This window comes from Acinetobacter sp., assembly GCF_041911495.1.
Classification (GTDB): Bacteria; Pseudomonadota; Gammaproteobacteria; order Pseudomonadales; family Moraxellaceae; genus Acinetobacter.
This window is the reverse complement of sequence record NZ_JAYROT010000080.1, coordinates 1-57,671: the sequence shown is the minus strand read 5'-3', so window position 1 is coordinate 57,671 and position 57,671 is coordinate 1. Positions and strand designations below refer to the sequence as shown.

The 57,671-nt window shown below is 40.5% G+C and carries 55 protein-coding genes and 1 pseudogene; 38 read left to right on the top strand and 18 right to left on the bottom strand.

Annotated features, from left to right (window positions below; translation table 11 throughout):
* Positions 1 to 217 precede the first annotated feature (217 nt).
* From ACE3PQ_RS10650 to prpF, 6 genes are all read left to right on the top strand, one after another.
* Positions 218 to 928 carry an ABC transporter ATP-binding protein gene (locus ACE3PQ_RS10650; protein WP_374297651.1) on the top strand — a complete coding sequence of 237 codons (711 nt, stop codon included), beginning with the start codon at positions 218 to 220 and terminating at the stop codon, positions 926 to 928.
* 1 nt (position 929) lies between these two features.
* A complete protein-coding gene (locus ACE3PQ_RS10645) occupies positions 930 to 3,356 on the top strand; it encodes an ABC transporter permease (RefSeq protein WP_374297649.1) in 2,427 nt (808 codons plus the stop codon).
* 180 nt (positions 3,357 to 3,536) lie between these two features.
* On the top strand, positions 3,537 to 4,334 hold the full coding sequence (locus ACE3PQ_RS10640) for a hypothetical protein (protein WP_374297648.1): 798 nt from the start codon (positions 3,537 to 3,539) through the stop codon (positions 4,332 to 4,334).
* A 171-nt stretch (positions 4,335 to 4,505) separates the two neighbouring features.
* Positions 4,506 to 5,123, top strand: a complete 618-nt coding sequence (thiE, locus tag ACE3PQ_RS10635) for a thiamine phosphate synthase (protein ID WP_374297663.1) — start codon at positions 4,506 to 4,508, stop codon at positions 5,121 to 5,123.
* A gap of 56 nt (positions 5,124 to 5,179) precedes the next feature.
* Positions 5,180 to 6,481, top strand: coding sequence for a glutamate-1-semialdehyde 2,1-aminomutase (gene hemL, locus ACE3PQ_RS10630; protein ID WP_374297646.1), 1,302 nt, complete (start codon positions 5,180 to 5,182; stop codon positions 6,479 to 6,481).
* 141 nt (positions 6,482 to 6,622) lie between these two features.
* A complete protein-coding gene (gene prpF / locus ACE3PQ_RS10625; protein WP_374297645.1) occupies positions 6,623 to 7,834 on the top strand; it encodes a 2-methylaconitate cis-trans isomerase PrpF in 1,212 nt (403 codons plus the stop codon).
* A 22-nt stretch (positions 7,835 to 7,856) separates the two neighbouring features.
* Here the strand turns inward: prpF and ACE3PQ_RS10620 are convergent, their stop codons facing one another.
* The 5 genes from ACE3PQ_RS10620 to ACE3PQ_RS10600 all read right to left on the bottom strand — a co-directional run bounded on the left by ACE3PQ_RS10620 (position 7,857) and on the right by ACE3PQ_RS10600 (position 12,326).
* Complete coding sequence (locus tag ACE3PQ_RS10620; RefSeq protein WP_374297643.1) at positions 7,857 to 8,219, bottom strand: hypothetical protein; 363 nt, start codon at positions 8,217 to 8,219, stop codon at positions 7,857 to 7,859.
* An 88-nt stretch (positions 8,220 to 8,307) separates the two neighbouring features.
* Complete coding sequence (locus ACE3PQ_RS10615) at positions 8,308 to 9,111, bottom strand: arginyltransferase (protein ID WP_374297640.1); 804 nt, start codon at positions 9,109 to 9,111, stop codon at positions 8,308 to 8,310.
* Between the two features lie 44 nt (positions 9,112 to 9,155).
* Entirely contained in the window at positions 9,156 to 9,923 is a 768-nt protein-coding gene (gene aat, locus ACE3PQ_RS10610) for a leucyl/phenylalanyl-tRNA--protein transferase (RefSeq protein ID WP_374297638.1), read from the bottom strand.
* 153 nt (positions 9,924 to 10,076) lie between these two features.
* Positions 10,077 to 11,024 carry a thioredoxin-disulfide reductase gene (trxB, locus tag ACE3PQ_RS10605; RefSeq protein WP_298893029.1) on the bottom strand — a complete coding sequence of 316 codons (948 nt, stop codon included), beginning with the start codon at positions 11,022 to 11,024 and terminating at the stop codon, positions 10,077 to 10,079.
* A gap of 147 nt (positions 11,025 to 11,171) precedes the next feature.
* Positions 11,172 to 12,326 (bottom strand): alpha/beta fold hydrolase, encoded by a 1,155-nt coding sequence (locus ACE3PQ_RS10600; protein ID WP_374297635.1) that lies wholly within the window; start codon positions 12,324 to 12,326, stop codon positions 11,172 to 11,174.
* A 313-nt stretch (positions 12,327 to 12,639) separates the two neighbouring features.
* On the opposite strand from ACE3PQ_RS10600, the gene ACE3PQ_RS10595 reads away from it, so the two are divergent.
* From ACE3PQ_RS10595 to rplT, 11 genes are all read left to right on the top strand, one after another.
* The gene (locus tag ACE3PQ_RS10595) at positions 12,640 to 13,839 is read left to right on the top strand and encodes an O-succinylhomoserine sulfhydrylase (protein WP_374297633.1); all 1,200 of its coding nucleotides are present in this window, start codon (positions 12,640 to 12,642) and stop codon (positions 13,837 to 13,839) included.
* A 159-nt stretch (positions 13,840 to 13,998) separates the two neighbouring features.
* The gene (locus ACE3PQ_RS10590) at positions 13,999 to 14,328 is read left to right on the top strand and encodes a YbaB/EbfC family nucleoid-associated protein (RefSeq protein WP_374297631.1); all 330 of its coding nucleotides are present in this window, start codon (positions 13,999 to 14,001) and stop codon (positions 14,326 to 14,328) included.
* Positions 14,329 to 14,443: 115 nt separating this feature from the next.
* Positions 14,444 to 15,046 (top strand): recombination mediator RecR, encoded by a 603-nt coding sequence (recR, locus tag ACE3PQ_RS10585; RefSeq protein ID WP_374297628.1) that lies wholly within the window; start codon positions 14,444 to 14,446, stop codon positions 15,044 to 15,046.
* 91 nt (positions 15,047 to 15,137) lie between these two features.
* On the top strand, positions 15,138 to 16,271 hold the full coding sequence (locus tag ACE3PQ_RS10580) for a ribonuclease D (RefSeq protein WP_374297626.1): 1,134 nt from the start codon (positions 15,138 to 15,140) through the stop codon (positions 16,269 to 16,271).
* 369 nt (positions 16,272 to 16,640) lie between these two features.
* Positions 16,641 to 16,961, top strand: coding sequence for a YcgL domain-containing protein (locus tag ACE3PQ_RS10575; protein WP_374297625.1), 321 nt, complete (start codon positions 16,641 to 16,643; stop codon positions 16,959 to 16,961).
* Between the two features lie 2 nt (positions 16,962 to 16,963).
* The gene (locus ACE3PQ_RS10570) at positions 16,964 to 17,362 is read left to right on the top strand and encodes a hypothetical protein (protein WP_374297623.1); all 399 of its coding nucleotides are present in this window, start codon (positions 16,964 to 16,966) and stop codon (positions 17,360 to 17,362) included.
* A gap of 185 nt (positions 17,363 to 17,547) precedes the next feature.
* Positions 17,548 to 18,393 carry an AAA family ATPase gene (locus ACE3PQ_RS10565; RefSeq protein ID WP_374297621.1) on the top strand — a complete coding sequence of 282 codons (846 nt, stop codon included), beginning with the start codon at positions 17,548 to 17,550 and terminating at the stop codon, positions 18,391 to 18,393.
* A gap of 23 nt (positions 18,394 to 18,416) precedes the next feature.
* A complete protein-coding gene (locus ACE3PQ_RS10560; protein ID WP_374297619.1) occupies positions 18,417 to 19,604 on the top strand; it encodes a VWA domain-containing protein in 1,188 nt (395 codons plus the stop codon).
* A gap of 381 nt (positions 19,605 to 19,985) precedes the next feature.
* Positions 19,986 to 20,423: an ABZJ_00895 family protein gene (locus ACE3PQ_RS10555; RefSeq protein WP_374297617.1), complete on the top strand. Its 438-nt coding sequence runs from the start codon at positions 19,986 to 19,988 to the stop codon at positions 20,421 to 20,423.
* A 527-nt stretch (positions 20,424 to 20,950) separates the two neighbouring features.
* Positions 20,951 to 21,148: a 50S ribosomal protein L35 gene (gene rpmI / locus ACE3PQ_RS10550; protein WP_092614686.1), complete on the top strand. Its 198-nt coding sequence runs from the start codon at positions 20,951 to 20,953 to the stop codon at positions 21,146 to 21,148.
* An 11-nt stretch (positions 21,149 to 21,159) separates the two neighbouring features.
* Complete coding sequence (gene rplT, locus ACE3PQ_RS10545; protein WP_374297615.1) at positions 21,160 to 21,519, top strand: 50S ribosomal protein L20; 360 nt, start codon at positions 21,160 to 21,162, stop codon at positions 21,517 to 21,519.
* Between the two features lie 71 nt (positions 21,520 to 21,590).
* On the opposite strand, the gene ACE3PQ_RS10540 is transcribed toward rplT, so the two are convergent.
* Both ACE3PQ_RS10540 and rdgB read right to left on the bottom strand, forming a co-directional pair.
* The gene (locus ACE3PQ_RS10540) at positions 21,591 to 22,883 is read right to left on the bottom strand and encodes an Mrp/NBP35 family ATP-binding protein (protein ID WP_374297612.1); all 1,293 of its coding nucleotides are present in this window, start codon (positions 22,881 to 22,883) and stop codon (positions 21,591 to 21,593) included.
* A 147-nt stretch (positions 22,884 to 23,030) separates the two neighbouring features.
* Entirely contained in the window at positions 23,031 to 23,681 is a 651-nt protein-coding gene (gene rdgB / locus ACE3PQ_RS10535; protein ID WP_374297610.1) for an RdgB/HAM1 family non-canonical purine NTP pyrophosphatase, read from the bottom strand.
* 304 nt (positions 23,682 to 23,985) lie between these two features.
* On the opposite strand from rdgB, the gene ACE3PQ_RS10530 reads away from it, so the two are divergent.
* Positions 23,986 to 24,231 (top strand): cytoplasmic protein, encoded by a 246-nt coding sequence (locus ACE3PQ_RS10530; protein ID WP_241571082.1) that lies wholly within the window; start codon positions 23,986 to 23,988, stop codon positions 24,229 to 24,231.
* Positions 24,232 to 24,487: 256 nt separating this feature from the next.
* Here the strand turns inward: ACE3PQ_RS10530 and ACE3PQ_RS10525 are convergent, their stop codons facing one another.
* From ACE3PQ_RS10525 to ACE3PQ_RS10515, 3 genes are all read right to left on the bottom strand, one after another.
* Positions 24,488 to 25,015: a hypothetical protein gene (locus tag ACE3PQ_RS10525; protein WP_374297607.1), complete on the bottom strand. Its 528-nt coding sequence runs from the start codon at positions 25,013 to 25,015 to the stop codon at positions 24,488 to 24,490.
* Positions 25,016 to 25,132: 117 nt separating this feature from the next.
* Positions 25,133 to 26,110 (bottom strand): hypothetical protein, encoded by a 978-nt coding sequence (locus tag ACE3PQ_RS10520; RefSeq protein ID WP_374297659.1) that lies wholly within the window; start codon positions 26,108 to 26,110, stop codon positions 25,133 to 25,135.
* Between the two features lie 477 nt (positions 26,111 to 26,587).
* On the bottom strand, positions 26,588 to 27,199 hold the full coding sequence (locus tag ACE3PQ_RS10515) for a 2OG-Fe(II) oxygenase (RefSeq protein WP_374297605.1): 612 nt from the start codon (positions 27,197 to 27,199) through the stop codon (positions 26,588 to 26,590).
* A 492-nt stretch (positions 27,200 to 27,691) separates the two neighbouring features.
* On the opposite strand from ACE3PQ_RS10515, the gene ACE3PQ_RS10510 reads away from it, so the two are divergent.
* Together ACE3PQ_RS10510 and pssA are read left to right on the top strand one after the other, a co-directional pair.
* Positions 27,692 to 28,546: a 23S rRNA (adenine(2030)-N(6))-methyltransferase RlmJ gene (locus tag ACE3PQ_RS10510; protein ID WP_374297603.1), complete on the top strand. Its 855-nt coding sequence runs from the start codon at positions 27,692 to 27,694 to the stop codon at positions 28,544 to 28,546.
* 111 nt (positions 28,547 to 28,657) lie between these two features.
* A complete protein-coding gene (gene pssA / locus ACE3PQ_RS10505; protein ID WP_374297655.1) occupies positions 28,658 to 29,470 on the top strand; it encodes a CDP-diacylglycerol--serine O-phosphatidyltransferase in 813 nt (270 codons plus the stop codon).
* A 79-nt stretch (positions 29,471 to 29,549) separates the two neighbouring features.
* Here the strand turns inward: pssA and ACE3PQ_RS10500 are convergent, their stop codons facing one another.
* The 3 genes from ACE3PQ_RS10500 to ACE3PQ_RS10490 form a co-directional block, all read right to left on the bottom strand.
* Positions 29,550 to 30,602: an aldehyde reductase gene (locus ACE3PQ_RS10500; protein WP_241571168.1), complete on the bottom strand. Its 1,053-nt coding sequence runs from the start codon at positions 30,600 to 30,602 to the stop codon at positions 29,550 to 29,552.
* A gap of 203 nt (positions 30,603 to 30,805) precedes the next feature.
* Positions 30,806 to 31,723: an ornithine carbamoyltransferase gene (argF, locus tag ACE3PQ_RS10495; RefSeq protein ID WP_374297601.1), complete on the bottom strand. Its 918-nt coding sequence runs from the start codon at positions 31,721 to 31,723 to the stop codon at positions 30,806 to 30,808.
* A gap of 188 nt (positions 31,724 to 31,911) precedes the next feature.
* Complete coding sequence (locus ACE3PQ_RS10490; protein ID WP_374297599.1) at positions 31,912 to 32,532, bottom strand: TetR/AcrR family transcriptional regulator; 621 nt, start codon at positions 32,530 to 32,532, stop codon at positions 31,912 to 31,914.
* 275 nt (positions 32,533 to 32,807) lie between these two features.
* On the opposite strand from ACE3PQ_RS10490, the gene prpB reads away from it, so the two are divergent.
* Together prpB and prpC are read left to right on the top strand one after the other, a co-directional pair.
* Positions 32,808 to 33,689 carry a methylisocitrate lyase gene (gene prpB, locus ACE3PQ_RS10485; protein WP_374297597.1) on the top strand — a complete coding sequence of 294 codons (882 nt, stop codon included), beginning with the start codon at positions 32,808 to 32,810 and terminating at the stop codon, positions 33,687 to 33,689.
* 91 nt (positions 33,690 to 33,780) lie between these two features.
* Entirely contained in the window at positions 33,781 to 34,908 is a 1,128-nt protein-coding gene (gene prpC, locus ACE3PQ_RS10480) for a 2-methylcitrate synthase (protein ID WP_374297595.1), read from the top strand.
* A 148-nt stretch (positions 34,909 to 35,056) separates the two neighbouring features.
* On the opposite strand, the gene ACE3PQ_RS10475 is transcribed toward prpC, so the two are convergent.
* Positions 35,057 to 36,001, bottom strand: coding sequence for a hypothetical protein (locus ACE3PQ_RS10475; protein WP_374297592.1), 945 nt, complete (start codon positions 35,999 to 36,001; stop codon positions 35,057 to 35,059).
* 293 nt (positions 36,002 to 36,294) lie between these two features.
* On the opposite strand from ACE3PQ_RS10475, the gene serS reads away from it, so the two are divergent.
* The 7 genes from serS to ACE3PQ_RS10440 all read left to right on the top strand — a co-directional run bounded on the left by serS (position 36,295) and on the right by ACE3PQ_RS10440 (position 43,107).
* Entirely contained in the window at positions 36,295 to 37,566 is a 1,272-nt protein-coding gene (gene serS, locus ACE3PQ_RS10470; protein ID WP_374297590.1) for a serine--tRNA ligase, read from the top strand.
* 233 nt (positions 37,567 to 37,799) lie between these two features.
* A complete protein-coding gene (gene cysG / locus ACE3PQ_RS10465) occupies positions 37,800 to 39,173 on the top strand; it encodes a siroheme synthase CysG (protein ID WP_374297587.1) in 1,374 nt (457 codons plus the stop codon).
* Positions 39,174 to 39,579: 406 nt separating this feature from the next.
* Positions 39,580 to 40,059, top strand: coding sequence for a tRNA (cytidine(34)-2'-O)-methyltransferase (locus ACE3PQ_RS10460; RefSeq protein ID WP_374297585.1), 480 nt, complete (start codon positions 39,580 to 39,582; stop codon positions 40,057 to 40,059).
* A 27-nt stretch (positions 40,060 to 40,086) separates the two neighbouring features.
* Positions 40,087 to 40,854, top strand: coding sequence for a ThiF family adenylyltransferase (locus ACE3PQ_RS10455; RefSeq protein WP_374297584.1), 768 nt, complete (start codon positions 40,087 to 40,089; stop codon positions 40,852 to 40,854).
* A 123-nt stretch (positions 40,855 to 40,977) separates the two neighbouring features.
* Positions 40,978 to 42,282 carry an ABC1 kinase family protein gene (locus ACE3PQ_RS10450; RefSeq protein ID WP_374297582.1) on the top strand — a complete coding sequence of 435 codons (1,305 nt, stop codon included), beginning with the start codon at positions 40,978 to 40,980 and terminating at the stop codon, positions 42,280 to 42,282.
* A 35-nt stretch (positions 42,283 to 42,317) separates the two neighbouring features.
* Complete coding sequence (gene folB / locus ACE3PQ_RS10445) at positions 42,318 to 42,716, top strand: dihydroneopterin aldolase (protein ID WP_374297581.1); 399 nt, start codon at positions 42,318 to 42,320, stop codon at positions 42,714 to 42,716.
* Complete coding sequence (locus ACE3PQ_RS10440) at positions 42,670 to 43,107, top strand: 2-amino-4-hydroxy-6-hydroxymethyldihydropteridine diphosphokinase (RefSeq protein WP_374297579.1); 438 nt, start codon at positions 42,670 to 42,672, stop codon at positions 43,105 to 43,107. Before folB ends, ACE3PQ_RS10440 begins: the two co-directional genes overlap by 47 nt.
* Here the strand turns inward: ACE3PQ_RS10440 and ACE3PQ_RS10435 are convergent.
* On the bottom strand, positions 43,104 to 43,508 hold the full coding sequence (locus tag ACE3PQ_RS10435; protein WP_374297577.1) for an NUDIX hydrolase: 405 nt from the start codon (positions 43,506 to 43,508) through the stop codon (positions 43,104 to 43,106). The two genes, ACE3PQ_RS10440 and ACE3PQ_RS10435, sit on opposite strands and share 4 nt — an antisense overlap.
* Positions 43,509 to 43,797: 289 nt before the next feature.
* Here ACE3PQ_RS10435 and ACE3PQ_RS10430 point away from each other — a divergent pair, with 289 nt between their 5' ends.
* Positions 43,798 to 47,463, top strand: coding sequence for an Eco57I restriction-modification methylase domain-containing protein (locus tag ACE3PQ_RS10430; RefSeq protein ID WP_374297575.1), 3,666 nt, complete (start codon positions 43,798 to 43,800; stop codon positions 47,461 to 47,463).
* A gap of 318 nt (positions 47,464 to 47,781) precedes the next feature.
* On the opposite strand, the gene map is transcribed toward ACE3PQ_RS10430, so the two are convergent.
* Positions 47,782 to 48,609 carry a type I methionyl aminopeptidase gene (gene map / locus ACE3PQ_RS10425; RefSeq protein ID WP_374297573.1) on the bottom strand — a complete coding sequence of 276 codons (828 nt, stop codon included), beginning with the start codon at positions 48,607 to 48,609 and terminating at the stop codon, positions 47,782 to 47,784.
* 312 nt (positions 48,610 to 48,921) lie between these two features.
* Between map and rpsB the strand changes: the two genes are divergently transcribed.
* From rpsB to ppk1, 6 genes are all read left to right on the top strand, one after another.
* Complete coding sequence (gene rpsB, locus ACE3PQ_RS10420; RefSeq protein ID WP_241571101.1) at positions 48,922 to 49,677, top strand: 30S ribosomal protein S2; 756 nt, start codon at positions 48,922 to 48,924, stop codon at positions 49,675 to 49,677.
* Between the two features lie 199 nt (positions 49,678 to 49,876).
* Positions 49,877 to 50,752 (top strand): translation elongation factor Ts, encoded by an 876-nt coding sequence (gene tsf / locus ACE3PQ_RS10415; protein WP_241571102.1) that lies wholly within the window; start codon positions 49,877 to 49,879, stop codon positions 50,750 to 50,752.
* Between the two features lie 175 nt (positions 50,753 to 50,927).
* Positions 50,928 to 51,101 (top strand): hypothetical protein, encoded by a 174-nt coding sequence (locus ACE3PQ_RS10410; RefSeq protein WP_241571103.1) that lies wholly within the window; start codon positions 50,928 to 50,930, stop codon positions 51,099 to 51,101.
* 48 nt (positions 51,102 to 51,149) lie between these two features.
* Entirely contained in the window at positions 51,150 to 51,539 is a 390-nt protein-coding gene (locus tag ACE3PQ_RS10405; protein ID WP_374297570.1) for an Mpo1-like protein, read from the top strand.
* A 197-nt stretch (positions 51,540 to 51,736) separates the two neighbouring features.
* Positions 51,737 to 52,414 (top strand): monofunctional biosynthetic peptidoglycan transglycosylase, encoded by a 678-nt coding sequence (gene mtgA, locus ACE3PQ_RS10400; protein WP_374297568.1) that lies wholly within the window; start codon positions 51,737 to 51,739, stop codon positions 52,412 to 52,414.
* Between the two features lie 440 nt (positions 52,415 to 52,854).
* Positions 52,855 to 54,942: a polyphosphate kinase 1 gene (gene ppk1, locus ACE3PQ_RS10395; RefSeq protein ID WP_374297566.1), complete on the top strand. Its 2,088-nt coding sequence runs from the start codon at positions 52,855 to 52,857 to the stop codon at positions 54,940 to 54,942.
* A 90-nt stretch (positions 54,943 to 55,032) separates the two neighbouring features.
* On the opposite strand, the gene ACE3PQ_RS10390 is transcribed toward ppk1, so the two are convergent.
* Positions 55,033 to 56,268 carry a pyridoxal phosphate-dependent aminotransferase gene (locus tag ACE3PQ_RS10390; protein ID WP_374297564.1) on the bottom strand — a complete coding sequence of 412 codons (1,236 nt, stop codon included), beginning with the start codon at positions 56,266 to 56,268 and terminating at the stop codon, positions 55,033 to 55,035.
* Positions 56,269 to 56,433: 165 nt separating this feature from the next.
* Here ACE3PQ_RS10390 and msrB point away from each other — a divergent pair, with 165 nt between their 5' ends.
* Together msrB and ACE3PQ_RS10380 are read left to right on the top strand one after the other, a co-directional pair.
* Positions 56,434 to 56,853, top strand: a complete 420-nt coding sequence (msrB, locus tag ACE3PQ_RS10385; protein WP_241571107.1) for a peptide-methionine (R)-S-oxide reductase MsrB — start codon at positions 56,434 to 56,436, stop codon at positions 56,851 to 56,853.
* On the top strand, positions 56,850 to 57,329 hold the full coding sequence (locus ACE3PQ_RS10380; RefSeq protein WP_374297561.1) for a glutathione peroxidase: 480 nt from the start codon (positions 56,850 to 56,852) through the stop codon (positions 57,327 to 57,329). The genes msrB and ACE3PQ_RS10380 overlap by 4 nt, the downstream gene beginning before the upstream one ends.
* A 69-nt stretch (positions 57,330 to 57,398) precedes the next feature.
* On the opposite strand, the pseudogene ACE3PQ_RS10375 reads toward ACE3PQ_RS10380, so the two are convergent.
* A pseudogene (locus tag ACE3PQ_RS10375) lies at positions 57,399 to 57,671 on the bottom strand (hypothetical protein); the annotation flags it as partial.

Sequence of the window (57,671 nt, the reverse complement as noted above, 5' to 3'; positions counted from 1 at the left end):
ACTTCTTCTTTGTCGATTATATCAGTGTTTTCATTTGCTTAGACATGTTTATTTAATATTCTTCAGAAGTGTGTTATTCAATATTTTTTGTAAAAAATAATTTACTAGCCTCGTCTTGCTACGTAATTCTGCCATAGTTGTGTTTTACAGATGTGTTATTGATTAATTCTATTTAACATTTTATTGCACAATTAAAAATTTATTGTAAGTATTCGCTATGATTCAAACGCAACAGCTCTCACAAGTTATACAAATCCATGATCAGCGTATCCATGTATTAAAGTCGATTGATTTAAAAATTGCTGAAAAGGAACAAGTCGCAATTACAGGACGTTCAGGTTCAGGAAAATCTACGCTACTGGGTTTGCTTGCAGCACTTGATCAGCCTTTTGATGGTGAAGTGCATCTGTGTGGTCACGCCATTCACAGCATGACAGAAGAGCAACGTGCCAAAGTACGTTTAGAGAATATCGGATTTGTTTTTCAATCTTTTCAGCTTTTACCGCATCTCAGCGCACTGGATAATGTGTTGCTCCCAATGCGATTACAAAGTGCCTATCGCTATAATGACGCAAAAGAGAAAGCGCAAAACATGCTCGAACGAGTTGGTCTGATTCGTCAAATGTCACAAACGCCAAAAGTGCTGTCAGGCGGTGAACAACAACGTGTTGCTATTGCTCGTGCTTTGGTCACAGAGCCAAAAGTGGTGTTTGCTGATGAGCCGACAGGCAATCTTGATCAAGATACTGCAAAAGAGATTGAACAGCTTTTATTTCAAATGAATCATGAGCTTGGCACGACATTGGTGTTGGTGACGCATGATCAAAAACTTGCTTCACAATGTCAGCGTCAGCTTCAACTCGATGATGGCAATTTGCTTGAAAGTACACATCGAAATACAGCATCAGACTTGAGAATGGATGTATAAAATGCGTTTATTTTCAAGTTTACTTCGGCAGAGTTTTCATAGTGGTGGGATTACCTTACTGGTCGTTGCTTTGGCATTGGCGATCAGCGCCAGTACTGCACTACAATTTAGCAATCAACAAATCCAATATGCGATCGAGCAACAAGCAGGGGAATTACTTGCCTCGGATATGTTGATCGAATCGAATGAGCCACTATCTGACACATGGCAACACAGCGCAACAGAGCACGGCTTAAAGACCTCGCAAAGTACGGTATTTAGCTCGATGGCGCACACGGGCGAGCATTTTGTCATGGTCAATGTCAAAGCGATCGACGATGCCTTTCCGCTACGTGGTGAGCTGGATATTTCTCCGACGTCTAAACGGATCAAAGCAGGTGAAATTTGGCTCAGTCCTCGGGTATTTGATTTGCTTCATGTCAAGGTCGGCGATCAGGTTAATATTGCTGATGGATCGTTTACCGTAACAGGCGAAATTACTTATGATGCCAATCAAGAAACAGGCTTTTCAGGGTTTTCGCCAACGGTGATTATTCATCAAAATGATGTCGCTCGGACTAATGCGGTGCAAGTCGGTAGTCGGATTGATTATCGACTATTGATGGCAGGACAACCCGAGCAATTACAAGCCTTCCAAGCTGAAAATAAAAAGCTCATCCAAGAACCGCTGAAACTGCGTGTTGCCAGCGAAGGGAATTCACGGCTGATGCGTCCACTGCGCAATCTTGATACCTTTATGCAATTGGCAAATTTATTGACCTTATTGCTGTGTGGCATTGCCATTGCACTGACTTGCCAGCGTTATGTGGCGCAGAACCAAGATCATATCGCCTTACTGCGTTGTATGGGAGCATCTCGTCGGCAAATCATTGCTGCGTATCTCGGTTTATTAGGTGTGGTTGGCGGGATTGCGACAATTATCGGCACCATTTTTGGCGTGATTTTTGGCTATTTATTGCTGAATTTGATGCTGAGCACCATGCCAAATATTCACCTGCAATTTTCAATCTTCTCAATTCTGCTTGGACCTTTGCCGAATGCGATTTTGACCTGCTTGGTGATTTTGCTAGGTTTTGTGTTGCCGAGTATTTTACATCTTGCCAAAGTGCCACCGATTCGCGTGCTTCGTAATAGTCAGATTGACCCTGTGGCACTCTGGACTTTGGCACTGTCGGCGGTGTTTAGCCTTGCGATTTTCACTTTATATTTGACAGAAAATCTCACGCTCAGTCTGATGGTGATGGGCGCACTGGCATTGCTTTGTGTGTTGTTATTTTTACTGATGTGGGCGGTGCTCATTACGATTCGCAAAAGTAATGCACGATTTGAACAATGGCTACGTGCACCTGCACAGTTGAGCCTGCAAATGACTGCTTTGGCGTTGGGACTCAGTTTAATTACGGTACTATTTTTATTGCGTGGCGATCTGCAAAATCGTTGGGAAAATCAACTGCCTGAGAATACACCCAATCAATTTGTTTATGGCTTACCGCCGTTTGATCAAAAAGCATTATTAGAAATGGTTGATCAACAGGGCTGGCATCGTACGCCATTTTATCCGAATATTCGTGGGCGATTACTGACTAAAAATGGACAAGCTTTTTCACCTGAATTAATTCGTGAAAATAACAGTTTACGTCGTGAGCTCAATCTGACCCAAGCTGAGGAATTTCCAGCGGACAATGAACTCACCGCAGGGACGAAAAACTTCTCTGCAACTCATCAGGTGTCTGTTGAGCAAGAAACAGCGGACAATTTGGGTATTAAAATTGGTGATGAACTTGGCTTTCAACTGCCTGATGGTGAACTCAAAGCCAAAGTGGTCAGCCTGCGAAAAGTGGAATGGGAAAGTTTTAGTCCAAACTTTTTCTTTATCTTTTCACCGAACACTTTGGATGAAAATGCAGGAAGCTATCTCGGGAGTTTTTATGTGCCTGATGCAGATAAAGCACAATTGGTCAATGTCATTCAACAGTTTCCAACCACGGTATTTATTGATATTGATGGCATCATCGAACAGATAAAGCGTATTGTGAATGTTATTACACAAGTGGTTAGTCTTTTGGCTTTCCTCGTGTTTTCAGCAGGACTTTTGGTGTTGCTGGCTTGTTTAAATCTGATGATGGACGAACGCCGTCAAGAAGTGGCTTTACTTCGGGCGATTGGCATGTCACAGCAAAGTTTAAAGCGATATTTGACCATAGAACTTGCCTTTATCGGTTTTGGTGCAGGAATTTTATCGATTGCTTTTGCCGAGTTAGTGTCGTATATCGTGGCGTGGCGTATGGAAATGCCGTGGTCGGTGCATTATTTGTATTGGTTGATCTTACCAATATTAATGGCGATATTGTGTGGGGTAATTGGGCGTTATCGGTTGACTAAATTATGGAAAGTATCGCCGTTAAGTAGTTTACGCGCTTTGAACTAACAAAATACTATTTTCCTATACATAAGAAAGCGTAACGCCGCATTCTTATGTTAGGGGATTAGATTTAAATTGATGGTCATTCTAAAAATATACTGTAGATACTCGTCATTTGGGGAATAGATAGTAAATTACAGGCTTAATAATATATAAATCAAATAAATAAAAGCTGGGGAATGGAAAATGAAAAAGTCATATTTTTCAATCATATTAATGAGTTCTATGTTGTTGCTATCGGGATGTGGTGGTTCAGATAGTGATGACTCAAACAATGGGCAAAATACTGGTGGCAATAACAGTGGTGGTAATAACAGTGGTGTATCAACGACTACTACAGATGATTTTGTCATTGATGATTCAAGTTGTAGTAGTGGATCCTATACGGATATCAACATTACCGTAACATTCAATAATTGTAAAACCAATTTCTTGGATGATGATGGTGTGATTTTATCTGGTAAGGTGTCATATAGCTTGTCTGATAGTGACGAAAGTTTTAGTTATAGTAATTTCAATTTAATTTTTCCTGATAATTCGAAAGCAGTGATCAATGGTAAAGTTGATTTTGTTTTAGACTCAGATACAACTACAATAGTTAAAATTGATGATCTCAAAGTGGTTTCTGATGAAACTTACGAAGGGAAAAATTATTCGATGACTACTGCTTGGAGTGACTATTCTGCCACTTGGAGTGTTGCTAGTAACGACGAATTTTTAATTGAAGCTTCTGGGGCTCTAGCTGTAATCGATAACCCGTTTGATGATTTTTCAATAAAATTTAACACAACAGATGTTAATCGATTTAATAATAACATAAATCCATACGATGGTGGGTTAAAAGTCGTTGATGCCAACGATGCTACTAGCTATTCAACATTGGACTATAACAGTGATGCAACTACGCTACTTTATCAATCTTATGCTAAAAATAAGTTGGTAATCAATAAAGCAATTACTTGGGAAGATATTTACGACTTCTAGATATAGGTGTTAGTTTATTGCTAATTATCTTAAAACGGTTAGTGAACACTAACCGTTTTTTATTGGCTTCGATTTTGTTACTATTCAATGCTGATCAGAGGTTAAGAGAATTTTTCATAGACAATGAACCACCAGCATCAAAACACTGCATTTGAACATATGCCTAACAGCCTGCACGGCTTATACCTCATCACCAATGATGATCCTCTCGATATAATATTAGAAAAAATTTCTATCGCACTTGCAACTCAGCAGATTGCACTCTTGCAATATCGCCGTAAAAAAGTTGAAAAATCGAAACAAGATGCTGAAATTGAAAAAATTCTAAACATTTGCAATCACTTTAACGTACCGTTCATTATCAACGATGATTTAGAGCAAGCTCATCGTTTTGGATTACATCTGCATCTTGGGCAAGATGATGGTTCGATTATTGATGCACGAAAATTATTAGGCGATTCTGCGATCATCGGTCGCACCTGCTTAAACGATTTATCTTTAGCTGAGCAAGCAATCAAAGATGGTGCAAGCTATGTGGCATTTGGTGCGATCTATGGCTCAACCACCAAGCCTGAAGCTGGGAATATTGGTTTAGATGTAATCAAACAAGCCAATACACAATTTCAAATCCCTATTTGTGCGATTGGTGGTTTAACAGCGGAGAATTCACAAGCAGTCATCACTGCAGGTGCTGATCTTTGTGCCGTGGTCAGTGATATACTCGGACTTGAAACGAATCAAATTCCACAGCGAATTGAGGCATGGTCAGCCTTATTTAATCACACTTAATCGTATTGTGGTTTTAGTTAAGAATCATCTTTAAATTATTGAAATCGAGATATTTTATGTTTACTTCTGCCAAGCAAGCACAACTTTTTGAAGAAGCCTCAAAGCATATTCCAGGTGGCGTAAATTCACCTGTACGAGCTTTTAAAGGCGTTGGCGGTACGCCAGTATTCATCAAACGTGCAAAAGGGGCATATTTGTGGGATGAAGATGACAATCAATATATCGACTACGTTGGCTCTTGGGGACCAATGATTTTAGGGCATTCACACCCTGATATAGTAAAAGCTGTGCAAAATGCTGCTGAAGATGGACTAAGCTATGGAGCGCCGACTGTTGCTGAAACGACGCTTGCAGATGTAATTTGTGAAATTCTCCCGTCGATTGATTTAATCCGGATGACTAATTCGGGCACAGAAGCGACCATGACGGCGATCCGTCTTGCTCGTGGCTATACTGGGCGAGATAAAATTATCAAGTTTGAAGGTTGTTATCACGGTCATTCGGATTCACTCTTGGTCAAAGCAGGCTCTGGGTTATTGACTTTCGGTGAGCCGACCTCAAAAGGTGTGCCTGAAGATTTTGCTAAACATACCATTGTCTTGCCGTATAACGACATTGACGCTTTAGAGCAATGTTTTGAAAAATTTGGTCAAGAAATCGCTGGGGTGATCGTTGAGCCTGTGGCAGGCAATATGAATCTCGTCATTCCAAAAGATGGCTTTCTACAGGCGATTCGTCGAGTTTGCGATCAATACAAGGCTGTCTTTATCATTGATGAAGTGATGACAGGGTTTCGTGTCGCACTGGGTGGTGCGCATACGCTGTACAATGTTGAGCCTGACTTAATCACTTTAGGGAAAATCATCGGCGCAGGGCTTCCAGTCGGTGCATTTGGTGGGAAGCGTGAAATCATGGAATGTATCGCACCACTTGGTGGTGTGTATCAAGCAGGCACATTGTCAGGAAATCCTTTGGCGATGCGTGCAGGATTGGCGATGTTTAAACATGTTTGTCAAGATGGTTTCTATGCAAAGCTTGAAGCGCAACTGGCGAAATTACTAACAGGTTTACAATCAGCTGCTGATGAAGTAGGTATTGCTTTTAAAACTCAGCAGGTTGGTGCCATGTTCGGGATGTACTTTACTGATCAAGATGATTTATCAAGCTTTGAAGCGATGTTGAAATGTGATGTTGAAGCTTTTAAGCAATTTTTCCACGGCATGCTAAAGCGTGGGGTGTATCTTGCACCATCTGCTTTCGAAGCAGGCTTTATTTCATCTATGCATAGCGACGAAGATATTGCCAAAACGATTGCTGCTGCAAAAGCAACATTTGCTGAAATGGTAGATAATGCCTAGTTTTGGTATTTTTTATCAATTTTCTGCGTGATATGTGAATGCTACACTTTGCACGGCTTGTTGGTGGCTAAGCTATTTACTAGCTAAGCGAGTTGATTCGACAAGCCAATCATGTTTCGCCAAAGATTAAAAGGATTTTCAATGTCATCTTCCACATCAGTAAAAACTCACGCCAAACAAATCAAAATCCCTGCAACCTACATGCGTGGCGGTACCAGTAAAGGTGTATTTTTTAAACTGACTGACTTGCCAAAGGCGGCGCAGACAGCAGGGCGGATTCGTGATCAACTTTTACTGCGTGTCATTGGCAGTCCTGATCCTTACGGCAAACAAATTGATGGCATGGGCGGTGCAACATCAAGTACCAGTAAGACAGTCATTTTGTCGAAAAGTGAAGTTGCTGATCATGATGTGGACTATCTATTTGGGCAAGTTTCGATTGATGAAGCTTTTGTCGATTGGAGTGGGAATTGTGGCAATTTAACTGCTGCGGTGGGTGCATTTGCGATTAGTAATGGTTTAGTCGATGCAGATCGAATCCCTGAAAACGGTATTTGTACAGTACGCATTTGGCAGAAAAATATTCAAAAAACCATCATTGCGCATATTCCGATGGCTGATGGTGAAGTACAAGAAACAGGTGACTTTGAACTGGATGGCGTGACGTTCCCTGCGGCGGAAGTACAAATCGAATTTCTTGATCCTGCCGATGATGGTGAAGATGGCGGTGCGATGTTTCCTACAGGAAATGTGGTGGATACGCTTGATGTGCCTAATATTGGCAGTTTTCAAGCGACCTTTATCAATGCAGGCATTCCAACGATTTTTCTAAATGCAGAAGATTTGGGCTATACAGGCACAGAGCTCCAAGATCACATTAATAATGATAATGACGCACTCGCAAAGTTCGAAACAATTCGTGCTTATGGTGCGTTAAAAATGGGTTTAATCCAAAATGTTGCAGAGGCAGCATCACGTCAACATACCCCCAAAATTGCCTTTGTCGCCAAACCGATTGATTATGTCTCATCAAGTGGCAAACAGGTTTTATCAAGTGATATTGATGTGTTGGTGCGCGCACTGTCGATGGGGAAACTGCACCATGCCATGATGGGAACAGCAGCGGTGGCAATCGGTACAGCAGCGGCTATTCCAAATACTTTAGTCAATCTTGCAGCAGGTGGTGGTGAGCGTCAAACAGTACGCTTTGGTCACCCATCTGGAACGCTGAAAGTCGGTGCAGAAGCGATACAACATAATGGTCAATGGCAAGTGAAAAAAGCCATCATGAGCCGAAGTGCACGAGTAATTATGGAAGGTTGGGTGCGTGTGCCTGCGGAGACTTTGCAATAACCTTATTAAAAATAATGAAATTTTAAGGCATTGAGTCAATACAAATTGGCTCAAAATGTTCTTTTCTTATATATACATCTTCAAGATGAATTGGTTCGTATGGGAAATGCGTCATCCTCATTTCATATGGAGTTAACGCTAATATTTGGAATGATTTTTTCAGCGAATGATTTTTCTCATAAAATGAAATGATATTGTTGCTGTCAATGTAGAAGTCTAATTTCTCTTGATGATCAATCTGAAAATTCTGTGTTTCCGCATTACAGGTCATGGTATAAAAAGTTGCCTGTTTTTTATCATCAATCTCAATTAAATTCGCTACATTTGGACTAGATGGTAATAATGACCAAAAGCCAATAATACGCTTTGGCTCAAATGCAGACACAATAGAACTGCCACACATGAGCAGTAAATAGAACGTTAATTTTAAAGATAGATTGTTGTAATTCAATCTGAACCTCTACTTTAGTCAATCAGCGACTCAAATGCGACGGCAACGTGGTGAGCAAAGAATCACCAAGGCGTTGGATTTCATCCGCATTCAAATGTTTATTTAAACGATGCCATTGCCCATCAAGCAAAATCTCAAGTGGTGCATATTGCGATTTATAATTCATCTTGTTGGAATGTGGCACCCAATAGCCAAGATAAAGATAACTTAAACCCAGACTTTTTACATAGTCGATTTGATTGAGAATGGAATACACGCCTAAGCTACGTTTCGCTTCTTCAGGTTCAAAGAAAGTATAGACCGCAGACAACCCATCATCGAGTTGGTCACAGGTTGCGACACTCAATAAACGATCATCTTTCCAAAGCTCAAGGAAAAAACTATTAGTACAGCTATTGACTAGAAACTTTTCGAACTGTTCATAGCTCGGTGGAAACATATCCCCATCATGATGACGCAGACGAATATATTTCTCATACAAGGCATAATGATGATCTTGCGCTTGCGAGGTTGGCGTAATACGCATTTCTAAATCTTGATTACGCTTGATGGTCTTTTTTTGTTGGCTATTCGGTGTAAAAAGCGCAGCAGGCACACGAGAAGAAAGACATTGCCGACAGAGATGACATTCTGGACGATAAACAAAGTCACCGCTACGGCGAAAACCCGAACGGGACAGTTCAGTGAGTGTGACTGTGTCGATGCGTTGGATTGGATCAAGAAAAACCATACGTGCCGAGCGACGAGTTAAATAACTACAGTCATGCGGTGGCGTGATGTAGTACTGCAAATCATCTAATGAAGTGAGTGGCGAGTATGATTTCATTGGCAATACCTATTTTGCGGAGTGGTGATTGTCAATTGGTTGATCTATTGCGCAGAAGATACCAAGCTGTGGTTTTCTGCAAGTCCTTTCGTAGAAAATACACTGTTTTGATACGGTTGCCAATCAATATTCGGATGTGCAATTGTTTTTTCTAAAGATTGTAAAAAGTCAGCTCTTGGTAGCGCGGTAGCACCTAAACTCAGCAAATGATCGTTGACCAATTGACAGTCTACCCACGGCAAATTTTCCTGTTTGGCAAATAACATTAAGGCATAAAATGCCATTTTTGAAGTATCGACACGTCGATTAAACATCGACTCGCCAAAGAAGCCACGTCCAAAGTTCAGTCCGTACAATCCGCCGATCAGATCTTCACCATCCCAAACTTCGACACTGTGCGCAAAACCGAGCTCATGTAATGCAACATATTGTTCAATGATCTCATCACTAATCCAAGTTTCTCTGGCGTAGCTACGAGGCGCTGCACATTGAGAAATTACCCTCTGAAAAGCCTGATCAAAACGAATCTGATAATCAAACTTTTTCATGTTGCGAATTAAGCTTTTACTGGGTTGAAATTGTTCAGGATAAATCACACATCGTGGTTCAGGACTCCACCAACAGATTGGATCATCTTCATTAAACCACGGAAATAATCCCTGCTGATAAGCGCAAATCAAGGTCGAAGGTTGCAAGTCACCACCAATGCAAATCAAGCCTTGTCCATGCGGATCAGCCTCGTTAATATCAGGAAAATCATAAGCACAAAATGCGCTGATTCGACTGTCATGATCGGTGTGGGATGTGGACATATGATGCCTGTTTTAAAATTCTTTTAGAAAAATTATAAAGCAATTTAAAAAATGAAAAGTATCAAATACGCAAAACTGAAAAAGCTGGCCTAAAAAAACCAAAGCAGCATGCGTCACTTTGGTTTTAAATGATTGGTTAATAACAGATATAGATTAAAGATTGTCTAAATACACATCTGCATCTAAGGCAGCCATACAGCCCGAGCCAGCTGAAGTGATCGCTTGACGATAGACGTGATCAGCAACATCACCTGCAGCGAATACACCTGCAACACTGGTCGCAGTCGCATTGCCTTGTAGACCGCTATTAATCACGATATAGCCATCTTTCAAAGTCAATTGATCTTGGAAGATTTCTGTATTTGGCTTATGACCAATCGCCACAAATAAACCTTGTACATCAATATCTTGGGTCGAACCATCTTGAGTAGACTTGATGCGTACACCAGTCACACCTGTTTGGTCGCCAAGTACTTCGTCAACTTGGTTGTTCCAAAGAATTGAAATTTTACCTTCTTTCTCTTTGGCAAAGAGGTGATCTTGCAAAATTTTCTCAGAACGCAAGCTGTCACGACGATGTACCAAGGTCACATGCGAAGCGATATTTGATAAATACAAAGCTTCTTCCACAGCAGTATTACCGCCACCAACGACCATGACTTTTTGATTTTTATAGAAGAAACCATCACAGGTTGCACATGCACTGACGCCTTGCCCCATGAATTTTTGTTCAGATTCTAGACCGAGATATTGTGCAGTCGCACCAGTAGCAATGATTAAAGCATCACAGGTGTATTCGCCCATATCGCCTTTGAGGACGAATGGACGGGTTTTTAAATCCACTTCATTGATATGGTCGTAAAGTAGCTCTGTGCCAAAGCGTTCAGCATGTTCTTGCATGCGCTCCATCAATGCAGGACCTGTCAAACCATGTTCGCCACCTGGCCAGTTATCAACTTCTGTAGTTGTAGTAAGCTGACCGCCAAGTTGCATACCTGCAATTAATAAAGGTTTTAAATTTGCACGTGCAGCATACACCGCAGCACTATAACCTGCAGGACCAGAACCGAGAATAATCAATTTTGAATGACGTGCACTCATTTACTTTTCCTTAAATTTAATAGCATTGAAGCATATGCGCCAAGTATACGTGATTTGGCTATGAATTTGGGGCTTTCTTCGACGTGTAATTTTAATCATGAAAATCATCTTTTTCGATTGATTTGTGTGAATTAAGCCATTCGGAAATTACGACATATGTGAGTGCTCTTCAAGCCAACTCACCAATTTTGGCCAAAACTGTTCTGCATTACTGCGACCTGAGATCATACCGAGATGTCCACCCGGCACAGATTGTAGTTCAATGTCTTGACTTGAAGTAATTGAAAGTAAAGGTAACATCGCTTGTTCAGTTACGATATCGTCGTTGTCACCGTAGGCGATGAGCATGGCACTCTCAATACGTTTAAAATCAAAATGATAATTTTTGTAGTTCGCTTGACCTGTTTTTAATGGATTTTGTAGCCAAACCCATAACAACATATCTCGATTAATCGCACCTGGGTAATCCACCATATCATCTAAAAAGTCGGATAAGGTAGCATGTGCTTCAACTGTGCCAAGATCATGGGAATGTTTGAGCATTTGCCAATGGGTATCTAAGGTTTTGATTGGATTTAAAAGCTTATAACCTAATGCGTTGAGCCATCCCGAAGTATGTAGGAGGTGGTTATTCATTGCTTTTTCAAGCCAAGCTTGACGTCCTTTTTGATCTATCTTGAACAGCTTGTGTGATTTTGCAAAAAGTTGCCCAATCGGTCCCGAAGCATGTGCATCAATTGGGCTACCCATAATGACGATGTTGCGAATATCCTGATCTTGATTCGATGCGCTATAAAGTAAGGTGAAAATCCCACCCATGCTCCAGCCGTGTAGCGAAACATCTTGGCTGTTGGAATGCTTTCGCACAGCCTGCATAAAGTGCGGAATTGCTTTAAAAATAAAATATTCAAAATCCAAATGGCGATCACGACGATTGAGTTTTCCCCAATCCATCAAATACACATCGAAGCCGTTTGAAGTCAGGTAGCCAAGTAGAGAGCGCTCTGGAAATAAATCATAGATCGACATCTTTACCGCAAGTGGCGCAACGATGACCAAAGGAATGCGTTTGGTTGTCGGCGTTTGACTTGGATAATAGCGTAGCTTTGCCTTGTCAAAAGTGGAAACGATTTGAAATGCCAATTGTTCTGACTGCATTTGTGATTGCTGATCAAAAACACGTTGCGTTAGATGCTTAGTCGCAGGTTTTATACGACGTTCAACTAGCCGTTTCAAACGTGTTGATGGACGTTTCTTGATTGCTTGAAATGGCGGTGTCGGTTTTTGGGGCATATCGTTCATATCAATCCATTTGAAGTTGCCATTTTGAACTTGTGATTTCGACGATGCGATTTTAATGTTGAGAACTTGATCACAAGGCTTCAATTTGGCTTTAATACAGATTTCTCAATCAATTTCTAAATTAACTTTTAGCAATGAATAAGTGATTCATACCATGCTGATTTGACACTACCTTTGGTGGTGAAATTCACATTCGCTATCCACTGATGCAAACTGTACTGAACTTTTTTAGATTTTACCTTGACCAAAACTATCAGCACTAGCAAAATGAAGTCAGTTTTTTGTATAGGGCAGTCCTTTTGACTGTAAACACATGTCTCAATCATCTGATTCTTTAGAAGAAAATGAATATGCTTTAGCCACTTTGGCAATTCGTACAGGTCACGATCGCACCCATGAAGCGGAACATAGCGAACCAATTTTTTTAACCTCATCATTTGTCTGTGAAAGTGCAGCTGATGCAGAGGCAAAATTTTCAGGGAAAATCGAGGGAAATACATACTCTCGCTATACCAATCCGACGGTACATACTTTTGAAAAGCGCCTCGCAAAACTCGATGGCGCAGAGCGTGCAATCGCCACCAGTTCTGGCATGGCAGCAGTGCATGCGATGTGTATGGCGTATCTCAAAGCAGGCGATCATGTGATCTGTTCACGTGCGGTATTCGGTTCGATCATTTCATTGTTTGAAAAGTATGTGATGAAGTTCGCTGTGGAAGTGACCTTTGTCGATCTTGACGATCTCGATGCTTGGAAAAATGCGATTCGTCCAAATACACGATTACTGTTTATCGAAACGCCGTCGAATCCATTAGCGCAAGTTGGTGATATGCAAGCGATTGCCGATATTGCCCATGCGCATGGCGCACTGTTTGCGGTGGATAATTGCTTCTGTACGCCAATGTTACAACAGCCGATTAAGTTTGGTGCAGATTTGGTGCTCTATTCAGCGACTAAATATATTGATGGACAAGGACGTGCGCTCGGTGGTGCAGTCGTTGGTAGTCACAAACTACTTGAAGAGGTGAATGGTGTCATTCGTACACTGGGCAACTCGATGAGTCCGTTTAATGCATGGATCTTCCTAAAAGGTTTAGAAACCTTGAATATCCGTATGAAAGCACACTGTGAAAATGCACAGAAACTGGCAGAATGGCTTGAGCAACATGACAATGTTGAAAAAGTTTACTATGCAGGATTGCCATATCATCCAGGGCACGAGCTCGCCAAGAAGCAACAAAAAGGCTTTGGTGGCGTGGTATCATTTGTGGTGAAAAATGCTCGTCAAGGCGCATGGCATGTGATTGATAGCACTAAATTCTTATCCATTACCAGTAACTTGGGTGATGTTAAATCAACGATTACCCATCCTGCGACCACTTCACATGGCAGAATGTCGGATGAAGCGAAGCAAGCCGCTGGTATCGTGGAAGGTTTGATCCGTGTATCGGTTGGATTGGAAGATATTGATGATATTATTCATGATCTTAAACGTGGTTTAGATCAATTATAATCTTCTCAGTTTGAACTGTTACAGTGTTAACTTCGCTCGAAGTATTTTATATACATCTTCGCTCAGTTGCCTTTTAACAGACCAAACTGCATTGATTATAAAAGTATGAATTTTTGAAATAGTCGTAATTAAGTTAATTTTGAAAGAAAGGATAACACTATGAATATCAATATGTTGATGCAACAAGCACAGCGTATGCAAAAGGATATGGAAGGCAACATCAAAAAAGCCAAAGAAGAGCTTGCGCAAACTGAAGTGCACGCTGAAGCAGGAGGTGGCTTGGTTAAAGTCACCATGACAGCTCGCTTTGTGGTGAAACGTATCGAAATTAATCCTGAATTATTGCAAGATGATGCCGATATGATCGAAGATTTGATTGCTGCTGCGGTCAATGATGCAGTGCGCCAAGCGGAAGCGGTTTCTGATGAAAAACTCAAAGGTGCGAATAGTGGTATGGGATTGCCACCAGGTTTATCAGGGATGTTCTAATTCGATATTTAAAATTCGTGTTTTAAATAATCGCTGTTCGCAATCAGTTGAGTGTGTTTATATCGAACACACTCAAATTTTTAAATGATTTTTCAATCTGTAGTGTTCTGTAGTTATGTATAGCGATCGCTTTAGTTTACTTGTGCAAAAGTTGCGTTTATTGCCCAGTGTTGGCTCAAAGTCAGCACAGCGTATGGCATTGCATTTATTGATGCGACAACGTGTCGGCGCACTAGAACTCGCTCAAGCGATCACCGATGCAGTAGAACATATTCATGAATGTTCAGTCTGTCATTCATTGACCGAGCTTGAGGTTTGTGAGATCTGCTTGGACACCGAGCGAGATCAGCAAGTACTGTGTGTGGTGGAATCGCCTGCAGATGTGTTTGCGATTGAGCATAGTGGTAGTTTCAAAGGGCGTTATCATGTGTTACATGGGCATTTATCACCACTAGATGGGATTGGTCCTGAAGAGGTGGGGATTCCGCATTTACTGCAACGCTTGAGTGATAGGCAAATTCAAGAGATTATCCTTGCCACCAATGCCACAGTAGAAGGTCAAGCGACAGCGCATTATTTAGTTGAAGCTTGTCGCCAACTGCCAGTTCGTATTAGTCGGATTGCACAAGGCGTACCGCAAGGTGGTGAGCTTGAATATGTCGATAGTCATACCTTGCATCAGGCGTTGACGCATCGTTTGATGCTCAATCAGGATTAAGTTGTTGTAGCGAATTCTGTGTTTAGGTTCAGGCTTAGATTTACTTTTATAATTTGTACTATCAATACTGTGTGATTGATTAAGGAATTTTATGCACTACCAATGGATTGCATCGCAAGCAGAATTGCCTGCAATCAGTGAAAAATTAAAACAAAGTGCAAGCCATGCGCTCGATACCGAGTTTATCAAGGTCGATACGCTGTACCCAAAATTAGGTGTATTGCAGATCAATGTTGATGAGCAGGTGTATTTGGTTGATGGCAATCTTGATCTATCAATACTTTGGCAACCAATTTTTGAGGCGAAGCAAAATATTTTCCATGCTTGCGGAGAAGATGTTGACCTCATTTATCATTATGCACAGCAAAAGCCACTGACCAATATTTTTGATACCCAAGTCGCTATGGCGTATCTCGGCTATGGTATGCAGATTGGTTATCAGCCTGCGGTGGAAACCATTCTAAATATTCAAGTGGAAAAAGATCAAACGCGTTCAGATTGGTTGGCACGCCCACTGACCCAAGAGCAAGAGCAGTATGCCGCCAATGATGTGTTGTACTTACAGCAACTTGCTGATCGTTTAATTGATGATTTAAAAGATAAAAATTTATATAACTATGTGCTAGAGGATTGCCAAAGCTATTGCCAATCTTTAGCGCAAAATTATTCTCCTAAAGATGCGTATTTGGATATGGCGAACTTTCGACATAGTTCCAAACAACTGATGCAACTCAAACAGCTGATGACGTGGCGAGAAGAACTTGCACTTCGAGAGAATAAACCACGGAGTTATATCTTGAAAAATGGCACGATTCAAAAAATCTTAGAACGTCATCCAAAGACACTTCACCAGTTGGCGAGTCAGTATGAGATTCGTTCGAGTGTTTTGCGTGAATACGGCAAACATATTTTAAGCTTAATTAATGATTTGCCTGACCAATCAACATGGTTAAAACGGCTACCTAGACCTTATCGCTATCAACTTAAGGAAACCAGTTCAGCGATTGAGCAATTATTGAATAACGTCAGCCAAGAGTTATCTGTACCAATAGATATTCTCATGCGCAAAAAATGGATGACACAACTGCAGGTCTTTGCAACGCAAGATCAGTCAAATTTAGATCAATTGAATCCTTATTTATTAGGATGGCGTTTGGAATATGTGACCAAGCCAATTCTTGCCTTAATTGCTCAGGATATGGAAGCACCGCCACAGTCTGTTTAGCATAAAGTTTTATGATCATTGAAATTGACGCAGTGTTTATTTTGAAACTATGTATATTTTGAAACTATGTATATTTTGAAACTGTGAATATTTCGAAACTACGTATATTTTCAAACTACGTATATTTTCAAACTAGGTAAACTTTGAAACCGTAACTTTGCAGTCACCATTTGCAATTCTTCCTAAGACATTTCGGTGTATGCTCAATTTAACTAGAGATAAGTTGTGCTGTTAGCGCGTTTATTTTTTGTGGTTTTGCGACGATGTATTGCTTTGCATTTAGACTTCATAATCGCTTCAAGTTATAATTCGGCACGGTTTTGCTTTCAAAAGCAGTTTTCCCTCGAATAACATCAATGAGTAATGCAGATGATTTGTGATATTTATCGATCAAGCAAACGTGATGAGATGTATCTTTATGTAGCACGTCCTGCACAGCAACAATGCGAATCGGATGCGCAAGATGAGAAGATAAATCCTTTTGAGAACGTCCCTGAAAGCATGCAAAAAGCCTTTGGTCGAGCAACTTTTGTCATGCAACTTGAACTCACTCAAGAGCGTAAGTTGGCACGCGTTTCTACAATGCGTGTACTCGATGCACTACAGACTCAAGGTTATTTTGTGCAGATGCCACCAGATGGTTTGATTAACCCGAATGCTGTTGCGCCTGAAGGTTTGCGAGGAGCATAAATATGGATCAGATCTTAGCTGGATTGCAGTCTTGGTGGTATGGCTTTCTGAGTTTGTTTGATGCGATTCCAGAAGACACCATCGCCATCACTGTCTATGTTGGCGGGACAATCATTGCACTGTGCTGTTGGTATAGCGTAGCAAAGCGTTTACCAAGCCCACTCGGTGCTTTGACGTGGATTATTCTATTTGCATGCTTGGCGACACCGACTGTATCAGAAGGTGAAAATGCAGGACTTGCACCTGCGTTGATCGGCATGATTTTTGGAATTTTAACTAAAGAGCAGAATTTAATTTGGTCGAATTTGTCGGCGATTTTATTCGTGGCTGCGGTATGCTTTTTGGTGATGTTCTTTTGGTCGCGTTATCAAAATCAACGTAAAAAACTGCATCAAAACTAAGCTTTCAAGATTAGCTTCCAAGTTAAATATCAAAGCTCAGCTTTAAGTTGACGCCAAAGTCAGCTTCAAAGTTAAAGTTTAAATGAATAACGCTAAAATCGTTGCAAAGTCGAAAATCAGTCAATGTATTTTCGCAAAACTTTTTCTTTATTAGCATTTATATATCGGATTGAACAGGACATTTCATGCAAACTCAAAAATTTGAAGGCACTTCACAGTATATCGCTACAGAAAGTTTAAAGTTGGCTGTCAACGCAGCACGTACTTTGCAAAAACCATTGTTGGTGAAAGGCGAGCCAGGTACAGGGAAAACCTTGTTAGCTGAGCAAGTGGCGGACAGTTTGGGCATGAAGTTGATCACTTGGCACATCAAATCGACGACCAAAGCACAGCAAGGCTTATACGAATATGATGCGGTGTCGCGTCTGCGTGATAGCCAGCTTGGTGATGATCGTGTTTATGATATTAAAAACTACATCAAACCGGGGAAATTGTGGGAAGCCTTCACCAGTGAAGAACGCTGTGTGCTGTTGATTGATGAGATTGATAAGGCGGATATTGAATTTCCAAACGATTTATTGCATGAACTCGATCGTATGGCGTTCTACGTCTATGAAACAGGTGAAACCATCAGCGCAAGCCAACGTCCGATTGTGATTATTACTTCAAATAATGAAAAAGAATTGCCTGATGCGTTCTTGCGTCGTTGCTTCTTTCATTACATCGAATTCCCTGATGAAGCGACCATGCGTCAGATCATTGATGTGCATTTTGAAAATATTAACAACACACTCGTGTCAGAAGCACTCCAAATTTTCTTTAAATTACGTGATGTACCAGGTTTGAAAAAACCACCTTCAACTAGTGAGCTGATAGATTGGTTACGTCTGTTGATGGCAGATGATGTACCTGAAGATGTACTGCGCAATCGTGATAAAAGCTCAGCGATTCCGCCGATGTATGGTGCATTGCTCAAAAATGAACAAGATGTGCAGTTGCTTGAGCGTTTAGCCTTTATGTCACGTCGCTAAGCGAAGCAGACGAGGGCAGAAGAATGTTTATTCGCTTATTTTACAAGCTACGCAAATATGGCGTGCCTGTTAGCACACGTGAGCTGATTGATCTCAATCAAGCTGTTGCGGATGGTGTGGTCTTTGCTGATCAAGAGCAATTTTATCAATTGGCTCGTACTGTCATGGTCAAAGACGAGCGTTATTTTGATAAGTTTGACCGTGCGATTAAAGATTATTTTGAAGGCATTGAAAGTTTTGATATTGATGATTTACTCAATCAAGTTAAACATTTGCCTAAAGATTGGTTTGATCTTGAATTGCTCGAAAAACATCTAACGCCTGAACAACGAGAAGAATTGCTTAAAGCAGGCTCTCTCGAAGAGTTGATGAAAATGTTGGAAGAACGCTTGCGTGAACAACATAAAAAGCATCAAGGTGGCAATCGCATGATCGGGACAGGTGGCACATCGCCATTTGGCGCATTTGGTGATCATCCTGAAGGTGTACGGATCGGTGGACCTGGACGCAAAAAGTCTGCGGTGAAAGTCTGGGAACAACGTAAATATCAAAACCTCGATGACGATCAAATTCTCGGTACTCGTCAGATGCAAATGGCGCTACGTCGTTTACGTAAGTTCGCCCGTCAAGGTGCTGAGGAAGAGCTGGATATTGATTCCACCATTCAAAAGACCGCACAAAAGGGCATTTTGGATGTACAAATGGTGCCTGAACGTCGTAACCGTATTAAAGTGTTGATGTTATTTGATATCGGCGGTTCGATGGATGCGTATATCGCCCAGTGTGAAAAACTCTTTAGTGCAGCTAAGACCGAATTTAAAACCTTAGAATATTTTTATTTTCATAATTGTCTGTATGACTATGTCTGGAAAGACAATAACCGCCGTCAAAGTAGCCGTATGGAAACTTTTGACTTATTTCATACCTATGGCAAAGACTATCGTGTGATCGTGGTCGGTGATGCAAGTATGGCACCGTATGAGCTATTTTCTGAAGGTGGTTCGGTAGAATATATGAATGCGGAAACAGGTGTGGTGTGGCTACAACGTCTGCGTAAACACTTTGAAAAAACGGCGTGGCTCAATCCTGAAGAACAAAATTACTGGCAATATACCCAGACCATTCAAGGCATTAAACAAGTCTTTGAAGATCATATGTATCCAATGACACTTAAAGGTCTTGAGGATATGACGAAATATTTGTCACGCTAATTTATTTTAAGCAGAAGAATGAAGTAGACAAAATAAAGGTCAGTCAAGATGCGAGGCTTAACTGACCTGAGTCTTCGATTTGGGACGTGCATAAGATGCCATGATTACCACGTCGCAAACTTGAGAAAATGATCATCATTGTGAATATCGAATCCATTGATCTAAATGGCTAACTGCGGATGCCGTGCAAATTAGACTTTAGAATAGATCAGAGAGAATATGATCAATGTTATCCTATAAACGTCATGATGAGGGGATTGGTTGACAAGATATTTAGAAAAATTTGAATATTTTCGCCATTTTTTTAAATTAAAATTTAAAATTCAATCTATTCATCAACTTATCCAAATCACCTTAAATCAATCATTCTGTGAAGATCTTATGAAACAATCGTTGCCTTATATCATCTATTTTCTGTGTTGGTTGATTGCATTGACGTTTGCGCTTGGTGCATTGGGTATGCTACTTCCTCAAGTGTTTAGCATGTTGGTACTTTTACCGTACATGATCAGTTTTTATTTGATGGCTAGGCATTTCGTCAAAAAGATGAAAGATGCTCCTGATATGACGACACGATGGTATCTCAGCATAGGCTGTGCAACTGCATTTTGGTTTTATAGCATCATTGCAGGGATTGTTGGGATTTTCTTGTTACAAGGTGGTGTGGACTTCGCACCGATCGCACATGCGCTCAGTAGTACAGCATTTGTTTTTGTTTTCTTATCAATCTTCTTAATGGTGAATGCGTTTTTGGTGTTGCTTGGTTTTTGGTTTTTGGGTAAGCCAACACAGATGATGTTGAAGAAATATCAGAAATAAATAACTCTTTAGGGTTAATCACAAAAAATCACGCCGAAGCGTGATTTTTATTACATATGTTCGAATTATGAAGCAGCAAAGCTAATACGACGGTTACGGAATTTACCTTACCAATGATTTTAGTCGCAAATAATGAAAGGTGTAATCAAATTACCTTCATTTTCTTGACTGCTTGGATTATTCAGTACATGAGGTAATACAGCTGATTTTATCTGCTCGACCCTCAAGTGTCGCTTATTGTATTAATGTATAGGCAACTTATCAGAAAAAAATCAGAGTAATTAGAAATGTATCTAACCTAATGCATTGCCTCATCATTCGCAAAAATCTTAAAATCATAAAATTGCATTCATCAACTTCATAATCGATATAACATGATCATCATAACTAAATATCATAAATCAATGCGCTAAATATTTGTTTACTATTCCATCTCAATCATTTTTTCTGTAAAATAGCGCATCCCTTACCTGCAGGTCGTATTGCATGGTGCAATCGAGCCGAACAGGTATCTAAAAGAGGTTGTTATGGCAGTTAAGTTAAAAACTCGCCGTGGTGCAGCTAAACGCTTCAAAGCGACTGCTAACGGTTTCAAACGCAAGCAAGCGTTCAAACGTCACATCTTGACCAAAAAATCTGCAAAGCGTATTCGTCAATTACGCGGCTGTGTAATGGTTCATGTTTCTGATATGAACTCAGTTCGTCGTATGTGCCCATACATCTAAGGAGATTTTAAATGGCTCGTGTAAAACGTGGTGTAGTGGCGCATCGCCGTCACAAGAAAATTCTTGCTCGTGCAAAAGGTTATTATGGTGCTCGTTCACGTGTTTATCGTGTAGCGTTCCAAGCTGTGATCAAAGCTGGTCAATATGCTTACCGTGACCGTCGTCAGAAAAAACGTCAATTCCGCGCTTTGTGGATTTCACGTATCAATGCTGGTGCACGTCAAAACGGTTTGTCATATAGCCGTATGATTGATGGCTTGAAAAAAGCACAAGTAATCATCGACCGTCGCGTATTGGCTGACATCGCTTATCATGATGCGGTTGCATTTGCTGCTTTGGCTGAAAAAGCGAAATCTGCATTGGCTACTTAAGTCATTGATATTAAAAAAACGCACTTTATGTGCGTTTTTTTATGCCTGAAAATCCATATTGAAAAAGCGAATTAAAAAATCCGCTTTTCATCTTGCTTAGTTGGTAAAGTCGCAATGGTCTGTTTTAATTTTTCTGCAATGGCAAGGTAATGACTTGCAGTCACATCTTCTGCGATTACACTTGGTTTGCCTTGATCAGTATTTTCACGAATTACCGCATTGAGTGGCAGATGACCAAGCAACGGCACGTGATATTGCGTCGCAAGCTGATCACCACCACCAGTCCCAAATATCTGATCTTCATGACCGCAATTCGAGCAAATATGCGTAGACATATTTTCCACCACACCAAGCACTTTGATATTCACTTTATTAAACAGTTCAATGCCTTTTTGCGCATCCATCAGCGCTACATGTTGCGGTGTGGTCACGATCACTGCGCCAGACACAGGAATGCGCTGTGCCAAAGTCAGCTGAATATCACCAGTCCCCGGTGGCATATCAATGAGTAACACATCAAGATTCGGCCACTGGGTTTGGTTGAACAGTTGCATCAATGCACCAGTCGCTTTGGGTCCACGCCACGCCACAGGTGTGCGTCCATCACCAGTGAGGTGACCAATTGACAGTACAGGCATGCCATAGGCATTGAGCGGGACGAATTGTTCATTCTCAATCAGTGGCGTTTGACCTTCATTACCGAGCATAGTTGGAATGCTTGGACCATAAATATCCGCATCTAGGACACCCACTTTTAAACCTAACTGTTGCAGAGCAAGTGCAAGATTCACCGTCGTGGTGGATTTACCGACGCCACCTTTACCTGATGCGACTACGATCACATGTTGAATATGCGGATGAGCTTTCACATCGGACTGCGTTGGCGCAGGCTTTTTAATGGGTACTTCATCATTCTTTGGCTGATATGTGCTTTGGGGTTGATCGGTTTGTTGCGCATTATTATCAATTGCTACATTGCCACTGGCATCTTGTACAGGTGGCAGTTTTGTAGTGCTTGAATGCTTTGCGGTATTTGCAGGTTTTGCTTCATTATTTGCTTGAGGATTTTTCTTTTGCACCACATGTAGATTTAAAGTTTCGACACCTGCTTTTGCCAAATCTTCACTGAGCGCATCATGGATCTGCTGAAGATTGTCAATTTCACTTTCATAGACAAAGATACTCAGTTGCAAGGTATTTTGTTCAATTTTCAGCTGAGTAATACGATCTTTTAAAGCATCATTGCTTTTTGGGAGTTGGAACTGTTCGAGATATTGTTCAATGCGTTGCTCATTCAGACTTGGCGAAGTCACCGCTTCATTGCTAGGGGAGAACTTTGCTTTTAAAGCAGAAAACCAAGACATGAAAAACTCCAAAAGCTGATCGCACAAAGACGTAGTGTATCGAGAAATTTTAAAAATATTAAGTAAAAACCACGCATTTACTATTCAGCTTTTTGACAAAGTTTATCGAATAATCTGAATAGGGCAAAAAATGATGCAATCGCCGAATTAACCTGAAAAATGTATAGCAAGTTTTTGCATGGCTTGACCACGATGGCTGATTTTATTTTTTTCAGATTTTGGCAATTCCGCACTTGAGCAATTCAACTCTGGAACCCAAAACAGCGGATCATAACCAAAGCCTTGTACGCCACGAATTTCCGTTAAAATTTCACCATGCCATAAGCCTTCAACCACTATCGGCAATGGATCATCAGCATGACGCACCAATACGAGAACACAAACAAACATTGCAGGAATCACGGTATTTTCACCACGAAACGGCAAAAGCGATGCTAAAAGTTTGGCATTATTGGCATCATCATTGCCATGTTCACCTGCATAGCGTGCCGAATAAATCCCCGGTGCACCGCCCAAGATCGGTACGACTAAGCCTGAATCATCTGCAATCGCAGCTTTACCAGACTGACGAGCGGCATGGCGCGCTTTGATGATGGCATTTTCAATAAAGCTCAGACCATCTTCAATGGCATCTTCGATCCCCAGCTGTGCTTGCGGAATGATTTTGGTATCGAGATTGAGGTTGGCAAATAAACTTTCAAATTCAGCCAGTTTACCTTTGTTGTTGCTGGCGAGCACCAATTCTTCACCTTGCCATTGTTGTCGTTTATTGTGTAAGTCTGATGCTGAAAGTGCCATCGTTTTGCCTTTTATGATCTAAAAAATTTCTGAAAACGAATTATAAGAAAAAGTCAACATTTGCAAAACAACAACAATGTTAATTGACTGATTTTTAGGAGTAGTCAGTGCGTGGAAATATTTTGAAACAGTGAAGCGGACAGAGTGACTTTACAGCAAAAACAATTGATCTAATCTAGAGAATACCGCCTCTGAAAATACAACTGGAAGTTATGCAAGCGGAACATCTCATAACGAAGCTTTGTGTAGCATCATGAAGCAGATATTGAGTTGAAAAAACACTGAAATAAGAGGTAATTAGCCCATGTCACTCAACCCGAAGAAAGCATTTAAACATGCGACTTTTCATCGTATCGAGCTACTTGCAAGCCGGGCTTGCGGATGCTTTCAATGTCTAAAAATCTATACGCCTGACGTGATCGAACAATGGTCGGATCAGGGCAAAACCGCACAATGTCCATACTGTGGTGCCAACTCAGTGATTGGCGATGCGTCAAAATTTCCGATTAATGATAAATTCCTGATGAGTTTGCAGCAGAGCTTTAGCTAAGAAGCCAACTGAAATTCAGAAATTAATCCGATGGAAATGAATACACCGAAATCATAAGCAGTCTAAGTCATTCCTATTGCAAATGTATGACACCTATGTTCTTACATTATAGGTTTCAATACATTTTTAGGTCTGTCTACATTTTAGGATTAAGCGTTCAAGCTGAAACTTAAAATGAGCTTCCTGGTTTGATTTCGGTGTTTGCTTTAAAGAAGTTAGATAATTCGAAAAACTAACTCGAAAACCAACTCAAAAACTAACTCGACTTACGTTTCACTAATTCAATCCACCAATTGTCTTGATGATGATTTTTCCATGCAGGATGTTCAATTAACAGGTTGAAATCACAGCTTGGATGATCTGCGTATTTTTTCAACCAATGACGTGTCATAGCCACTTCTTTTTGAGAAATCGCAGCATATGCAAGCATAAAGAAAATATCGACATCTTGATAATGCGACAGTGGTTTCAGTACTTGCTGGGTGATGAGTGCAAAACGAGTTTCACCTGTCACTTCAAAATAAATCATATATGCCTGCGCAAGATGTAAGGACAGCGCAAGATAAAGACTTAACGGCATCTCATCAACTTCAACACGTGCTTGCTCAAGAATCACAATCGCTTCTTGCAAAAAGTGAATTTGCTCTGATTTGACACGGCTGTGTGTGACCAATTCGAGACGTAACTTACCACGTTCTAATGCAAGTTCAGACGAGTTCTCTTGTAGATAAGCTTGATCAGTTTCACCAATTTTACTGATGAGTAGTTTGCTTGCTTCGCTCATAATGCCTCGCTCAATTGCTTTGAATGTAAACTAAGGAATAGACCTTAAACCCTACAGCTATAAATGAGGGTGAATTGGATTTAATCAAGTTGCAATGAGGTGACTAACTTGTATACTTTAGCCATTCAAAGTTAAGGATAAAATGGCATCTTTAGGAGGCGCTGTACTAACTTGAATCGCCAATCGTCCCGGTTGAACACGTAAACCGCAAATTTCAAATTGATCGACCAATTGGCGAACGAGTTCTTTGCTTTCACGCAGGATATTCAGCCCCGGTAAAATACTGAAATCGGTCAGGCTAATGAGTCGCTCGGTCATCCAAGATCGGTTGTTAATAAAATCTATGAATCCTGCTTTCTCAAGATCAATGTACCAAAGGCGATGTTTTTCTTGACGAATTCCCGGAATATCTCGAATCAGGTGATTCATAATTTTTGCTACTGGAATACGGTTGATGACTTCAAAGCCAACTTTGCCGACACGACGTGTTGCCCAGTTGGTCATGGTGCCTGCATGACGCACTTGTAGATCAAGGTGCTCATCAGTTTGTTTTAAGCGTAAAAATTTCTCTTTACCTAGCCCACATTCCAGTACATCGAATTTTAAGGTGAGGCGATAGAGTACACGGCTGTAATGCCCATCGACTTCGATCTGAAATTGATCTTGCCCACATTGCACTGTGATGTTGTCAATATCTTTAGAATCGACTCGGCTACGGATTTGTTTATTGAGCAGGACTTCGGGTAAATACAGCGTAATTGGATTATTCCCAAGGAAGTTTTTCGCCATATTGAGGCTGACACTTCGAGCGACTTCACTGGTTTCTGTGACCAGTCCTCGGACTGCCTTCGTTGAGTAATTCTTCATACCAACCACGCTGTTTTTGGTGTGTTGGCTGATTTGATCGAGGGTGTCTAGCGTCGTATTGGTAACATGTCCAAGCGCACCCACAATATCCGTCGTCGTATCAGTGGCGAAGTTTACTGCGATTTTTGCACGTTTAAGCGTAGAGCTAAAAGTCTTGTTGAGGAGTTCCCGAGAGTTTGGCTGATTCACATCAATACCAGTATCAAAATAATCCACACTTCGACTCATTTCAGGTTCGATGTCTAGTTCTGGTTCGAGCTCTGATGCTGATTTTGATACTTGTTTTAATCCTAATTTTGAGTCTTGATCTGTTAGTGGTGTTATTTCGGTGTTGCTACTATCTTTTGAAATGTTTGTTGAAATATCAGGTTTTGCTATTTTCGTTTTGACAGGTTCAGGTTGTTTAAGCGGATTTGATGACTTTTTTAAGGTTTTGCTAAGTGAATCATTTTGAGTCGGCATGTCCGAATTGACGTGATCGTCGTTCTGATCGTGCATGTCATACTCCTGTTGTTATTGTCCGAAATGTCCTAAGCGACGATAAAAAAGCAATCCAATGTGCACCAATATGTAACTATCGTAATGCCTTCTTTGGAATAATTTTAATATAACAAAATTCTAGGCAAGATTGTCAATGACTTAGACGTGGCAATTTTTGGATTATTTTACAGCGAGGTTTTCAGTTAAATGCTTTAACTCGGGATTTTAACCGAGTACAGGGTCGCTATTACGCATCCAAGCTGTGATGGAGAGTCGATCTTGCTTAGTTTCAACCACTTCATGCAGGAGATCACTTTGGAACAATACCAAACGATTTGGCTGTGGCTCGATCACATGCCATTGATCTTGAATGTCTTGTAGACGAAGTTGACCTTGCCAATTATCGTGCCATTCAGGATGTAGATAGTAGACGGTGGAAAATACTCGACCATTTTTTTGTTGTGGATTGTCCCGATGTAGGGCGTAGAATTCACCTGCGTGATAACACGCAAAATGCGCTTCAATATCTCGAATGCCTGCAAAAAAGTAACGATTTAAATCTTGTGATAAGCATGCTAATTGTTCGATATGTTTTGAAGCCAAAGTCAAATGTGGCTCAATCCATAGGATATGATCGCTACGAATCTCCGTCATTACACCATCTTGAATAGATGCTTTACGAAATTGATCTAAGTGCGTACTGCATTCTTGCTGAAGCGCTTGCATATATTCCAAAGGATAAAGTCCATCAATGATGCTAAAACCTTGAGTCTGCATCTCATCAAGAATTTTATCGAGATGAAATTGTGCGTTGAGCGCATCGCTGTGCTGATTCATAACAAATGCCGTGCAAAAGTGTGATGGTAAAATGATCATAAATTGGGTTTACAATACGATTTTGCTTATTCGCATTGTATGAAACAACACATTTGAATCAGCTCGGCTATTGTAATGTATGTCTATAATGAAAGTCATCGAGAAAGTCGTACAACTGACGCACAATATTACAAATCATTTCATGCTAAAATTAAAGGGTCTGTTGACATTTCACAGATGCTTGCGACAATAGATGGTTTTTAGGCGATACTAGGCATAAATGAAGAAACTTAGTTACTCTAAGTGATTTATTTATAACGACGTAGCGCCAAAAAGCATCCTTGTCCCGAAGGGTTATTGCTAAAACTGCCATAAACTTCGTTATGAAACTTGACAAGGGAGCGACCATTCTCTGCGTTTCATGCCTCGTTTCTGTTGTTTTAGCGAATAACGCAAGGCATGTATGAAATATCAGCAGACCCTTAGCCATTCAATCATTTAAATTTAAGCTCAATGAATTATCGTCACCATTTTCACGCAGGTAACTTTGCCGACGTGATGAAGCATGTATTGCTGATGCAACTTTTACAACAAATGAATGCCAAAGATAAGCCGTATCGCTATGTCGATACGCATGCAGGCGCAGGCAAGTATAATTTGGCAGATGCACCTGCACAGCGCTCTGGTGAGTATTTGTCAGGTATTCATCGTTTGATGCAGCTCAACAGTAAAGCTCGCAAACAAGCACCTGAAATCGTACAAGATTATCTCAAAGCAGTAGAAAATCTACGTGAAACAGAGGGTAAGGGTGTATATCCTGGCTCACCGTGGTTTGCCCTAGATACTATGCGTGAGCAAGATGTGGCAACGGTTTTTGAGTTGCAAAGTGATGTCTACGCACAGCTCCGTCACAATTTGTATGATCGACGTTTACAAAGTCATCAACGTGATGCCTATGAAGGTTTGTTGGCGGTGATTCCACCAAAAGAGAAGCGTGGTGTGGTGATGATTGATCCACCGTATGAAATCGAGCGTAAAGACTTTCCGCAGTTGGTCGAACTGATTCAAAGTGCCTATAAGAAATGGTCTACAGGCGTTTTTGCAATTTGGTATCCGATTAAAGATCGTGCCATGATTGAGCGTTTTGAAAAGAAAATGCAAAAGACTGGTATTCGCCGTCAGTTGGTCTGTGAAATCTGCGTGTGGCCTGATGATACGCCAGTCGGTTTGAATGGTTGTGGTTTACTTGTCATTAATCCACCGTGGCAGTTTGATCAACATGCCGATGATGCTTTGCAATGGTTATTGCCACATCTCAAAATGGCAGAAGGCGCACAGGCAAAAGTAAAATGGTTGGTGGGTGAGTAAGTTTGACTTGCTCACACTTGATAAAGTTTAAAATAATTCAAAATAGGAATAATGATGCACGATTCTAACGATACGCAACATGACGCCAAGCAGTCTATACAGACAGACACGATGCCAAAAGAGCATAGCGAGCAGAAAGCTTCAACAGGCTTGGATTATGACGGCATTACCTTTGAAGTGGTGGAAGAAGAGCAGACAGCAACGGGTAAAGTGCGCCGTCGGGGCATCTATCTGTGGCCGAATCTGATTACCACTGCTGCATTGCTCAGTGGTTTTTACTCAATCATTGCCAGTATGAATGGTCAATATCTGCAAGCGGTGTATGCGATTATCATTGCGGCGCTACTCGATGGCTTGGATGGTCGAGTGGCTCGTGCGATTGGTGCACAAAGTGCTTTTGGTGAACAATTTGACTCTCTATCAGACTTGCTTGCCTTTGGTGTGGCGCCTGCGATCTTGATGTATAGCTGGAGTACGCATGATCTGGGGCGTATCGGCTTGGCGTGTTGCTTTATTTATACCGTGTGCGCAGCGTTTCGTTTAGCTCGTTTTAATGTGCAAATTGGTACTGTGGATAAACGTTACTTCATCGGAATAGCCAGTCCGCTTGCAGCAATTATTGTGATTTGCTCGGTGTGGGTACAGCAAGATTTCAAAGATACACTGGATTTCAGTGCGGTATGGTTGCAAGGCTTAAATGCTGCGACCATGGTCATTGTTGGTTTATTGATGATTTCAAACTTAAAATATTATTCATTTAAAGTGATGGATCGTAAGCGTGTACCGTTTGTGATTATGATTCCTGTCATTCTGATTTTCTCTGCGATTACCTATAACATTCCTGTGGGAATTCTGATCGTGTCGATCATTTATGCTTTATCAGGCATTGTGACGACATTGGTGAGTCGTAAACAAACGGCTTAAAATCCCAAAAGTCGTTATAAAAAAACGGTCAATTGTGTAAATCAATTGACCGTTTTTTTATGGATTGGATAAATGTGAATTAACGCTTTTTCACGATACCGTCGTTAATCATTTGTTGGAAGTGCTCAATCACACTGACTTTAATATCACGATAGTGAATCCCCAATTCTTTAATACTACGATCAGCATTAAAGTAAATTGGATAGCCCATGTTCAATTTGACAAATTTACGGCTTAGTCCATAGATCGGTGCAATGGCTTGGAATAAGATTTTTGGTGCTTCCATTTTTGGGAATGGATATTTTGAACCAAATTTATTGGCTAAGATTTTACCCATTTCAAGCAAGCTCAATGTTCCGCCACTGACGATATAGCGTCCATGCGCACTTTCTGAGAAAGCCGCTGCAATATGTGCATCTGCGACATCACGCACATCGACAATACCATTCCACATTGCAGGCACGCCAAACTTCAGTGTGCCATCACCAAACTGTTGCAACACTTCGACGCTACCAGATTGAGTGCTTGAAGTCAGCGAAGGTCCCATCACCAGTGCAGGGTTGATGCAGACCAGATTCCATCGGCTTTGCTCAGATTGCATTTTCCATGCTTCACGTTCGGCAGCGACTTTAGAATATGGATAAGGTTGATGATCGGCGCTACTGGTTTCATTCCAATGGCTTTCATCGAAGCTATTATTTTCCGTATCTTTGATCTCAGCTGCGTCCCCATAAGTCGATGCGATACTTGAAGTCAGTACGACACGTTTGACAGTATTGGTACGATTGACAGATTCGAGCACATTGCGCGTGCCTTGGATCGCTGGCTCGATAATGTCTTTCACGGCATCTTTGTAGTTACTGACTACAAAAGGTGATGCGGTATGAATCACCACTTCACAGCCTTGCATTGCCTCATCAAAAGCTTGCGGTGTCAACAGATCTGCTTTAAAGAATTGGATTGGTGTTTCAGTTTGTTTTGACAGCTGTTCTAAATGTGCAATTTTATCTTTCTTTGACGGGTCACGCACTGTCGCATGAACAGGTGTACCTTGCTTGAGCAAGCCCTCAATGATCCAACCTGCGACATAACCTGTTGCACCAGTCACCAAGACAGGTTTTGATTTATCAATAATAGCCATTTTTCACCTAAATTTTAATGAATATATTCTTAACCGCACCCAACATCTAAACGATTGATTCTCTTATCTCTTGTGTTTGGATCATGCGAATTTTTTATATCTTAAATCACAGACGTGACAACAACAAGAATTCATAGATGGGTGTGCAATAAAAAAGCTCACTTATCGGTGAGCTTTTCATTTGAAGTAATGATTTATTTCTTACGATGTTCATTGAGTAGAAATTCAACCAATGCTTTTTGTGCATGCAGGCGATTTTCTGCCTCATCCCACACTACAGCATTTGGATGATCGAGCATGTTTTCAGAGATTTCTTCGCCACGATGCGCAGGTAAACAGTGCATAAATAGACAATCAGAATGTGCCAATTGCATTAAAGCTTCATTGACTTGATAGTTGGTAAAGGCTTTTTCACGAAGTTTTTGTTCTTCTTCCTGTCCCATGCTTGCCCATACATCAGTCACGATCAGATTGGCATCTTTGGCAGCAGCTTCAGGCGAATCAACAAGCTCGACATGATCTGCAAATTCCTCTAAAAATTTTGGATTTGGCGTGTAACCTTCAGGCGATGCAATGCGCAGTTTGAAGCCGAGCATTTGCGCTGCTTCCATATAAGAGTTGCACATATTATTACCATCACCAATCCACGCAACCGTTTTACCTTCGATATCGCCACGATGTTCAAAATACGTCTGCATATCGGCAAGTAGCTGACAAGGGTGGTGATCATCGGTTAGACCATTGATGATCGGAACAGATGAATATTCTGCAAACTTTTCTACAATGTCATGTCCAAAAGTACGAATCATGATGATGTCGAGCATACGTGAAATCACACGTGCTGAATCTTCAATCGGCTCACCACGACCAAGTTGTGTATCTCTCGGCGACAAGAAGATTGCATCTCCACCAAACTGACACATGCCTGCTTCAAATGAAATGCGAGTACGTGTACTCGATTTCTCAAAAATCATACCTAAGACTTTGCCCACAAAGGGTTGATAAGCTTCTGATTTTCGGTGAAGTTGTTTGAGTTCAGTTGCCCGATTGAGCAGTTGTTTGAATTCAAAAGGAGTGAGGTCACGCAGGGTGAGAAAATGCCGTAGCGCCATAGGTTGGTCCACAAAATAACTGTAACAAACCAGTGAGTTGGTGAGTTATGAATGAAAAAAATAATCTTCTAGTGTACAGCCGTTTATTTTCTCAATGCAAACAGAAAATTAATAAATATATTTCAATAAATGTATTACAAAAAAGAATGCAAAACGATTGAGCTTGGCTAATTAATTTCTAAAGCGGATTAAATCGCATGACCCCGAATAAATCGCTCAACGAAGTAGTCGATCCGTTCATTATCCATAATGTCTATCGGTAAACCCACCATTGCTCGCCAATGCAAATCTTGAAAAAAACCAAAAAAATAAATTGATGATTCAGTTGGGCGTTTGCAATCAATGAAGCCAAGTTGATCCATTTTTTCTAAATATTTGGCGAGTGTCGAATATGCACGCTGTGGACCTTGATTATAAAGTTCAACCTCAAGCTCTTGGTTTTCCGAAGAAATATTCATCAATAGTCGATCAAATGCCATGCTTTTTTTATCAGTAAAAATCGCATAAAGATCGTGTAATAATTTTGTGAGGTTTACACGAATATCATCACTTTCATGTTGGCAAGCCAGTTCGATCTGGTGAATAAATTGATCGCTACGATCACGACAAATCGCTAAAAATAGTCCCTGTTTACTGCCAAAATACTTATAAATTGTTGCCTTAGAACCACCAGCTTGTTCAACGATTTGGTCAAGGCTGACTTGGTCATAGCCATATTGAATAAAAAGGTCAGTTGCCACGTCGAACAAAACAGTACAACGATCGACTGCACGTTGGGTATTCGGCGGATTGACAAGTTTTGTTTTCATACAGGCGTTACTAGGCGAAAAAAGGGCGTGATATAAATTGCGACTATATCATAGCATGATTTCGCTTTTGCTTAGTATGACGCTTGAACGGATGGAATGAATTGTGGGAGCTTAAAAGTGATAGAATTTTTGAGCTTATGTATGGGTTCGATGCAAATTGGCATAAAAGTTAACACTTTGGTCTAAAATTAGAATAATTACTCGAAAATGCCATAGCTTTATTTGATTTTATTTCTATACTGCTAGGGCAAAATGATTTTAGTGGAAAGGAATTTATGTCACAGAATTCAGCTGGAGCACGTTTTCGTGCGGCATTGTTAGAAGAAAAGCCTTTACAAATCATGGGTACAGTCAATGCCTATGCTGCCATGATGGCAACTCAAGTGGGCTATCGTGCCATCTATCTCTCAGGCGCAGGTGTTGCCAATTATTCATACGGTATGCCTGATCTCGGTATGACCAGTCTTGATAATGTTCTTGAAGATGTCCGTCGTATTATCAGTCGAGTGGATACACCGCTTCTAGTGGATATTGATACAGGTTGGGGTGGTGCATTTAATATCTCCCGTACCATCAAGCAGATGATTTCAGCAGGCGCAGCAGCAGTACACTTGGAAGACCAAGCGGCGCTAAAGCGTTGTGGTCATCGTCCGAATAAGGAAATCGTCAGCCTTGAGGAAATGGTTGATCGTGTCAAAGCAGCAACTGATGCCAAAACGGATCCTGATTTTGTCATAATGGCACGTACAGATGCCTTGCAAAAAGAAGGGCTACAAGGCGTGATTGATCGTGCTTGTGCATATGTAGAAGCAGGAGCAGATGCGATCTTTGCCGAAGCGATGACTGACATTACCATGTATAAAACTGTTTGCGATGCTGTAGGTGTCCCTGTACTTGCCAATATTACCGAGTTTGGTTCAACGCCATATTACACTGTAGAAGAATTGGGTGAGCAGGGTATTTCGATGGTGCTCTATCCACTCTCTGCAACGCGTGCGATGCAAAAAGCAGCGTTACAGGTGATGCGCTCGGTACGTGAGCACGGTACGCAAGTCAATGTATTAGACATCATGCAAGAGCGTAAAGAGTTGTATGAATTCTTGAATTATCATGAGTTTGAACAGACTTTGGATAAACTGTTTCAAGAGAGTAAGTAAACAGTCATCTTGTTTAAATCAAGGGCGATGAGAAAAAGCCCTTAAAACCATCTGAAAAATCATCAATAGAAAAATTGAATTGGAGTAAAACATGGCAGAAGGAAAGGTCTTATCAGGCGCAGGGCTACGTGGTCAAGTTGCAGGGAAAACTGCGCTTTCAACTGTAGGTAAAAGTGGTGCAGGGCTGACCTATCGTGGTTATGACGTGCAAGACTTGGCAGAACACTGTCAGTTTGAAGAAGTGGCGTATTTGATTCTATACGGCGAGCTACCGACTCAAGCACAGCTTGATGCGTATAAAACAAAATTAAAAGGTCTACGCAGTCTGCCACAGGCGCTTAAAGAAGTCTTGGAGCGCATTCCTGCCGATGCACACCCAATGGATGTGATGCGTACTGGTTGTTCGATGCTTGGCAATCTTGAAACGGAAACCTCGTTTGATCAGCAACACGATGCGACCGACCGTTTACTGGCTGTATTTCCGTCGATCATTACTTATTGGTATCGCTTTAGCCATGATGGTGTGCGTATTGATGAAAATACCGATGATGATTCTATCGGTGCGCATTTTTTACATTTGCTTCATGGTAAAAAACCGAATGAACTACATGAGCAAGTGATGAATGTATCGTTGATTCTCTATGCAGAGCATGAGTTTAATGCCTCGACATTTACTTCACGTGTTTGTGCATCGACTTTATCAGACATGCACTCGTGTATTACTGGTGCGATTGGTTCACTTCGTGGTCCACTACATGGTGGCGCCAATGAAGCAGCGATGGACATGATTGAAAACTGGAAATCTGCCGACGAAGCTGAACGTGAAATGATGGGCATGCTAGAGCGCAAAGAAAAGATCATGGGCTTTGGTCATGCGATCTACAAAGACAGCGATCCTCGTAATGCCATCATTAAGATTTGGTCTGAAAAGCTAGCCAATGATGTCGGCGATACCGTGCTCTATCCAGTATCGGTACGCTGTGAAGAAGTCATGTGGCGTGAGAAGAAATTGTTCTGTAATGCAGATTTCTTCCATGCGTCGGCGTATCACTTTATGGGGATTGCAACCAAACTGTTTACGCCAATCTTTGTGATGAGCCGTCTTACAGGTTGGGCTGCACATGTGATGGAGCAACGTGCGGACAATCGGATTATTCGCCCAAGTGCGGAATATACTGGCTATGATTTGCGTAAAGTAGTGCCGATTGCTGAGCGTTAATCGGTTCTAAGTCATTTTGTTCTAAATCATTAAGCAATGAAATAAGCGTGGAGGAATCTGCGCTTATTTTTGCTTTATATTTTGTCAACTAAATGTATGGCACATCATTTCACTACTGTCTTCAATAAATTGTATTGATAGGTTTAACTTATCTATGGTCTAGTTGCCCTGCGATTGATTTCGTCATATGAAAAATAGCTTGCCATATGATTTTATCCTTTTCATGAAATTTTTTTGATTTAATGATTTCAAAAGCTAAATTATTCAATTCTACGAGTGGATCAATAAGAGCTGATCTTTCTGTAGGATCATTCCATGCATTTTTCTCAACGGCATTAGCGACCTGTTTTTCAATATCAACAAACTGAGCATACGATTTTTTTGCTTGATCTGATATTATCGGATGAGTTTTTAGGTATGCATCAAAAGTTTGACAAGAAAAGTGATTTACCCATATAGGGCATGCTTTCGGTGTTCCACCTGTTTTGCGGCAATTTTGTGGAACTTCATAGTAATCAAGCAGTGCAATTGGCGATTGCAGGTAATAAGAATCTGCTGGAGAAAAACCATTCTTAGAAAACGCTAAATTTTCAGTAATATGTACATAACCAAACAGATCACCATTTTTCCATGACCTTATTAGTGCTAAATCCCCTGATTCAAGAGGCTCATGAGTAGATTTTTCGTGACAAAGTTTTGAGTTCATCCAAAAATTCATTTCAGTGCCAGAAGCATATCTAAATTGACTGGTAATTTTTGAAGCTTGTAAGGCAGTGTTAAAGCTATTAGGTCCCAAAACATACATGCGTCTACGATAATTATTTTTAACGAATTTTGGTACTAAGGTAGTTACGTTTTTTTTGCAATATCCTTTCTCACATGCACAAGAGGATTCGGTGATGTCTAATTCATTTAATTTTTTACTCCATGTTGATAAAGCAACACCTTCTTTGTTTAATAAATCACAAGAGTCACCTGCAAGAATAATTTTGTTTTCATTATGAAGTACATTTACTTCTTTCCATATAGGATCAAATGCATTTGCACAGAAAGATGCTATTAAAGCAAAAGAACCAATCATTAAAGGTTTCATAATTATCCTTTTAATACAATTTAATTTATTCCTATACTGCAACATTGAAAAGAATAAATCCATTAATTTATATTATATTTGTAGGACTTTTTGAAGTGGAAGAGTTCATCTCTTTAATATTTTTCGGTAATTTTTGACTTATTCTATTAGGTCTGTATACACAAGCAAGTTATAAGGTTTGCGAGGGTTGGTGCAGTGTAGTTTAAGGAAGTTGAATTATCATCGACTCTATATTTTTTACATCACAGCGCTTACACTATGCGCATTCAAATTTTTATCTACTTTAGCACCTCATGATTGATCCAAAACTTTTAAGAAATGATATCGACGCTGTCAATGCAGCATTGGCAAAACGTGGCGTACAGCTTGACGAAGCCGAGTGGGCGGCACTGGAAACTCGTCGTAAAGACATCCAATCCAAAGCCGAAAGTCTGCAAGCTGAGCGTAATGCAGGTGCCAAACAAGTCGGTCAAATCAAACGTGAAGGTGGTGATGCCTCTGAGATTATGGCTCGCATGCAAGCCATTGGTGATGAGATCAAAGCCGCAGAAACCGCTTTGACAGAGCTTCAAGATGAGATTGCACAAAAGTCTTTAAATATTCCAAACTTACCTGATGAATCTGTACCTACAGGTAAAGACGAAAATGACAATGTGGAAATCCTAAAATGGGGTACACCACGCACATTTGATTTTGAGATCAAAGACCATACCGATCTTGGCGAATGGATGGGTGGTTTGGAGTTTGAAACTGCGACCAAATTGTCAGGTTCACGTTTTAGCGTACTCAAAGGTCCTTTGGCTCGCTTACAACGTGCGTTGACGCAGTTTATGCTCGATACACACACCTTGAATAATGGCTACACGGAAGCCTATGTGCCGTATTTGGTCAATGCGGATAGCTTACGTGGTACAGGTCAGTTACCAAAATTTGAAGAAGATTTGTTTAAGCTACAAGGTGAAAAAGAATATTATCTGATTCCAACTGCTGAAGTGCCAGTGACCAATTTCGTGCGTGATGAGATCATTGATGCCGATCGTCTACCACTGAAATATGCTGCACATACGCCATGTTTCCGTAGTGAAGCAGGTTCTTACGGTCGTGATACTCGTGGTTTGATTCGTCAGCATCAGTTTGACAAAGTGGAAATGGTGCAAATCGTCAAACCTGAAACATCAATGCAGGCTTTAGAAGAATTGACTGCGCATGCGGAAGGTATTTTGCAGGCTTTAGAATTGCCATATCGCAAGATTCTGTTGTGTGGTGGCGATATGGGCTTTGGTGCGACCAAGACTTATGACTTGGAAGTGTGGGTACCTAGCCAAGATACATATCGTGAAATTTCTTCATGCTCAAATATGGGCGATTTCCAAGCTCGTCGTATGATGGCGCGTTATCGTGTCGATCAAAAGAAAACTGAATTGGTACATACTTTAAATGGTTCAGGACTTGCGGTGGGTCGTACCTTGCTTGCGGTGATGGAAAACTATCAACGTGCCGATGGTTCGATCGATATTCCAAAAGTGTTGCAACCATATATGGGTGGTTTAACTTTTATTGACTAATGACTTGAAGATTTTTTGACACTGCTTCGCTAAGAAAAAATCATTTTAGTTCGACTAAACCTCATTTTTCTTGCCTTGCATTGCCTAAAAAATCTTGTAGTCATCATCGTTGAGCAAGTATTGATTTTAAAATGCTGAATTGATTTAAAATTATTCAATAAAATGGCTGTGCATCGAAAGTGTGCACAGTTTTTGCATTAGTCCGATCAGATTGATATTTATTGAGGCGAATTGTGGATATTTTTCCTATTTCTCTAAAGTTGCAACAGCAACGCTGTCTGATCGTTGGCGGTGGACATATTGCCCTGCGTAAAGCGACACTTTTGCACAAAGCAGGGGCGATCGTTGATGTGGTTGCGCCGGAAATTGATTCGCAACTGCTTGAAGTGGTGCAAAACAGTGCAGGACAATATGTACAAGCGCCATTCGATGCACAACATTTGCACACGACCTATCGGTTAGTGATTGCGGCAACTGATGATGCAGCGGTCAATCGCACAGTATTTGATCAATGCGAAGCACGCAATATCCTCGTCAATAGCGTGGATGATATTCCAAACTGTCGATTCATGGTGCCTGCAATTATTGACCGTTCACCACTGCTCATTTCTGTTGCATCGAATGGCGCATCGCCAGTGCTTTCTCGTCAAATTCGTACCCAACTGGAAACCTCAATCCCACACGGTATGGGAAAATTGGCAGCATTTTCAGGTGATTGGCGTCAACGCGTCAAAGCCAAAATTCAAAATCCTGATGAACGCCGAATCTTTTGGGAAAATCTCTACGCAAGTCCTTTAAAAGAGCAAGTCTTTAATGACAATCTCGATGTGGCAAATGATTTAATTCAACAAGCCTTATCAGAGTGGACAGCACCAAAAGGGGAAGTGTATTTGGTTGGTGCAGGGCCGGGTGATCCTGAGCTTTTAACTTTAAAAGCATTGCGCCTGATGCAACAAGCCGATGTGGTGGTTTATGACCGTTTAGTATCCAAGCCGATTTTAGAGTTATGTCGTCGTGATGCGACTAAAATTTATGTGGGTAAAGCACGTTCAGATCATAGCGTTCCGCAAGATGGCATTAATGCCTTATTGGTGGAACTTGCTCAGCAAGGCAAACGTGTCTGCCGTTTAAAAGGCGGTGATCCGTTTATCTTTGGGCGTGGTGGTGAGGAGATTCAAGAGCTTTTTGCTGCCAATGTTACATTCCAAGTCGTGCCTGGGATTACTGCGGCATCAGGTTGTTCTGCTTATGCTGGGATTCCGCTCACGCATCGGGACTATGCACAAAGTGTACGTTTCTTGACTGGGCATCTTAAACATGGTGCTCCTGAACTACCGTGGAAAGAGTTAGTTTATGAAAATCAAACGCTGGTTTTATATATGGGCTTGGTTGGATTAGAGCGGATTTGTAATGAGCTGATCTCACATGGTCAGCGTGATAGTATGCCTGTGGCGTTGGTGTCCAAAGGTACGACACCCGAGCAGAAAGTTGTGGTCGGCACACTTGCCGATATTGCCTCAAAAGTGGCTGAGCATGAAATCGTTGCACCGACTTTGACGATTATTGGTGAAGTAGTCAATCTGCGGGAACAATTGCAGTGGCAATGATTTAAATTGCAAGGTTAAGCTGAATTGCATTTTTGGCAAGTTCTTGCAGTGTATGTGTATATTTCTGGATTAACCTTCGGTTCGACCTACTTTTCTTTCGGGAAAAGTAGGCAAAACCATTTGTCAGTCGCAAACTCGGTCACATACTAATATTTATCAAATTCCATGAAGAACGTTATTTTACTAATATTGTCCTATCCTCGAACAATGCGACTGACGCTTCAACGAATCAGATAGATTTTTAACCCATCTCATGTCTAATTGGGTTATATTTAACTCAATTAGAGATTCAAATAATTCCTGTTTGGGTTGGAATGTTCTCCTTTGCGTTGATACTGTGCAAAGTCGAACCTAAAAATCATGTACAATAAACCTCGTTTTTAATCTGACAACTTTGAGTGTTTGCGTGATTCACGTTATTTTATTTGAGCCTGAAATTCCTGCCAATACGGGCAATATCATCCGACTATGTGCCAATACAGGTGCGCAGTTACATTTGATCAAACCGCTTGGTTTTGAGCTGGATGATAAAAAACTCAAACGTGCGGGTTTGGATTATCACGAATGGGCGAGAATGAAAATTTGGGATGATTTACAAAGTTGTCTTGCTGAATTAAAAAAGCAAGGTATTGATGAAAACACAATTTTTCCGCTTACTACCAAAGGTTTTTCCACACCACATACAGTGAATTTGAATCGTCCTGTGGCGCTACTGATGGGCCCTGAAACACGTGGATTACCTGAAAGTGTTCGATTGTTATTTCCGCAAGTAAACTGGATTCGACTGCCAATGGCGGAAAATTCTCGTAGTTTAAATTTATCCAACGCCACTGCGGTGATTGTCTATGAGGCATGGCGTCAGCAAGGCTTTGCCAATTTAGCTTAAAATTTTTCAGATTTTCAAAAATTTTTTATGAATGAATCAGCTCAAGCGCAACTCAAAGATGAAGAATTACATCTCTATAGTCGGCATATTTTGCTCAATGAATGGGATATTGACGCGCAGCAAAATTTAAAAAATAGTCATGTGTTGATTATCGGTGCAGGCGGACTCGGCTGTACATCGAGTGAAATGCTTGTTCGTGCGGGCGTAGGCAAAATTACGATTATTGATTTTGATAAAATTGAGCTGAGCAATATCCAACGGCAGATTGCCTTTGATCCCTATCAAATTGGGCAGCTCAAGGTGGATGTACTGACTTATCACTTAAAAAGTATTAATCCGCTGGTCAAGGTCACAGCGATTCGTGACAAGTTTGATCAAGTATTATCAGAGCAATTAAAAGATCATTTTGATTTGGTCTTAGATGGCTGTGATAATTTTGCGACACGTTATGCTGTGAATCAGTTTTGTGTAGAACGAAAAATACCATTACTCACTGCGGCAGCCATAGGTTTAGAAGGGCAACTGATGATGTTGAAATCAAAGCCATGCTACCACTGCGTATTTCCTCAGTCATCGAATGAAAATCCTGATGAGCGACGGTGTGCCAATTCCGGGGTATTAACGACGACTCCTGCGGTCATGGCGAGTTTACAAGCACATCATGCCTTATTGTATTTGGGATTAGGACACTCTCCACTTTTGAGTAAATTATTGTTGTGGGATGGCACTAATATGCAACAGCGCATCGTGAAAGTCAGTGCTGATGCGAGTTGTATAGTTTGCGGAAAAGTCTAAGAACAATAATCAACAATTTTGCCGATATTGTCTGACTTTTTGGTAATATTTAAATCGCCAAATTTGCTACAATTGCCACAATACAGTTGTATATTCCATTTTTAAAGCGTTTTGAGATCAGTGATGAGTCAAAGAAAAAAACAATTATTATCAGGGTTGCGTTCTGTTGCGAGAATGGGCGAAACCGCTATTGTTGCAGCGAAAGCAGGCATTAAGTTTGCTACTGAACAACCGAATCAAGCCCAATTGATGCGTGAAACGTTTGAAGAGCTTGGTTCAACTTACGTCAAGCTTGGTCAGTTTATTGCCAGTACGCCATCATTATTCCCTCGTGAATATGTGGAAGAATTTCAAAAATGTCTAGATCAAACACCTGCTTTGCCATTTAGTTATATTCAGCAAGTGCTTGCAGAGGAGTTTGTAGGTCAAGATTTAAACGATATTTTCCAAAGTATTGAAGAAAAGCCTTTAGCTTCTGCATCTATCGCTCAAGTCCACGCTGCCGTGCTGAAAACAGGCGAAGATGTGGTGATCAAAGTACAAAAGCCGAATGTGGAAACCATTCTTTATACCGATCTAGGTGTGGTGCATTTCGCAGCAAAAATGTTTGAACGTGTCGTTCCGAAAGTCAAATTTGCCTCGCTGTCAGACATCGTTAATGAAATCCGTGTACGCATGGTGCGTGAAGTGGATTTCATTGAAGAGGCGCAAAATCTTGAAGATTTTAAGCAATATCTGCAAGTGAGCCAAAATACCATTGCCACTGCACCGAAAGTCTATCATCAACATTCGACTCGTCGGGTACTGACGATGGAGCGCTTGTATGGCGTGCCACTCACAGATCTTGACGTGGTGAAAAAGTATGCTAAAGATCCAAGTCAAGTGTTGATCGGTGCAATGAATACATGGTTTGGTAGTCTGATGATGTGCCCAAGTTTTCATGCGGATTTGCATGCAGGCAATCTGATGTTGCTCCGTGATGGACGAATTGGTTTTATTGATTTTGGGATTGTCGGGCAGTTGCAACCTGAAGTTTGGTCGGCGTGCATGAAATTTATGGATGCACTGCAACAGACTGACTATGACAATATGGCGATGTACATGCTTCAAATGGGCATGACCGACCAGAATATTGACACCAAAGTTTTGTCTGAAGATTTACAACGTCTGTTTAGTGGCGTGCTCCTGTCTGATCCGCAAGAATTACTCAGCACCAAACCTGCTGATCTCAATGATATTATGCTCGACATCGTTGGGGTTGGTGAGCGTCATGGCATCCGATTCCCACGTGATTTTGCCCTATTATTCAAGCAAATGCTGTATTTTGATCGTTTTATGCGAGTGCTTGCACCTTATACCGACATCTATGCAGACAACCGTTTACAGATGTTGCACGATATTGAACCTGCCTCAAAGTTGATGCATTAATCGATCAAGGTATTTAGTGATAAAAAGGGTAAAGTATGACCGATTTCATTGTTATTGAAGGATTAAAAGTCGATACGGTGATCGGTTGCTTTACTTGGGAAAGGCAAATCCTGCAACGGCTATTGTTGGATTTGAAAATTTCCTGTGATCTGGATCGAGCGTGTCGTAGTGATGCGCTTGAAGATACTTTGAATTATGCCCAAATTTGTGAAATCTGTGAGCAAGTCATTGTCGATGCCAAGCCAAAATTGATCGAACACGTTGCGGATTTAGTGGTTGTGGCATTGATGCAACAGTTTGAAGCCATTGAAAAAATTAACATTACCGTGCGCAAGCCTGCTATTATTCCCGCTGCACAATCCGTCGGAATCCAAATCGAGCGTCAACGTGACTATTTACGCCATCGCCATAGCGACCAATCTAGACAAATCTAAACATTTACAACTTTGCCTAGACACGCTGAAAACGTGGGGCAGTTGCCACGTGTCTTCGGTTTATGAAATTCCATGTCGTGATCAGGTTGGAGCGGATTATTGGAATGCAGCCTGTTTACTTGAATCTAGTTTGACGGTTGAGCAAGTTGTAACTTCATTAAAACAGCTTGAACAAGATACAGGTCGGAAGCGTCCATCGCATAGCATCTCACTCGATGTCGATTTGATTGCGTGGGGCGATACTTTTCAGAGCATGCAATTTAATCCCAAAAAATTGCCACTTGCTGATGATGTGGTGATTCCGTTATCTGAGATTTGGCAGGATGAACGATTGAATCAAATCACGCATGATTTTATGCGCATTGATCTCGCACAAATGAGCTCAAATTAAAACGCTCTGCTGATTACTGTACCATCAAAATTTAAGCAATCGACCACACGGACTCGTTGTACTTCACTTAAATCATCTATATCAAACCACGCATATTCACTATGTTCTTCGCTAAGTTGAATAGTTTGTTTGTCTTTGATTTGACAACGAAAAATGCAGGCATGTGAATTGACCACATGATGAAAATACACACCGCTTAGGTATAGCGCTTCCACCTCACAACCGAGTTCTTCTAAGCATTCCCGATAGAGAGCATCATGAATGGTTTCATTCGGGTCAAGACCGCCACCTGGTAATCCCCAGGCTTTTTCGCCATAAGTTGCTTTCAGAAGTAACACTTGCTGTTGATCATTGAGGATAACGGCATGTGAACCCATTCGGTATAGATCGTGATAGCCCATTGATTTCTCGAAATATGCATTTAGTTGAATGGCGTTAGGCACAATATAGCATGCACTGGGTAATCATCAGTAAAGCTTTGAAATCCGATATTGTTTGTCAAATATTGTTTTTGTTCCACTTTACAAGACTTTTTTTGGACAATGTGTATTTGAGAATTACTTGCTGACATCCTGTAAAAGGATTGACTGGACTGCAACAATTGCTATATTACTAAACTGTAGTTTTATGCGTAAAAATCCGCCATTTCGCCAAGCGCCAACCCATTGATAGTAATTGTAAAAAGACACCATGAGCATCAAAAATTTAAAAGAATTAACACCACGAAAGGCGCTGAACAAAGCCTACTTAAAAGTAAAACCGAATCGGACTGAAATTGAAAATTTCAAGACCAATCTCATTACTTTACTCGACTATACAAACGACACAGAAAGTGAAGAGTTTCACAAAAATTTGGTTTCGGACTTTTTAAAGAAAACCTATTACGACCCGAACCATTTCATCAATACCAAAGGTCGAAACGACTTGGTGATTCATAATGGCAACACAGCTAAAAGTTCGGTTGGTGTAATCCTAGAAGCTAAAAAGCCAACCAATAAAACCGAAATGATCTCTGCCAAAAAGCTCAACACAAAAGCATTTCAGGAATTGGTGTTGTATTACTTACGAGAGCGGATTACGCACAAAAATCTTGAAGTAAAACATTTGGTGGCGACTAACATCAACGAATGGTTTATTTTTGATGCGACCTTATTTGATAGACTTTTTGCCCAAAACAAATGTCTAGTAAAGCAATTCAACGACTTTGAAGACGGACGCTTGGCAGACACGAAAACCGATTTTTTCTACAAACACATTGCCGAGCCATTTATTGCCGCTATCACGTCAGAAATTGAATATACATACTTCAATATTCAGAACTTTCAAAAACCATTACGCAATACCAACAAGGCTGATGACAATTCGCTGATTGCTTTATTCAAACTGTTATCGCCTGAACATCTGTTAAAACTTCCGTTTAGCAACGATAGCAACAGCCTTGATAAGCGCTTTTATGGTGAGTTGTTGCACATTATCGGATTGACCGAAACCAAAGAAAAAAGCAAGAAGCTGATTGGACGGAACAAAGAAGGCGAACGCCACACAGGAACAATTCTTGAAGATACGATCATTCAGCTCGACAGTTTGGATAAATTAAGCCGACTTGATAAGCCTGCTCGGTTTGGTAATAGCAAAGAGGAGCGTCTTTTTAATGTTGCGCTCGAGCTTTCAATCACATGGATCAACCGCATTTTATTTTTGAAGTTGTTAGAAGCTCAACTGATTACCTATCACAAAGGTGACAAATCCTATTCCTTTCTTAACTTTGAAAAAATCAAGAACTATGACGACCTCAATAGTTTGTTTTTTCAGGTCTTGGCACGTCGCTATGACGAGCGTAACCAAGATGTCAAACAAGCATTTGAAAAAACGCCGTATCTCAATTCTTCGCTTTTTGAGCCGACAGACAATGAACAGGTGACTTTGTTTATAAGCAACCTGAAAGACGATAAAACCATTCCGATCTTTACACAAACGGTGCTCAAAGACCAGCAAGGCAAAAAACGGACAGGTAATATTTCCACGCTTCAATATTTATTTGAGTTTTTAGATGCTTACGACTTTGGCGCAGAAGGTAGAGAAGAAATTCAGGAAGACAACAAAACGCTGATTAATGCGTCTGTGCTGGGTTTGATTTTTGAGAAAATCAACGGTTACAAAGACGGTTCGTTTTTCACGCCTGGATTCATCACCATGTATATGTGTCGTGAAACCATTCGCAAAGCGGTTCTTGAGAAATTCAACGAAATCAAAACATGGAATTGCACCACGATTGAAGCGCTTTACGACAAAATTGAAGATCGAAACGAAGCCAACCAGATTGTAAATAGCATTAAGATTTGTGACCCTGCTGTTGGTTCAGGTCACTTTTTGGTTTCGGCACTCAATGAAATGATTGCCGTGAAAAATGACTTAAAAATTCTGCAAGACCTTGATGGAAAACGCCTAAAAGAATATCAGGTGGAAGTGGTCAATGATGAATTGATTGTTACAGACGAAGAAGGCGAACTTTTTGAATACAACCCCACAAACAAAGAAAGCCAACGCATACAACAAACACTTTTCCATGAAAAGCAAACCATTATTGAAAACTGCCTTTTCGGTGTGGACATCAATGCCAACTCGGTAAAAATCTGCCGTTTGCGGTTGTGGATTGAGCTTCTGAAAAATGCGTATTACAAGAATGCCACGGAACTCGAAACACTGCCAAATATTGACATCAACATCAAATGCGGAAACTCGCTGATTAGCCGATTTGCTATTGATGCCGACCTGAAACAAGCCCTGAAAAAGAACAAGTGGTCGATTGATAGCTATCGAACAGCCGTTGACACATATCGTAACGCCCAAAGCAAAGATCAGAAAAGAGAAATGGAGCAACTGATTGCCGACATCAAATCGGATTTTAGAAGTGAAATTTCGTTGAACGATCCAAAAGTGAAGAAACTACGCAGACTGTCTGACGAGTTGCATCAAATGACCAATCAGGGGCAACTTTTTGAGATGAGCAAAAAGGAAAAAGCGGATTGGAATAAGAAAGTCAAAAAGCTCACTGATGAAACCAAGAAACTCGAGATAGAAATCGAAGAGATCAAAGCCAATAAGATTTTTGAAAATGCGTTTGAATGGCGTTTTGAATTTCCTGAAGTGCTCAATGATGATGGCGAGTTTGTCGGCTTTGATGTGGTGATTGGCAATCCGCCATACATTTTATCCCGAGAAAACTTTGACGATAAGGCTAAGCAGTATTTCTATAACAATTTTAATTCAATACACGAGAAGCCTAACTTATATATTCTTTTCATTGAAAAGTCTTTCAGCATATTAAAGAATAAAGGAAATTTTTCTTTCATTATACCAAATTCAATAACTGGCGTAGAGTCTGCCTACAAGATAAGAGACTTATTACTGAATCAAAATCAAATTATTTCATTAATTAATTTACTTGGTGAAACATTTGAAGGTGTAGGTGTAGAATCTTGTATTCTTACTGCATCTAAAATAAATTCTGAAGCAGATATTAAATATTCAAGTTTAAGTTCAGGGATTATAAACGAAGAAGGTTTTGTAACAATAAATCCCAATGTATGGAGACAAAATAGAAATTTCATTTTCGACATAACATCAACTGATGAAGAATCATCAATAATTAATAAAATCAAGACAAAGTCTGAACCCTTAAATCAATATTATGATGTAAAGGTAGGTCTTCAAGCATATGAAAAAGGCAAAGGCAAACCTAAACAAACAGCAGATGATGTTAAAAATCACGTTTTTGATTATGACTACAAATTTGATGAGAATACCTATCCATATTTGAATGGGGCAGATGTCGGCAGGTATATTTTGAATTGGTCAGGTCAGTGGCTTCGTTATGGTGAATGGCTTTCTCAGCCAAAAACAATTGAACAATTTTCTTTACCAAGAATACTTATTCGAGAAATTACAGGAAAGTTTCCGACAGTGGTTCAAGCAATGTATGTTTCTGATACATACTTAAATAATAAAAGCATATTGAATGTATTAAAAAAAGACAGTAAGTACTCCTTATTCTCGCTCTTGGGTTATTTGAACTCAAAGCTCATTAGTTTTTATCACAAACGACAAACAGTTAAGGGAAATAGAAATCTGTTTCCAAAGATTGTGATTAAGGATTTACAGAATTACCCGTTCCCAATAAATCAAGAGTCAATGAAAACACTTGAAGAGTTGACAAAGAACATTTTGGAACTAAAAAAAGATAAATTAGATACCACCGATTTAGAAAACCAAATCGATCAATTGGTTTATCAGCTTTACGACCTGACCGAAGAAGAAATTAACATCATTGAGGACAGCTATACTGTCAGAAATTAGAATGTTTCTTTGAATGTATGACAGGTAATTTTAGATTTCTTATACGCAACGGTTTCAAGGTTGGCACCGATCAGATTATTTTTTGAGATAAAACGATCATGACGGTGCGATATGTTTTTATATTTATTTTTGAAACACAATAATAAAATTGATAAAAATAAAATATAAATAAATTATTTAAGCTATAAGAATGATTTTAGATCATTTTTTTATGATGAATTGGATAGATAAAAAAAGGTCACGATGAAGTGACCTTTTTGACTTGAAAGTGCTGTCAGTTCTGCCAATGAACTACAAGGCTTGTAAACGCTGTCTCATTTACACATTAAAGCGTGATAAGTCTTCTTCAGGACGAGCTGTTAATACTTCAATGCCAGTTTCGGTAACGAGAATGGTATGCTCATATTGTGCAGACAATTTATGATCTTTAGTCACCACAGTCCATTTGTCACCCAAAGTCTTGGTTTGCCAAACACCTGCGTTGACCATCGGCTCAATGGTAAAGGTCATGCCTGCTTCTAAGCGCATACCAGTGCCTTTTTGACCATAATGAAGCACTTGCGGATCATCATGGAATACTGAGCCAATACCATGACCACAATATTCACGTACTACGCTAAAGCGTTGGCTTTCCACATATTTTTGAATGGCATAACCAATATCACCGACAAATGAACCTGCACGAACCGTTTCCATGCCGATATACATTGCTTCTTGTGCGACTTTGCATAGACGATCAGCCAAGATAGTCGTTTCACCGCCGACCACATACATCATATTGGTATCGCCGTGATAGCCGTCTTTAATCACGGTGACATCAATATTGAGAATGTCGCCTTTTTTCAAGACTTTATTATCTGCTGGAATACCGTGGCAGACCACGTGATTGACTGAAGTACAAATACTGTGCTGAAAAGCTGGACGACCATGACCACCACCGTAACCTAAACACGCAGGAATGGCATTTTGCACATTGACAATATAGTCATGACAGCGAGTATCAAGTTCGAGTGTGGTTACACCGGGTAAGATGTATGGTTTGATCATATCCAGTACTTCTGCCGCCAGTCGTCCCGCAATGCGCATTTTTTCGATGGCGTCAGGGGATTTAATTAGGCGACTTGGAGCAGATTGATAACTATTCATGATCTATAAAAACTTTTGGTAATTTAAACAAGTCTATGGTATAAAGAGCGCCTCATTTTATCAAATGGTTTTTCATGTGTTTTTAGGGCACAGTTTAAGACGAAGGATTTTGTTTTGATTTAAATCTCAGACAAATCTTATGTATTGTTAAAATGATGAATTAAAAATCCGCACATATGTCGACACATTACTCTGGGTGCTTTAATTAAATCAATGTCTTAGAAGGATAAATTCCAATCTAAAACATCAAGATTGAATAAGGTGGAGAATGCGGACATATGGAGGCCTAACCCAAACTTTAAGGTAAAGAAAATGGCAGATTATAACGTAAGTATGCGTGACCTTCTTCAAGCTGGTGCGCACTTCGGTCACCAAACACGTTTTTGGAATCCAAAAATGCGTAATTACATTTTTGGTGCACGTAACAAAATTCACATCATCAATCTTGATAAAACTGTTCCAGCATTGAACGATGCGTTGAATATGGTGAACGGTCTTGCTAGCAAAAAGAATAAAGTTCTTTTCGTTGGTACAAAGCGTGCAGCGTCTAACATCATCCGTGAACAAGCTCAACGCGCAGGTCAACCATACGTTGATCACCGTTGGTTAGGTGGTATGTTGACGAACTGGAAAACTTTACGTCAATCAATCAACCGCTTGAAAGATCTTCAAACTCAATCTGAAGATGGTACTTTTGCGAAATTGACTAAGCGTGAAGCGCTAGAACGTACTCGTGAAATGGACAAACTTGAGCGTTCACTTGGTGGCGTAAAGAACATGGGCGGTTTGCCTGATGCGATTTTTGTTATCGACGTTGACCACGAAGCGATTGCAATCAAAGAAGCGAACAACTTGGGTATTCCTGTAATCGGTATCGTTGATACAAACTCCAATCCAGATGGCGTTGATTACATCATTCCTGGTAATGACGATGCGATCCGTGCAGTAACTTTGTATGCTTCTGCAATGGCGAATGCAATCTTGGCGGGTAAAGAGTACGCTCAAACTCAGTCAAATGCACAAGCTAAAAATGAAGCGGCTGCAGAAGACGCATCTCAAGAAGCGTAATTGCTTTTGCGCTTAGTTTAAAAGGCTTTTTGCCGTTGTGATGTCATTTTAATGTTGTTATTTAAATTTTTCATTATAGTGACATGCAAAAAAGACAGACTAAGCGCACAAAAGAAACGACTCCTGAAGTCGTTTTTTACTAATCGCTTTTTATTTAAAGATTTTGTTTTAAATCAATCATCCGAATTAGGAGAATGACATGACTGCAATTACTGCAAGCATGGTAAAAGAATTACGTGACCGTACTGGTCTAGCAATGATGGAATGCAAAAAAGCATTGGAAGAAGCGAGTGGCGACATCGAGCTAGCGATTGATAACCTTCGTAAATCTGGTCAAGCAAAAGCTGCTAAAAAAGCAGGCAACATTGCTGCTGACGGTGCGATCACGATCGTACAAGAAGGCAATAAAGCACTTCTTTTAGAAGTAAACTGCCAAACTGATTTCGTTGCTAAAGACGAAAACTTCAGCAACTTCTCAAATAAAGTTGCAAATGCTGCACTTGCTGCTGGCGAAACTGATGCTGCGAAAATCGCAGAACTTAAACTTGAAGATGGTACAACTGTTGAAGAAACACGTATCGCTTTGGTTCAAAAAATCGGTGAAAACATCCAAGTACGTCGTGCAAAAATCGTTGAAGGCGACAACTTGGCAGTGTATAAGCACGGTTTGAAAATCGGTGTAGTAGTTTCTTACACAGGTGATGCGGACACAGGTAAAGGTTTGGCGATGCACGTTGCTGCATTCAACCCAGTTGCAGTATCTGCTGAAGATGTTCCTGCTGACTTGGTTGCAAAAGAGAAAGAAATTGCAGAAGCGAAGGCTCAAGAGTCTGGCAAACCTGCAAACATCATTGAAAAAATGGTTTCTGGTTCAGTAGAAAAATACTTGAACGAAGTATCTCTTGATCGTCAAATGTATGTGATCGACAACGACAAGAAAGTTGCTGATGTACTTAAAGCAACTGGTACGACTGTTGCACAATTCGTTCGCTTCGAAGTAGGCGAAGGGATTGAGAAAAAAGCTGAAATGAGTTTTGCTGAAGAAGTTGCTGCTGCTCAAGCTGCTGCTAAATAAGCAGACTGCTTTTAAAAATGGAAAGATTGCCGAAATAAACTTCTAAAAATCTTTTCCTTTTGACCAAAAGGACTGAACATTGATCGTGTTTAGTCCTTTTTATTTCTAATCAAACTATGTTAGCGTAGTTGTTAGCATAATATCCATGAGCTAAATCATTACAGGTGTTAAAGTGATGAAGAAGAAAGTAGCAATCAAACTGCCATTCCCAATGCCATCGCAAAGCGATGACCAACAAGCACTCGATGCGCAAGATACACATAGCCATGTGCGTCCGAAACCTGAACAATATGCGGATCGGACATGGATGCCGCCACGTGGTACACGTCGTTCGATGGGTAAACGCTAATTTGATGCTTGCAATGTGATTGAGTATGGATTTTAAGGAGAAAATCAAATGAATATGAAACAGGATTTTAGTAGCTACCAAGCACCTGAGCATACAGAAAAACTACAAATGCCGATCAAAGATTATCAGCAGTTTTATCGCTTTTATCTCACAGAACATCATGACCTGAATTGTCGCCGTTTACATTTTCTCGGCAGTAGTTTGGGGCTTTTGGCTTTTCGTAAAGCGATTAAAACTCGTCAAAAGCGCTATGTGGCTTTAGGATTTTTCGCTGGTTATGCCTGTGCTTGGATCGGTCATTTTGGCTTTGAAAAGAATAAACCTGCTTCATTTAAACAGCCTTTGTACAGTTTTGTGTCGGACTGGCGGATGTACTACCACATTGCGACAGGTCAGATTAGTTTGACGGATCAAGCGAAGGATAAATTTCCGCATTAAATATTCTGATGATTACTTCAGAGTTTTTTAAAGTATAAAAATGAGAACTAGATAGCCATGCGTGCCTAAATTTGTCAAATCGCTGTTTTTATATTATGAATTTTGGTTAGAATGTTTAAGTTGATGATTATGCCTGCTCAATGTGTAGGCTTATTTTTGATAATTCATTCACTTTGATGTGCAAGATTTAGATTGATATGAAAAAGTTTATTCTTCGTTTATTACTGTTTTTTGTCTGTGCGGTGCTGTTGGTACAAATTTGGATTTTCACCAGTTTGGCGTACTGGCGTTTTTTCCCAGTGGAAACAACCATGTTTATGCGCACTTACTATCTCACGACACCAAATGCCAAAGTCGTGCATGAATGGAAAGATAGCGAAGATATTAGCGATAACTTTAAACGTGCTGTGATCACCGCAGAAGATGGGCGATTCCTTGAGCACAATGGCTTCGACTGGGAAGGCATTGAGGATGCAATCAAGAAGAATGAAAAGAAAGGCGAAGTCGTTGCAGGTGGCTCGACCATTTCACAACAATTGGCTAAGAATCTATTTTTATTTAACAAACGCTCTTATGTACGCAAAGCTCAAGAAGCCGTTGCAACATGGATGATGGAGCGTATGTGGTCTAAAGCCCGTATTCTGGAAGTCTATGTCAATTCAGTTGAATTTGGTGAAGGGATTTACGGTATTGAAGCAGCGACTCAACATTATTATGGTAAAAGTGCTAAAAGCCTGACCAAAGATCAAGCTGCGCATCTTGCATCTATGCTTCCAAATCCACGTTACTATGAAGATCATGGTCCTGATGGCAAATTCAAAGCACGTAAGCGTATGATTTTACGCTATATGAAATATAGTCACTTGCCGAATTAGTATACTAATCTCAGCTATAGCTTGTTGGTTTACGCATTAAGATATTGGTTTATCTATCTAATATTTAATTATAAAAATCAATTTATATTTTTTAAAAAATGATATTGACCTCGCCTCACTGCTGAGCACGTACAAGCACTGCATATACGTAGTGCAAGAGCTCGGCGTGGAGGGGGGTTGGGGTACTTCGTCCCCCAACCCCAAGCGCAATTTTGGTTGGCATAGTCAACCAAAATTGCCAAAATCTAAGTTTTTTAAGCATTCAATGCGACAGTCATGCTTTTATAAAAAATTGGGATTGGCGTGAATTAGTGCGAGTGCGTATTTTAACATGATCATTGAATTTAATTTATTGCTAAACAAGATTTTTACCGAATTGTCATAATTATGTCGCATAATAAAGAAAACAATCTCATTGATAAATTTAAGGCAGTCTTTCAATGAATCAAGCAGCATCGAATCCATCAACAGAAGCGACCAATAATTATACTTTTCATGATCGTTATATCAATCGTGAGCTCTCAATTTTAGACTTCCATCTGCGTGTGCTTGAACAAGCGGTCAATCCTGCACACCCATTATTAGATCGTCTGACCTTTCTATTGATCTTTTCAAGTAATATGGATGAGTTTTTTGAAATCCGTGTCGCAGGTGTACTTGAGCAATTGTACTTAGGTAATGAAAGCCATAGCCCAGATGGACTTACACCCCGTGAGGTGCTTGATCGTATTTCTGAAACGGCACATGCGGCGATTGATCGTCAATATCGTATATTGAATGAGGAAATTTTACCAAAGCTACGTGAAGAAAATATTTGTTTCCTCAAACGTGATGAACTCACGGATGAGCAATTAGTTTGGTTGAAAAAATATTTCCAAGAACAAGTTGCACCTGTTCTTACGCCGATTAGCCTTGATCCTGCGCACCCATTTCCTCGGTTAGTCAATAAAAGTCTAAACTTTATTGTTACTTTAGAAGGCAAAGATGCTTTCGGTCGTCAAATCGAGCTTGCGGTCGTACCTGCACCACGTTCGCTACCTCGTGTGGTACGTTTACCTGATGAGCTAACTGGTGGACATGAGCATCATGTGATGCTCTCTGCAATTATTCATGAGCATGTGTCTGATCTTTTCCCAGGGATGACGGCGACAGGTTGCTATCAATTCCGTGTCACGCGGAATGCCGATTTGGCACTCAATGAAGATGTTGAAGATTTGGCGATTGCCTTAAAAGGTGAATTGAGCTCACGTCGCTTTGGTCGTGCTGTGCGCCTAGAAGTGACTGAAAACTGCCCTCAACATATCTATGAATATTTACTTGAAGAGTTCCATCTAGAAGAATCTGACCTGTATAAAGTCAATGGTCCTGTGAACTTAACTAGACTCATTTCCAACTTTAAACGTCCACACTTGCGTTATACTGCGCACACGCCAATAATCCCAAAGGTGCTCAAAAAGTCTGAAAGCATTTTTTCAGCGATGAAAAAGCAAGATATTTTACTGCATCATCCGTATGAGTCTTTTGCGCCAGTGATTAATTTACTTCGTGAAGCGGCACGTGATCCAAAAGTTTTAGCGATTAAGCAAACTTTGTATCGTAGCGGACCTAACTCGGAAATCGTACAAGTGCTTGCCGAAGCGGCTCGTAATGGCAAAGAAGTCACCGCTGTCATTGAACTTCGTGCTCGATTTGATGAAGAGTCCAATATTGCCGTCGCGAATATTCTACAAGAGGCAGGTGCGGTCGTTGTATATGGTATTGTGGGCTATAAAACTCATGCCAAAATGATCTTAATTGTCCGTCGTGAAGACAATCAACTGATGCGTTATGTCCATCTTGGGACAGGTAACTATCATGCAGGTAATGCAAGGATTTATACCGATTATGGTTTATTAACCACCAATAAAGAGCTTTCGGAAGATGTACATCGTGTCTTCCAAGAGCTAACGGGTATGGGTAAAACTGTTAAATTGAAAAAACTTTTACATGCTCCATTTACCCTACATCAGCAACTCATGAACTTTATTGACCATGAAATTGCCAATGCTATTGCAGGTAAAAATGCACGTATCATCGTCAAAGTGAATGCGATTACAGAACAGCAATTAATTGATAAATTGTATGAAGCCTCGCAAGCAGGCGTGAAAATTGATCTCATCATTCGTTCGATTTGTTGCTTACGTCCTCAGCTGAAAGGCTTATCGGAAAATATCCATGTGCGTTCGATCGTCGGTCGTTTCTTAGAACACACACGTGTTTATTATTTTGAAAATGATGGTAATCCACGTGTTTATTGCTCAAGTGCCGACTGGATGGATCGGAATCTATTTAGTCGTGTAGAAGCGTGTTTCCCAGTTGAAGATCCTGTTTTGCGTAAGCGCATCATTGAACAAGGTTTATTGAATTATCTCAAAGACAATCAACAAGCCTGGGAGCTTCAACCTGATGCTCAATGGCTAAGTATTTCACCGAAAGAAGGTGAAGAGGTTTATATTTCACAACAAGTATTGTTAGAGCATTTTCAATAAGCTGTACATTTAAAATCCATAAAAATAGAGGCATTAATTTTGAATTATGCCTCTATTTTTTGTTTCAGTTTTTTTATTTCAGCGTCAAATCTAAGCTCTTAATGCCGCAAAGAATCGACCAATACGACTGACCGCTTCACGTAACTCTGTTGGCGCAGGTAAGAACACCACACGGAAGTGATCAGGTGTCGGCCAGTTAAATCCTGTGCCTTGTACCAATAATACTTTTTCAGCACGAAGAAGGTTAAGCATGAGTTCCTCATCATCTTCGATTGGATAAATATTTGGATCAAGTTTCGGGAAACAGTACATTGCACCTTCAGGTTTAACACAGCTGATACCTGGGATTTCATTCAGCATTTCCCATGCGATATTACGCTGTTCGTATAAGCGACCACCTGGGCGAATCAAGTCATTAATCGACTGATAACCACCGAGCGCAGTTTGAATCGCATATTGCGCTTGGACATTGGCACACAAACGCATTGAAGCAAGCATGTCTAAGCCTTCGATAAAGTCTTTTGCTTTAGATTTATCACCTGAGATCGCCATCCAACCCGCACGAAAACCTGCAATGCGATAAGACTTTGATAAGCCATTAAATGAAATACATAGCAAATCTTTAGCGATTGATGCAACCGATACATGCTCAATACCGTCATAGATGATCTTGTCGTAGATTTCATCAGCAAACAAAATCAAATCGTGCTTACGTGCCAATGCCACGATCTGTTCTAAGACATGACGAGGGTAGACTGAGCCTGTTGGATTGTTTGGGTTAATGATCACAATACCACGTGTATTGGCTGTGATTTTTGATTCCATATCGGCAATATCAGGATACCAACTATTTTCTTCATCACATTTGTAATGAATCGCTGTGCCGCCTGATAGATTCACCGCAGCGGTCCATAGTGGATAGTCAGGCATTGGAATGAGCATCTCATCGCCATCATTGAGCAAACCTTGCATCGACATCACAATCAGCTCTGACACACCATTACCGATATACACATCGTTGACGTGTAAATCTAAAATGCCTTTTTGCTGATAATACTGACACACTGCTTTACGTGCAGGGAAAATGCCTTTTGAATCTGAATAGCCTATGGCATTCGGAAGATTGAGCGCCACATCATTGATGATTTCTTGCGGTGCTTCAAAACCAAATGGCGCAGGATTGCCAATATTCAACTTGATAATACGGTGACCTTGTTCCTCCATCTCATTGGCGGCTCGTAACACAGGTCCGCGAATATCGTAGCAAACATGCTCCAATTTAGCTGATTTTTTAATTTCCCGTGTATACCGACTTTGAGTGGACATGACCTTTTCCAGTAATTTCCAATGAATGATTGTAAGGCGAGAGCAAAACATCGTTAAAAGTTTTACTCATTTTCATATATTTACACTAGCAATTTTTATTTCAGTAGCGTAAATATAAGATGTGCAATCATGACATTTTCAACACAAGAATGAAAGGAGCGGACAATGGGAAAAGTCAATAAAACAGACCGCGAGTGGCAACGTGAGCTGAGTCCAGAAGAGTTTCGTATCACTCGTCAGAAAGGTACAGAACCTGCATTTACAGGACAATACTGGAATAGCAAAGCAGATGGCGTGTACAAATGCCGTTGCTGCGGTACGCCATTATTCTCTTCAGAAACCAAATATGATTCAGGTTCTGGTTGGCCAAGTTTTTATCGTCCGATTGATCAAAGTAATATCGAAGAACATAATGATCAAAGTCACGGTATGACACGTACGGAGTTGACTTGCCATAATTGTGATGCCCATCTTGGGCATGTCTTTGAAGATGGACCACAACCTACAGGTTTGCGCTACTGCATCAATTCTGCCTCTTTAAAATTACAAACACAACAAAATGTCGATGAGGACAATTATCCATGAGTCATATTTACCAATTTGAAGCGGAGCTCTTAGAGGGTGGGACGCAAAGCCTGTCTGAATATAAAGGCAAAGTAATTTTGATCGTTAATACAGCGAGTAAGTGTGGATTTACACCGCAATTTCACGGTTTAGAAAATGTCTATGAAAAATATAAAGATCAAGGTTTAGTGGTACTTGGCTTTCCATGCAATCAATTTGGTGGGCAAGATCCGGGTAGTAATGAAGAAATTGGCGAGTTCTGTCAGCGTAATTATGGCGTGAGCTTTCCAATGTTTGCAAAGGTCGATGTGAAAGGGCCTGAATCACATGCGATCTTCCGTTATCTCACACGTGAAACTAAAGGTTTTATCAATCGTAATATTAAGTGGAACTTTACCAAGTTTCTCATTGGTCGTGATGGACAAATACTTGGACGTTATGCACCAACCACCAAGCCTGAAAGCCTAGAAGCAGATATCGAAAAAGCTTTGGCTTAAATGATGAATATTTAGAATGACTTGAATAAGACCAAAGCAGTGCTTTGGTCTTAACGTATTCTGTGCGGTTTAATCATGCAAAATAGCACTCACTTCATCAGACGCATAAAATTGCATCAGATAAAAACGAATACGATCGGAAAAATATCCATCAATCACCAACTTTTCAATAATCGGTAAACACAAATCCGCAAGCTCTGAACGCAGTAAATCCTGATCAACATTGATGTCTGCAAGCACTTTGGCAAATGTATCGTTCTGATGGATGTCAATCCAGTGCGCAACACCTGTTGAAACTTGTTCTTGTAAATATTCTGTTTGACGAAGATGATCCCAAATTTT

What these genes read in the sequence shown, in the direction of transcription:
- serS (WP_374297590.1), top strand. Translation starts at nt 36,295, where the DNA reads ATGATTGATCCAAAACTTTTAAGAAATGATATCGACGCTGTCAATGCA.
- ACE3PQ_RS10515 (WP_374297605.1), bottom strand. Translation starts at nt 27,199, where the DNA reads ATGAATCAGCACAGCGATGCGCTCAACGCACAATTTCATCTCGATAAA.
- ACE3PQ_RS10615 (WP_374297640.1), bottom strand. Translation starts at nt 9,111, where the DNA reads ATGAAATCATACTCGCCACTCACTTCATTAGATGATTTGCAGTACTAC.
- ACE3PQ_RS10590 (WP_374297631.1), top strand. Translation starts at nt 13,999, where the DNA reads ATGAATATCAATATGTTGATGCAACAAGCACAGCGTATGCAAAAGGAT.
- ACE3PQ_RS10380 (WP_374297561.1), top strand. Translation starts at nt 56,850, where the DNA reads ATGAGTCATATTTACCAATTTGAAGCGGAGCTCTTAGAGGGTGGGACG.
- ACE3PQ_RS10510 (WP_374297603.1), top strand. Translation starts at nt 27,692, where the DNA reads ATGAATTATCGTCACCATTTTCACGCAGGTAACTTTGCCGACGTGATG.
- rdgB (WP_374297610.1), bottom strand. Translation starts at nt 23,681, where the DNA reads ATGGCACTTTCAGCATCAGACTTACACAATAAACGACAACAATGGCAA.
- ACE3PQ_RS10430 (WP_374297575.1), top strand. Translation starts at nt 43,798, where the DNA reads ATGAGCATCAAAAATTTAAAAGAATTAACACCACGAAAGGCGCTGAAC.
- rplT (WP_374297615.1), top strand. Translation starts at nt 21,160, where the DNA reads ATGGCTCGTGTAAAACGTGGTGTAGTGGCGCATCGCCGTCACAAGAAA.
- ACE3PQ_RS10600 (WP_374297635.1), bottom strand. Translation starts at nt 12,326, where the DNA reads ATGAACGATATGCCCCAAAAACCGACACCGCCATTTCAAGCAATCAAG.
- ACE3PQ_RS10595 (WP_374297633.1), top strand. Translation starts at nt 12,640, where the DNA reads ATGTCTCAATCATCTGATTCTTTAGAAGAAAATGAATATGCTTTAGCC.
- map (WP_374297573.1), bottom strand. Translation starts at nt 48,609, where the DNA reads ATGAATAGTTATCAATCTGCTCCAAGTCGCCTAATTAAATCCCCTGAC.
- recR (WP_374297628.1), top strand. Translation starts at nt 14,444, where the DNA reads ATGTATAGCGATCGCTTTAGTTTACTTGTGCAAAAGTTGCGTTTATTG.
- mtgA (WP_374297568.1), top strand. Translation starts at nt 51,737, where the DNA reads ATGAAAAAGTTTATTCTTCGTTTATTACTGTTTTTTGTCTGTGCGGTG.
- pssA (WP_374297655.1), top strand. Translation starts at nt 28,658, where the DNA reads ATGCCAAAAGAGCATAGCGAGCAGAAAGCTTCAACAGGCTTGGATTAT.
- ACE3PQ_RS10640 (WP_374297648.1), top strand. Translation starts at nt 3,537, where the DNA reads ATGAAAAAGTCATATTTTTCAATCATATTAATGAGTTCTATGTTGTTG.
- ACE3PQ_RS10565 (WP_374297621.1), top strand. Translation starts at nt 17,548, where the DNA reads ATGCAAACTCAAAAATTTGAAGGCACTTCACAGTATATCGCTACAGAA.
- ACE3PQ_RS10450 (WP_374297582.1), top strand. Translation starts at nt 40,978, where the DNA reads ATGAGTCAAAGAAAAAAACAATTATTATCAGGGTTGCGTTCTGTTGCG.
- ACE3PQ_RS10520 (WP_374297659.1), bottom strand. Translation starts at nt 26,110, where the DNA reads ATGAGTCGAAGTGTGGATTATTTTGATACTGGTATTGATGTGAATCAG.
- ACE3PQ_RS10525 (WP_374297607.1), bottom strand. Translation starts at nt 25,015, where the DNA reads ATGAGCGAAGCAAGCAAACTACTCATCAGTAAAATTGGTGAAACTGAT.
- ACE3PQ_RS10645 (WP_374297649.1), top strand. Translation starts at nt 930, where the DNA reads ATGCGTTTATTTTCAAGTTTACTTCGGCAGAGTTTTCATAGTGGTGGG.
- ACE3PQ_RS10570 (WP_374297623.1), top strand. Translation starts at nt 16,964, where the DNA reads ATGGATCAGATCTTAGCTGGATTGCAGTCTTGGTGGTATGGCTTTCTG.
- ACE3PQ_RS10410 (WP_241571103.1), top strand. Translation starts at nt 50,928, where the DNA reads ATGAAGAAGAAAGTAGCAATCAAACTGCCATTCCCAATGCCATCGCAA.
- rpsB (WP_241571101.1), top strand. Translation starts at nt 48,922, where the DNA reads ATGGCAGATTATAACGTAAGTATGCGTGACCTTCTTCAAGCTGGTGCG.
- prpB (WP_374297597.1), top strand. Translation starts at nt 32,808, where the DNA reads ATGTCACAGAATTCAGCTGGAGCACGTTTTCGTGCGGCATTGTTAGAA.
- ACE3PQ_RS10540 (WP_374297612.1), bottom strand. Translation starts at nt 22,883, where the DNA reads ATGTCTTGGTTTTCTGCTTTAAAAGCAAAGTTCTCCCCTAGCAATGAA.
- hemL (WP_374297646.1), top strand. Translation starts at nt 5,180, where the DNA reads ATGTTTACTTCTGCCAAGCAAGCACAACTTTTTGAAGAAGCCTCAAAG.
- ACE3PQ_RS10530 (WP_241571082.1), top strand. Translation starts at nt 23,986, where the DNA reads ATGTCACTCAACCCGAAGAAAGCATTTAAACATGCGACTTTTCATCGT.
- ACE3PQ_RS10405 (WP_374297570.1), top strand. Translation starts at nt 51,150, where the DNA reads ATGAATATGAAACAGGATTTTAGTAGCTACCAAGCACCTGAGCATACA.
- argF (WP_374297601.1), bottom strand. Translation starts at nt 31,723, where the DNA reads ATGGCGCTACGGCATTTTCTCACCCTGCGTGACCTCACTCCTTTTGAA.
- ACE3PQ_RS10580 (WP_374297626.1), top strand. Translation starts at nt 15,138, where the DNA reads ATGCACTACCAATGGATTGCATCGCAAGCAGAATTGCCTGCAATCAGT.
- ACE3PQ_RS10490 (WP_374297599.1), bottom strand. Translation starts at nt 32,532, where the DNA reads ATGAAAACAAAACTTGTCAATCCGCCGAATACCCAACGTGCAGTCGAT.
- ACE3PQ_RS10555 (WP_374297617.1), top strand. Translation starts at nt 19,986, where the DNA reads ATGAAACAATCGTTGCCTTATATCATCTATTTTCTGTGTTGGTTGATT.
- ACE3PQ_RS10560 (WP_374297619.1), top strand. Translation starts at nt 18,417, where the DNA reads ATGTTTATTCGCTTATTTTACAAGCTACGCAAATATGGCGTGCCTGTT.
- prpF (WP_374297645.1), top strand. Translation starts at nt 6,623, where the DNA reads ATGTCATCTTCCACATCAGTAAAAACTCACGCCAAACAAATCAAAATC.
- prpC (WP_374297595.1), top strand. Translation starts at nt 33,781, where the DNA reads ATGGCAGAAGGAAAGGTCTTATCAGGCGCAGGGCTACGTGGTCAAGTT.
- aat (WP_374297638.1), bottom strand. Translation starts at nt 9,923, where the DNA reads ATGTCCACATCCCACACCGATCATGACAGTCGAATCAGCGCATTTTGT.
- msrB (WP_241571107.1), top strand. Translation starts at nt 56,434, where the DNA reads ATGGGAAAAGTCAATAAAACAGACCGCGAGTGGCAACGTGAGCTGAGT.
- tsf (WP_241571102.1), top strand. Translation starts at nt 49,877, where the DNA reads ATGACTGCAATTACTGCAAGCATGGTAAAAGAATTACGTGACCGTACT.
- ACE3PQ_RS10575 (WP_374297625.1), top strand. Translation starts at nt 16,641, where the DNA reads ATGATTTGTGATATTTATCGATCAAGCAAACGTGATGAGATGTATCTT.
- rpmI (WP_092614686.1), top strand. Translation starts at nt 20,951, where the DNA reads ATGGCAGTTAAGTTAAAAACTCGCCGTGGTGCAGCTAAACGCTTCAAA.
- folB (WP_374297581.1), top strand. Translation starts at nt 42,318, where the DNA reads ATGACCGATTTCATTGTTATTGAAGGATTAAAAGTCGATACGGTGATC.
- ACE3PQ_RS10650 (WP_374297651.1), top strand. Translation starts at nt 218, where the DNA reads ATGATTCAAACGCAACAGCTCTCACAAGTTATACAAATCCATGATCAG.
- ACE3PQ_RS10475 (WP_374297592.1), bottom strand. Translation starts at nt 36,001, where the DNA reads ATGAAACCTTTAATGATTGGTTCTTTTGCTTTAATAGCATCTTTCTGT.
- ACE3PQ_RS10390 (WP_374297564.1), bottom strand. Translation starts at nt 56,268, where the DNA reads ATGTCCACTCAAAGTCGGTATACACGGGAAATTAAAAAATCAGCTAAA.
- ppk1 (WP_374297566.1), top strand. Translation starts at nt 52,855, where the DNA reads ATGAATCAAGCAGCATCGAATCCATCAACAGAAGCGACCAATAATTAT.
- ACE3PQ_RS10435 (WP_374297577.1), bottom strand. Translation starts at nt 43,508, where the DNA reads ATGGGCTATCACGATCTATACCGAATGGGTTCACATGCCGTTATCCTC.
- trxB (WP_298893029.1), bottom strand. Translation starts at nt 11,024, where the DNA reads ATGAGTGCACGTCATTCAAAATTGATTATTCTCGGTTCTGGTCCTGCA.
- ACE3PQ_RS10455 (WP_374297584.1), top strand. Translation starts at nt 40,087, where the DNA reads ATGAATGAATCAGCTCAAGCGCAACTCAAAGATGAAGAATTACATCTC.